The 53249-nt window shown below is 61.8% G+C and carries 58 protein-coding genes; 29 read left to right on the top strand and 29 right to left on the bottom strand.

Annotated features, from left to right (window positions below; translation table 11 throughout):
• Window positions 1–134 precede the first annotated feature (134 nt).
• The 5 genes from F2P44_RS28920 to F2P44_RS28900 all read left to right on the top strand — a co-directional run bounded on the left by F2P44_RS28920 (window position 135) and on the right by F2P44_RS28900 (window position 2446).
• Window positions 135–410 carry a hypothetical protein gene (locus F2P44_RS28920; protein WP_167092455.1) on the top strand — a complete coding sequence of 92 codons (276 nt, stop codon included), beginning with the start codon at window positions 135–137 and terminating at the stop codon, window positions 408–410.
• A 14-nt stretch (window positions 411–424) separates the two neighbouring features.
• Window positions 425–778 (top strand): hypothetical protein, encoded by a 354-nt coding sequence (locus F2P44_RS28915; RefSeq protein ID WP_167092452.1) that lies wholly within the window; start codon window positions 425–427, stop codon window positions 776–778.
• Between the two features lies 1 nt (window position 779).
• Complete coding sequence (locus tag F2P44_RS28910) at window positions 780–1538, top strand: lysozyme family protein (RefSeq protein WP_167092450.1); 759 nt, start codon at window positions 780–782, stop codon at window positions 1536–1538.
• A gap of 96 nt (window positions 1539–1634) precedes the next feature.
• The gene (locus F2P44_RS28905; RefSeq protein ID WP_167092447.1) at window positions 1635–1808 is read left to right on the top strand and encodes a lysozyme family protein; all 174 of its coding nucleotides are present in this window, start codon (window positions 1635–1637) and stop codon (window positions 1806–1808) included.
• 5 nt (window positions 1809–1813) lie between these two features.
• Entirely contained in the window at window positions 1814–2446 is a 633-nt protein-coding gene (locus tag F2P44_RS28900) for a hypothetical protein (protein ID WP_167092444.1), read from the top strand.
• Window positions 2447–2493: 47 nt separating this feature from the next.
• Here the strand turns inward: F2P44_RS28900 and F2P44_RS28895 are convergent, their stop codons facing one another.
• Window positions 2494–3495 carry a 2-hydroxyacid dehydrogenase gene (locus tag F2P44_RS28895; protein WP_167092440.1) on the bottom strand — a complete coding sequence of 334 codons (1002 nt, stop codon included), beginning with the start codon at window positions 3493–3495 and terminating at the stop codon, window positions 2494–2496.
• A gap of 116 nt (window positions 3496–3611) precedes the next feature.
• On the opposite strand from F2P44_RS28895, the gene F2P44_RS28890 reads away from it, so the two are divergent.
• Together F2P44_RS28890 and F2P44_RS28885 are read left to right on the top strand one after the other, a co-directional pair.
• Window positions 3612–4853, top strand: coding sequence for a GGDEF domain-containing protein (locus tag F2P44_RS28890; protein WP_167092437.1), 1242 nt, complete (start codon window positions 3612–3614; stop codon window positions 4851–4853).
• A gap of 119 nt (window positions 4854–4972) precedes the next feature.
• Entirely contained in the window at window positions 4973–5389 is a 417-nt protein-coding gene (locus F2P44_RS28885) for a hypothetical protein (protein ID WP_167092434.1), read from the top strand.
• A 39-nt stretch (window positions 5390–5428) separates the two neighbouring features.
• Here F2P44_RS28885 and F2P44_RS28880 read toward each other — a convergent pair whose 3' ends face one another.
• Window positions 5429–5914: a phage regulatory CII family protein gene (locus F2P44_RS28880; protein WP_167092431.1), complete on the bottom strand. Its 486-nt coding sequence runs from the start codon at window positions 5912–5914 to the stop codon at window positions 5429–5431.
• A 95-nt stretch (window positions 5915–6009) separates the two neighbouring features.
• The gene (locus tag F2P44_RS28875; RefSeq protein WP_167092428.1) at window positions 6010–6354 is read right to left on the bottom strand and encodes a hypothetical protein; all 345 of its coding nucleotides are present in this window, start codon (window positions 6352–6354) and stop codon (window positions 6010–6012) included.
• Here F2P44_RS28875 and F2P44_RS28870 point away from each other — a divergent pair.
• Genes F2P44_RS28870 through F2P44_RS28860 form a run of 3 tightly spaced genes read left to right on the top strand, consistent with a single transcriptional unit; the run spans window position 6311 to window position 8609 of the window.
• Complete coding sequence (locus tag F2P44_RS28870; protein WP_167092425.1) at window positions 6311–7009, top strand: hypothetical protein; 699 nt, start codon at window positions 6311–6313, stop codon at window positions 7007–7009. The genes F2P44_RS28875 and F2P44_RS28870 overlap by 44 nt on opposite strands.
• Before the next feature lies 1 nt (window position 7010).
• Window positions 7011–7799, top strand: coding sequence for a DUF2491 family protein (locus F2P44_RS28865; RefSeq protein WP_167092422.1), 789 nt, complete (start codon window positions 7011–7013; stop codon window positions 7797–7799).
• Between the two features lie 45 nt (window positions 7800–7844).
• The gene (locus tag F2P44_RS28860) at window positions 7845–8609 is read left to right on the top strand and encodes a hypothetical protein (RefSeq protein ID WP_167092419.1); all 765 of its coding nucleotides are present in this window, start codon (window positions 7845–7847) and stop codon (window positions 8607–8609) included.
• Between the two features lie 99 nt (window positions 8610–8708).
• Here F2P44_RS28860 and F2P44_RS28855 read toward each other — a convergent pair whose 3' ends face one another.
• The 9 genes from F2P44_RS28855 to F2P44_RS28815 all read right to left on the bottom strand — a co-directional run bounded on the left by F2P44_RS28855 (window position 8709) and on the right by F2P44_RS28815 (window position 19020).
• Window positions 8709–9782, bottom strand: coding sequence for a phospholipase A (locus F2P44_RS28855; RefSeq protein WP_167092416.1), 1074 nt, complete (start codon window positions 9780–9782; stop codon window positions 8709–8711).
• 91 nt (window positions 9783–9873) lie between these two features.
• A complete protein-coding gene (locus F2P44_RS35185; protein WP_223165119.1) occupies window positions 9874–10173 on the bottom strand; it encodes an HNH endonuclease in 300 nt (99 codons plus the stop codon).
• Between the two features lie 423 nt (window positions 10174–10596).
• Entirely contained in the window at window positions 10597–12381 is a 1785-nt protein-coding gene (locus F2P44_RS28845) for a hypothetical protein (RefSeq protein WP_167092413.1), read from the bottom strand.
• 69 nt (window positions 12382–12450) lie between these two features.
• Window positions 12451–15288: an Hsp70 family protein gene (locus F2P44_RS28840; protein ID WP_167092410.1), complete on the bottom strand. Its 2838-nt coding sequence runs from the start codon at window positions 15286–15288 to the stop codon at window positions 12451–12453.
• A gap of 7 nt (window positions 15289–15295) precedes the next feature.
• The gene (locus tag F2P44_RS28835) at window positions 15296–17137 is read right to left on the bottom strand and encodes an Hsp70 family protein (RefSeq protein ID WP_167092407.1); all 1842 of its coding nucleotides are present in this window, start codon (window positions 17135–17137) and stop codon (window positions 15296–15298) included.
• Window positions 17134–17754 carry a DUF2760 domain-containing protein gene (locus F2P44_RS28830; RefSeq protein ID WP_167092404.1) on the bottom strand — a complete coding sequence of 207 codons (621 nt, stop codon included), beginning with the start codon at window positions 17752–17754 and terminating at the stop codon, window positions 17134–17136. The genes F2P44_RS28835 and F2P44_RS28830 overlap by 4 nt, the downstream gene beginning before the upstream one ends.
• A gap of 256 nt (window positions 17755–18010) precedes the next feature.
• On the bottom strand, window positions 18011–18439 hold the full coding sequence (locus tag F2P44_RS28825; protein WP_167092401.1) for a hypothetical protein: 429 nt from the start codon (window positions 18437–18439) through the stop codon (window positions 18011–18013).
• A 30-nt stretch (window positions 18440–18469) separates the two neighbouring features.
• Entirely contained in the window at window positions 18470–18718 is a 249-nt protein-coding gene (locus tag F2P44_RS28820; protein WP_167092397.1) for a hypothetical protein, read from the bottom strand.
• Between the two features lie 8 nt (window positions 18719–18726).
• Window positions 18727–19020, bottom strand: a complete 294-nt coding sequence (locus F2P44_RS28815; protein ID WP_167092394.1) for a hypothetical protein — start codon at window positions 19018–19020, stop codon at window positions 18727–18729.
• 237 nt (window positions 19021–19257) lie between these two features.
• On the opposite strand from F2P44_RS28815, the gene F2P44_RS28810 reads away from it, so the two are divergent.
• Complete coding sequence (locus F2P44_RS28810) at window positions 19258–20460, top strand: DNA cytosine methyltransferase (protein ID WP_167092391.1); 1203 nt, start codon at window positions 19258–19260, stop codon at window positions 20458–20460.
• 20 nt (window positions 20461–20480) lie between these two features.
• On the opposite strand, the gene F2P44_RS28805 is transcribed toward F2P44_RS28810, so the two are convergent.
• The 4 genes from F2P44_RS28805 to dnaA all read right to left on the bottom strand — a co-directional run bounded on the left by F2P44_RS28805 (window position 20481) and on the right by dnaA (window position 26717).
• Window positions 20481–21131: an Eco29kI family restriction endonuclease gene (locus tag F2P44_RS28805; protein ID WP_167092388.1), complete on the bottom strand. Its 651-nt coding sequence runs from the start codon at window positions 21129–21131 to the stop codon at window positions 20481–20483.
• A gap of 175 nt (window positions 21132–21306) precedes the next feature.
• Window positions 21307–23799, bottom strand: a complete 2493-nt coding sequence (gyrB, locus tag F2P44_RS28800; protein ID WP_167092385.1) for a DNA topoisomerase (ATP-hydrolyzing) subunit B — start codon at window positions 23797–23799, stop codon at window positions 21307–21309.
• 220 nt (window positions 23800–24019) lie between these two features.
• The gene (dnaN, locus tag F2P44_RS28795) at window positions 24020–25126 is read right to left on the bottom strand and encodes a DNA polymerase III subunit beta (RefSeq protein WP_054265133.1); all 1107 of its coding nucleotides are present in this window, start codon (window positions 25124–25126) and stop codon (window positions 24020–24022) included.
• Window positions 25127–25307: 181 nt separating this feature from the next.
• Window positions 25308–26717: a chromosomal replication initiator protein DnaA gene (gene dnaA, locus F2P44_RS28790; RefSeq protein ID WP_167092382.1), complete on the bottom strand. Its 1410-nt coding sequence runs from the start codon at window positions 26715–26717 to the stop codon at window positions 25308–25310.
• 716 nt (window positions 26718–27433) lie between these two features.
• On the opposite strand from dnaA, the gene rpmH reads away from it, so the two are divergent.
• The 16 genes from rpmH (at window position 27434) to F2P44_RS28710 (ending at window position 39232) form a co-directional block, all read left to right on the top strand.
• The gene (rpmH, locus tag F2P44_RS28785) at window positions 27434–27568 is read left to right on the top strand and encodes a 50S ribosomal protein L34 (RefSeq protein WP_010401996.1); all 135 of its coding nucleotides are present in this window, start codon (window positions 27434–27436) and stop codon (window positions 27566–27568) included.
• A gap of 32 nt (window positions 27569–27600) precedes the next feature.
• Entirely contained in the window at window positions 27601–28089 is a 489-nt protein-coding gene (gene rnpA, locus F2P44_RS28780) for a ribonuclease P protein component (protein WP_167092378.1), read from the top strand.
• Window positions 28086–28346 (top strand): membrane protein insertion efficiency factor YidD, encoded by a 261-nt coding sequence (yidD, locus tag F2P44_RS28775; protein WP_167092375.1) that lies wholly within the window; start codon window positions 28086–28088, stop codon window positions 28344–28346. The genes rnpA and yidD overlap by 4 nt, the downstream gene beginning before the upstream one ends.
• An 11-nt stretch (window positions 28347–28357) precedes the next feature.
• Window positions 28358–30004: a membrane protein insertase YidC gene (yidC, locus tag F2P44_RS28770; RefSeq protein ID WP_167092372.1), complete on the top strand. Its 1647-nt coding sequence runs from the start codon at window positions 28358–28360 to the stop codon at window positions 30002–30004.
• A gap of 113 nt (window positions 30005–30117) precedes the next feature.
• On the top strand, window positions 30118–31497 hold the full coding sequence (gene mnmE / locus F2P44_RS28765; RefSeq protein WP_167092369.1) for a tRNA uridine-5-carboxymethylaminomethyl(34) synthesis GTPase MnmE: 1380 nt from the start codon (window positions 30118–30120) through the stop codon (window positions 31495–31497).
• 3 nt (window positions 31498–31500) lie between these two features.
• Window positions 31501–31809 (top strand): hypothetical protein, encoded by a 309-nt coding sequence (locus F2P44_RS28760; RefSeq protein WP_167092366.1) that lies wholly within the window; start codon window positions 31501–31503, stop codon window positions 31807–31809.
• Between the two features lie 35 nt (window positions 31810–31844).
• The gene (gene ybiA, locus F2P44_RS28755; protein WP_167092363.1) at window positions 31845–32423 is read left to right on the top strand and encodes a riboflavin biosynthesis intermediates N-glycosidase; all 579 of its coding nucleotides are present in this window, start codon (window positions 31845–31847) and stop codon (window positions 32421–32423) included.
• Between the two features lie 87 nt (window positions 32424–32510).
• The gene (locus tag F2P44_RS28750) at window positions 32511–33026 is read left to right on the top strand and encodes a hypothetical protein (RefSeq protein ID WP_167092360.1); all 516 of its coding nucleotides are present in this window, start codon (window positions 32511–32513) and stop codon (window positions 33024–33026) included.
• A gap of 109 nt (window positions 33027–33135) precedes the next feature.
• Window positions 33136–33921 carry an EAL domain-containing protein gene (locus tag F2P44_RS28745; RefSeq protein ID WP_167092357.1) on the top strand — a complete coding sequence of 262 codons (786 nt, stop codon included), beginning with the start codon at window positions 33136–33138 and terminating at the stop codon, window positions 33919–33921.
• An 85-nt stretch (window positions 33922–34006) separates the two neighbouring features.
• Complete coding sequence (locus F2P44_RS28740) at window positions 34007–34471, top strand: GyrI-like domain-containing protein (protein ID WP_167092354.1); 465 nt, start codon at window positions 34007–34009, stop codon at window positions 34469–34471.
• A 25-nt stretch (window positions 34472–34496) separates the two neighbouring features.
• On the top strand, window positions 34497–34988 hold the full coding sequence (locus tag F2P44_RS28735; protein ID WP_167092351.1) for a VOC family protein: 492 nt from the start codon (window positions 34497–34499) through the stop codon (window positions 34986–34988).
• 1 nt (window position 34989) lies between these two features.
• On the top strand, window positions 34990–35403 hold the full coding sequence (locus F2P44_RS28730) for a YciI family protein (RefSeq protein ID WP_167092348.1): 414 nt from the start codon (window positions 34990–34992) through the stop codon (window positions 35401–35403).
• Between the two features lie 81 nt (window positions 35404–35484).
• On the top strand, window positions 35485–36342 hold the full coding sequence (locus F2P44_RS28725) for a YciI family protein (protein WP_167092346.1): 858 nt from the start codon (window positions 35485–35487) through the stop codon (window positions 36340–36342).
• Between the two features lie 210 nt (window positions 36343–36552).
• Complete coding sequence (locus F2P44_RS28720) at window positions 36553–37836, top strand: RNA polymerase sigma factor (RefSeq protein WP_167092461.1); 1284 nt, start codon at window positions 36553–36555, stop codon at window positions 37834–37836.
• 340 nt (window positions 37837–38176) lie between these two features.
• Complete coding sequence (locus F2P44_RS28715) at window positions 38177–38731, top strand: DUF1439 domain-containing protein (protein ID WP_167092343.1); 555 nt, start codon at window positions 38177–38179, stop codon at window positions 38729–38731.
• Between the two features lie 294 nt (window positions 38732–39025).
• The gene (locus tag F2P44_RS28710) at window positions 39026–39232 is read left to right on the top strand and encodes a hypothetical protein (RefSeq protein ID WP_167092340.1); all 207 of its coding nucleotides are present in this window, start codon (window positions 39026–39028) and stop codon (window positions 39230–39232) included.
• A gap of 29 nt (window positions 39233–39261) precedes the next feature.
• On the opposite strand, the gene F2P44_RS28705 is transcribed toward F2P44_RS28710, so the two are convergent.
• Entirely contained in the window at window positions 39262–39912 is a 651-nt protein-coding gene (locus F2P44_RS28705) for an Hpt domain-containing protein (protein ID WP_167092337.1), read from the bottom strand.
• A gap of 56 nt (window positions 39913–39968) precedes the next feature.
• Complete coding sequence (locus F2P44_RS28700) at window positions 39969–40916, bottom strand: CAP domain-containing protein (protein WP_167092334.1); 948 nt, start codon at window positions 40914–40916, stop codon at window positions 39969–39971.
• A 150-nt stretch (window positions 40917–41066) separates the two neighbouring features.
• On the opposite strand from F2P44_RS28700, the gene pssA reads away from it, so the two are divergent.
• Window positions 41067–41846, top strand: a complete 780-nt coding sequence (gene pssA / locus F2P44_RS28695) for a CDP-diacylglycerol--serine O-phosphatidyltransferase (RefSeq protein WP_229423807.1) — start codon at window positions 41067–41069, stop codon at window positions 41844–41846.
• 7 nt (window positions 41847–41853) lie between these two features.
• On the opposite strand, the gene F2P44_RS28690 is transcribed toward pssA, so the two are convergent.
• The 11 genes from F2P44_RS28690 to F2P44_RS28640 form a co-directional block, all read right to left on the bottom strand.
• A complete protein-coding gene (locus F2P44_RS28690) occupies window positions 41854–42153 on the bottom strand; it encodes a metal-sensitive transcriptional regulator (RefSeq protein ID WP_167092328.1) in 300 nt (99 codons plus the stop codon).
• 21 nt (window positions 42154–42174) lie between these two features.
• A complete protein-coding gene (locus F2P44_RS28685) occupies window positions 42175–43101 on the bottom strand; it encodes an aldo/keto reductase (protein WP_167092325.1) in 927 nt (308 codons plus the stop codon).
• A 138-nt stretch (window positions 43102–43239) separates the two neighbouring features.
• Complete coding sequence (locus tag F2P44_RS28680; protein WP_167092322.1) at window positions 43240–44385, bottom strand: D-alanyl-D-alanine carboxypeptidase family protein; 1146 nt, start codon at window positions 44383–44385, stop codon at window positions 43240–43242.
• A 44-nt stretch (window positions 44386–44429) separates the two neighbouring features.
• Window positions 44430–45080 carry an alpha/beta hydrolase gene (locus tag F2P44_RS28675; RefSeq protein ID WP_167092458.1) on the bottom strand — a complete coding sequence of 217 codons (651 nt, stop codon included), beginning with the start codon at window positions 45078–45080 and terminating at the stop codon, window positions 44430–44432.
• A gap of 36 nt (window positions 45081–45116) precedes the next feature.
• Complete coding sequence (locus F2P44_RS28670) at window positions 45117–45434, bottom strand: (2Fe-2S) ferredoxin domain-containing protein (RefSeq protein WP_167092319.1); 318 nt, start codon at window positions 45432–45434, stop codon at window positions 45117–45119.
• A 67-nt stretch (window positions 45435–45501) separates the two neighbouring features.
• The gene (locus F2P44_RS28665) at window positions 45502–46680 is read right to left on the bottom strand and encodes a VanZ family protein (RefSeq protein WP_167092316.1); all 1179 of its coding nucleotides are present in this window, start codon (window positions 46678–46680) and stop codon (window positions 45502–45504) included.
• On the bottom strand, window positions 46677–47324 hold the full coding sequence (locus F2P44_RS28660; protein ID WP_370662757.1) for an ABC-type transport auxiliary lipoprotein family protein: 648 nt from the start codon (window positions 47322–47324) through the stop codon (window positions 46677–46679). The genes F2P44_RS28665 and F2P44_RS28660 overlap by 4 nt, the downstream gene beginning before the upstream one ends.
• A gap of 8 nt (window positions 47325–47332) precedes the next feature.
• The gene (locus F2P44_RS28655) at window positions 47333–48292 is read right to left on the bottom strand and encodes an MlaD family protein (RefSeq protein ID WP_167092310.1); all 960 of its coding nucleotides are present in this window, start codon (window positions 48290–48292) and stop codon (window positions 47333–47335) included.
• A gap of 3 nt (window positions 48293–48295) precedes the next feature.
• Window positions 48296–49111: an ABC transporter ATP-binding protein gene (locus tag F2P44_RS28650; protein WP_229423808.1), complete on the bottom strand. Its 816-nt coding sequence runs from the start codon at window positions 49109–49111 to the stop codon at window positions 48296–48298.
• 41 nt (window positions 49112–49152) lie between these two features.
• A complete protein-coding gene (locus F2P44_RS28645) occupies window positions 49153–50286 on the bottom strand; it encodes an MlaE family ABC transporter permease (RefSeq protein ID WP_167092304.1) in 1134 nt (377 codons plus the stop codon).
• 105 nt (window positions 50287–50391) lie between these two features.
• Complete coding sequence (locus tag F2P44_RS28640) at window positions 50392–51879, bottom strand: B12-binding domain-containing radical SAM protein (RefSeq protein ID WP_167092301.1); 1488 nt, start codon at window positions 51877–51879, stop codon at window positions 50392–50394.
• A 255-nt stretch (window positions 51880–52134) separates the two neighbouring features.
• Between F2P44_RS28640 and F2P44_RS28635 the strand changes: the two genes are divergently transcribed.
• Window positions 52135–52788 carry a DUF4124 domain-containing protein gene (locus tag F2P44_RS28635; protein WP_167092298.1) on the top strand — a complete coding sequence of 218 codons (654 nt, stop codon included), beginning with the start codon at window positions 52135–52137 and terminating at the stop codon, window positions 52786–52788.
• The last annotated feature ends 461 nt before the right edge of the window (window positions 52789–53249 follow it).

The raw sequence follows: 53249 nt of genomic DNA, 5'->3' as shown, positions 1-53249 counted from the left end.
CGTCGTCCAAAAGGCAAGAGTAAACGCCATTTCGCTACAGTTTACAAGTGGCGGCTGTAACTCCTTGAATGTTAACGGGTTTTCTCGTCATGGCGACAGGGAGTTCGGAGTTGTGTATAACGTGATGTCTCAAGGTGCAGCTCAAGAAAAACAGTTATGTCCGCAATAGCGAAGGGGTGGTTTGCTACTTCCGCTATTACGACGCGCGGGCATTCACGCGCTTTGTGCGGCTTGCCAGCAACGATCAGCTGAGCGATTTTTTTGGAAGCGCGTGCCGGACGATCTATTTTGATGATGCCGGCAGCGGAAAGATTATTGCGCTGACTGGAAAAAAGACGAAGTTGATCAGTCGTATTTTCGATCCGGGCGCGATGCAGTTCGATGTGCGCGATATCGGGATTCATCAATAGAGAAGAGGTCGGGCATGATCGAGTTCACAGCGGATCAGGAAAAAAAGGCCATGCGTAGGGATTGTCGGGCGTGGACAAAATTGATGGCCGAGGCGTGGTACACGAGTGATTATCCGCACGCAACGGATTATCCAGCGGCTGCATTGGTTTCGGATTTAAGGGAAGTCTATTTCGTTTGCCAGGCAAACAAGGTGAGCGACGTTGGCTCGATTTCTATCTTGGGGTTCGATATCTTGCGCGCAAACCTGCTGATGTGTTCTAAGGAAAATATGGACGCGATGATGAAGTATTTCCTCATACACGCGAAGGCTGCGAACGTAGATTACGCCCAAAATTGGATTGAAATTTACTTGGAAGAAGTCGCATAAGATGAGCAAGAAAAAACAATCTTCCTCGCTTTTAAAGCACGTATCTCTAGTGGAAGAAAATTTGCCGGACTATGACAAGGAAGAGTTGCAGAGAGAGCGTGATTTGATTGCGCAAGCGGAAGAATGTAAAGCTAGCGAAGAAGTGGCAAGAAAAGAAATACAACGGCTAAATAAAGAGAAAAAAGGATTAAGTAAAAAAGAAGATAATTATAAGGAAAAAGTAAAAAATATTGAGCAAAAAATTATGCATTTACAAGGGGTTCCCGACGCAACATGCCGCGTCCGTCATCCCGGATGCGTTGAAATGACGAGTGCTAAAAAAATTGACTTTCCAAAATCTATAGGAAATGAAATAAACAAGCGCCATGGCACTAAAATTGATTTTACTAAACTATTGGAACTAGAAGGTGGTGAGCACACTGCTGCTTACATTCCATGGTGGGCTTATGTAAAAAATGATAAGCCAGTTATTCGATTTTACCAAAACATACGTGAGCCGGATGTGCCTCGACTCGCTGGAGGGTACGGCGGAAGGCCTGACAATAAATCTGGTACAACAGTGGGAGTCGGGGTGGATTTAGGGCAGTTTTCACCGGACGCGTTTCTGCGTATGATGAAAAAAGGAAATAGCGGAGCACATCAAATTACTGATGAGGAGTTATTGGCTCTGCATGAAAAAATCACGCCTTATTTCCAGCTTATTGGTGGCGACGCTTGCAGATTTTTGCGCAAAAATCCATTAACTCTGAACGCACGGTAGACGAATTTTTTAGACAAGATATCGCAGGACGAAGCGTTGGGAAAAACTATATCGCTATATCAATATAGAATCAAAAATACCAAATATAGGAACTTCGTGGATTTGACTGCCGAGCAGCAAACGGCTTTACTATCGCATGCATATCAATACGGGACTCCGAAGAATGAATTGTTAAACGCTATTTGGCAAGGAAAAAGAAGCCTGATTCCAGATATACGCGAACGTGGCTATCTTTACAAATCCATGCAGGTGGAAAACAATAAAGAGTAAAAATTGTGAAATATATCCTTCAATTTCTGTTGCTTGTAATTTTAACTTATCCATTTGATTCCAAAAATGCGAGGGCTGCCGTGAGAAAATTTGAGAATCCTGCCCTTCAGTTTGCGGGTACATGGCGTGTTGATTCATATGATTTTCATGAATTTAAAGAAGTGCCGCCGAATATTGAAAGTCAACTGATTACACATGCCGGTGCTCTTCCGATAGGCCAGAAAATTCGCATGGAATGGACTGGTCTGTCGCTCATGCCAGGAAATTACAATTCTGAAAAAATGGATTTTGACGGGCCGATTGGTGAAGTAATAAAAATGACCTTCCTCATGCCACTTGGGAAAAATTTTTGTAAAGATTATTGGGAGCACTTGTGTACGGATCGACCAATAAATTACACGGTCAGTTTCATGATTGTTGATATTGTAAAATGGAAAGGTGTTGATCGTAATAACAAGATGAGTTGGCCGGATATCGCGCCGGTTGAGTATCGGCTGGTCGATCTCAGCAAGACGCATAACGTCGATGCTTGGGTTGCGCGAAACGGCGACCTGATATTCCCGATCTATATTGGTGGAAAATCAAAAAACGGTAGCAATTTTGGCATGTTGGGCGTGCGCTTGAAACGCGAGAGGTAACGTCAGGTAACGCCAGTGTGTTCAATGCGAATCAAACGGTCGCTGCATCAAAGGACTATCTCGTTAGCACAATGCTTTCCACTGACGAAACAATCGATGTTCTCGAACGTCACCTCCGCAATTTCCCTCATCGCCTCCACGGTAAAGAACCCCTGGTGCCCGGTCACCAGCACGTTCGGAAACGTCATCAGGCGCTGGAACACATCATCCTCGATGATATCGCCCGAGCGGTCGTGGAAAAACAGTGAGCTTTCCTGCTCGTACACATCAATCGCCAGAAACCCCAACTGGCGCGATTTGAGCGCCTCGATCACGGCCGGCGTATCGATCAGCGCCCCGCGCGAGGTATTGACCAGCATCGCCCCGCGCTTCATTCCGGCCAGGCTGCGCCGGTTGATCATGTGCCGGGTGGCGTCCACCAGCGGACAGTGCAGCGATACGATGTCCGATTCCGCCAGCAAGGTCGGTAGATCCACCATGGTCCCCAGCGCGGCAAACTCAGGCGCCGGCGCCGGGTCATGTCCGAGCACCCGGCAGCCGAAGCCCTTGAGAATGCGCGCCGTCGCCAGCCCGATCTTGCCGGTGCCGACAATCCCTGCGGTTTTTCCGTGCAGATTGCTGCCCAGGAGCCCATCGAGCGCAAAATTCCCCTCGCGTACGCGCGCATACGCCCTGTGCGTATTGCGGTTCAGCGTCAGGATCAGGGCCAGCGTGTGCTCGGCCACCGCTTCCGGCGAATAGGCGGGCACGCGCGCGACAAACAATCCCAGCCGGTGTGCTGCTTCGATGTCGACATTATTGAATCCCGCGCAGCGCATCAGCACCGCGCGCACGCCGCACTGGTGCAGCGCTTCCAGCACGGGTGCATCGAGCCGGTCGTTGACGAAGGCGCACACCGCATCGCAGCCCTGCGCCAGTGCCACGGTGTGCAAGGCCAGCGCCGCTTCCTGATACTCCAGGGCGATCTGCTGCCGCGTCGGATGGGCGGCGAGCGCCTCGTCCAGGAAACGCCGGTCGTAAGCCTGGGTGCTGAAAACAGCGATTTTCATGGTGTTCGGTTCCCGCGTGAATGGCGATTCACCATCATAGCCCCGGACAGGATTGCCGGCCTTGCATCTCGCGTGCGTGCCTTGTGCCGGGTCCGTGCGCAATCGACGCGCTGTGCATGAGCTTGCACGCGTATGATTGGGTGGCCGCCACCAATCCACCCGCGCCGCCGATGCTGAAAATCGATCCAGAATTACTGAATAACGCCAGCATGTCGCCGCATCGCCGCGCATTGGAACAGGGTTATCGCTGGCTGCGTTTCGAGGACGGGCTGGAACGGCAGTTCCAGGCGTTTTTTACACAAGGGCACCTGGTGCGCGTGCGCGTCGCCGCCTGGGTGAGCATTGTCCTGTTCATCATGTTCGTGCTCATCGACCTCACCACGCTGCCCGCCTATGTATCGGTGCGCACGGTCAGCATCCGGCTGGCCTTGATTATCCCGAGCTTCATCATCGTGCTGCTGGCCAGCTACCGGGCTGTGTGGCGCCCGTATCTCGGAACGGCGGTATTTACCGCCGCCCTGGTCACGGGACTGAGCACGGTCGCGGTGATCGGCAGTGCGCTCGATGTCGGCTATCAGATCCCGTACGAAGGCATCCTGCTGGTGGCGCTCTTTGTGTATCTGATCGCCTGCCTCGAATGGCGCCGCGCGCTGTTCGCCAATATGGTGACCTTGTGCGCCTTCGTGGTCATGGAATTCGCGCTGCAAACCAATCCCCAGGCGCGCCTGTACCAGATCGTTTTCATGTGCGCGGCCAATGGCGTGGGGGCGTACGGCGCCTATTTCCTGGAACACAGCATCCGCACCACTTTTCTGGTCGACACCCTGCTGCACGAACTGGCGGCGCTCGACGGCCTCACCGGATTGTCGAATCGCCGCACGCTCAATATCCATCTGGAGCGCGTCTGGCGCCAGGCCATGCGCGACCGGCAAGCGGTGGCCATTGCGATGATCGATATCGATTATTTCAAGCGCTATAACGACCGCTATGGCCACGCCCGTGGCGACGCGGCCTTGAAAGCCGTGGCCGACGTCATCGCTGGCCAGGCGCGCCGCCCGCTTGACCTGACCGCCCGCTATGGCGGCGAAGAATTCGCCGTGGTCTGGCATAACCCGGTCCCGGGCGAATTGCAGGCGATGGGCGAGGTGCTGACCGCCGCGGTGGCGGCGCTCCACATCGAACACCTCGACAGCGACCTCGGCCGGTTGAGCGTCAGCGTCGGCGTGGCGATCGGCCTGCCATGCGCCGGCGACGATGCCGCCGCCCTGCTGCGCGCGGCCGACGAGGCGCTGTACCAGGCCAAGCACCAGGGCCGCAACCAGGTCGTGGTGACCGAACCGGTGCCGGCGCTGGTGTAGCGAAGAAAAGACACAAGCCATCCGGCAACTACCTGTTTCGCCTTCCCTGGAGCGGATATGTTTACCCGAATTACTTTTTGTTATAGTGTCGACATTATTTGAACAGCGGAGATTTGGACATGAACGGAGCAGGTGGAACCAGCGGCGGCACGGGCCAGTTTTTTCTCGGCCTGATCATGATGTGCGGCGGCTTCTATTTACTGCTTAACGGGATCGTGGTCAGTTCCAGTTTTGGATTCAGCACGCGCCTGTTCGGCATCGGTTCGGGATTTGGCGTCAGCGGCGGCATGGTGCTGATTCCGCTGATGATCGGGATCGGTATGGTTTTCTACAACTCGAAGAACTACCTTGGCTGGCTGATCACCCTGTGCTCGTTCGCGGCGCTGGTGTTCGGCGTGATTTCCTCGGTCAGCATGAGCCTGCGCACCATGACGGCCTTCGAACTCATTGCCATCCTGGTGCTGGCGATCGGCGGACTCGGTCTGTTCCTGCGTTCGCTCAAGCCGGCGCAAGCGGCGCCGCCGCAGGCGCAATAAGGCGCTGGCGCCGCGCGCCATGGCGCAGCGGCGCCACGCTCAGCTGGCGCCGGTACGCATGCGCAGGCGCGCGCGCCATTCGCCCAAGGCCGATAACGCAGAATGAAATTCGCGCTCGATCAGGTCCGCTTCGGCGTTGGTGACAACGCCATCCATCAGCGCGCTCGATACGGCTTCGGCCACGGCCCCGACTTCGCTCATCACCCGGCATACCGTCTGCGACAGGTCGTCGCGGCCAACCTGTTCCGGCTGCGGCACGACGAAGGCCGCCATGCCGTGCCGGTTCAGCAAGGCATGCAGCGGCATCAGCGCTTCCTGCACGCCAGCCTTGTGGCAATGCTCGACAATGATGGAAACCTCCTCGAACGACGGGTAATGTGATGAAATGGTGGGCGAGAGCTTATTGCGCAGAACATTGGCGGAAATGCCAATCTCCTTGGCCAGCATGTCCAGGCCTCCGGGATAGCGGCGCGCCACGCTGTACAGCGCATCGTGCTGGTTCATGTCCAGATATTTACGAGTCATGGTGAATCTTGCCTATTTTTACCGGTGCATTGGCAGTATTGGTGCTGTTATGCTTCTTTCAACCTTCAACCCGGCCAAAGAAAAATGAAGTCAACTCAGATCATGTTGCTGCTGGCACTGCTGCTACCCGCCGCTGCCACAGTCACGGCCGGCGCGAAACCGGCATCCAGTTCGAGCTCGCGGTCGAGCTCAAGTTCGTACAAGAGTGGATTTTCCTCCCAAAAATCCAGTCCATCAAGTAGCAATTCGTCAACGTCGTCGAAGAACTCGTCGTTCGGCTCCTTCGGCAGCCGCTCTTCTTCCTCGTCGCCGTCGGCGCCGCCGCCCCAGAAATCCGGGTCGTCGTGGTCGCAGCGCTCGCAGGACAGCGCGCCGGCGCCGCAGAAGTCGAGTTCGATGTGGTCGCCGCGCTCGCCCGATAGCAGCGCCGATGCGGGCAAGAAGGGCGCGTCCGGGGGCTTCGGTTCCTTCGGTAGCGCGCCTGCGCGGCAGGACAGCGGCGCCCAGCCGGGCTTGCAGAAGTCGGGTTCGGTGCTGTCGCAGCGCCTGAACAAGGGTAGCGCCGAGGCCAATGCCTTGCGCACGCTGGAAGCGCGCCGGGCGGCCGAGCAGGCGGCCAATGCGCCGCCCGAGATCAGGCCGGCGCCGTCGTCCCAGCCATCGGGCGGGCAATATGGATCGGGCAACGGCGGGCAGTACGGTAATAACAGTGGTGGCCAGTACAACGGCAACCGGAATGGCCAATATGGCGGCAATGGGATGCCGGCACCGATTATCGTGCCGCAGAATAATAACGGCATGGGCAATGCCATCCTCGGCTTCTTGCTGGGACGGTCGATGTCCAACTCGCATGCGAATAGCGGTTATCAGGGCAATACGAACAATAGCGGGATGGTTGGCACCACGCCGGGCAGCGCCGGCCCGGTCGCTACGGCCCAGGCACCACAGGAAAGCTCGCTCGGTAAATCGCTGCTGCGTACCTTCGTCTGGCTGGTGATCCTGTCGGTGCTGGCCTGGGGTGCTTATCTGGGCTGGAAATTTTTAAGGCGCGGCAAGGCGCCAAGCACGGCAAACTATACTTTTGACAGGAATTGACATGGGCTGGAAGAACGCATTCGATTACATGCGCGGCATCGCCGGCAATCATGGCGCCGATGGCAAAGCCCGGCGCGAAGATGACGGTTTGCCGCTTGGCGCACGCATCGGCGGCATGCTGAAGCTGCAAATGTCGCCCCTGATCCGGGCGCAAGCCAACGGTTCGCTGATCGCCATGCCGCGCGATACGGACACGCTGATCCAGGCGGTATCGCAGATCAAGCTCAATCTGGCGGGCGGGCTGTATCGCTATTACCTGGCCAAGGGCGACGACGATGCCAAGGAAAAGTTTTTGCAGCTGTATGCCGATGACAAGGGCGCGGTCGCCGAAATCATGTATTGCACCCAGCTGGCGCGCGTGATTCCGGAAACGGAGGAAGACCAGGACGCCTACACCGGCCGCTCCGGCTTTGGCCTGGGCGACCCGACCTACACCCTGTGGCGCGAGCAGCTCGACGACGTGGGCCTGAGCGAAGATGAACTGGCCACCGTGTTCGGCGACAGCGACCGTCTCGATTATGTGCGCGACGCGGGCGAGCGCAACGCCACGTTCGTGGCCCCCTTCACGGGGACCGAAACCCGGATCGACGACGCCGCCGGAGCCCAGGGTCTGAAGCAGGAAATGTATTTCATGCCGTACGTGCGCGAATTGCCGGGCGGCGGCAGCGAATATCTGCTGATCACGACGGAGATCATCTCCAGCGTGAATGGCGATAACTCAAAACGCGGTATCCATGTCGATTTCGTCATTGGCTTACCGGTGGAGCAAGAACGGGTCGTTATCCAATAACGGTCCGGTACAGGCAGTCTTACTTAACAACGAAAGGGATTCAAGATGAGCAATGCAAGTGGATGGGGACTGACGGCGCGTTTGATTTCGAAGCACTTCGGCGTGCTGGGCGACCGTATATCGTCAGCGATCGCCAATTTTGACCCTGAAACGGCGACCGAGGCCGACCGCGACCGTCTGGCCGACACCCTGCGCGCCACCGCGCAAGTGCTGGCATCGGCGCGCTCCTCCTTCGAGAAGGAACACAAGGATGTGGTCAGCCTGCGTGAACTGATCGCCAACGACGAAAAAGCCACGGAAACGCTGGCCGAACGCCTCGCCGCCGGCAAGATTTCGGAAGCGACCGTGACCATGTTCTGCGACGAACTCGAAGCGAACAAGAGCCGCCTGCCACAAGAGATCCAGGAAGAAGCCGATGCCAAGGCTTACATGGACGAGCTGCAAAAGATCATCGATGCGCTGTCCAAGCAGCTCGCCGACTTCGACGCCCAGGCCAAGAAAGCGCTGCAGCAGCTGGCAGCGGCCCAGGCGCAGAAGGATCTGCAATCGATGCGCGCCGAGCGCCAGAGCCAGCTCGCCGGCCTGACCGGCATGAAAGGCAATTCGAGCGCGCTCAACGCCTTGACGCGCCGCGCCCAGGAAGTGAGCAACGAAGCCGAAGGCATGCGCATCGTCGCCGACATCGGCCAGAAGCCGCTCGACCAGGCTGCGGAAATCGATGCGATCCGCAAGTCGGTGCAGAACGACACCAGCGGCGAAACCGCGCTGCAACGCCTGCAGCGCCTGTCGGGCAAGCCGGCCGCCGCGTAAGTAGCGGTATCACCCGGCCGCCATGCGCATGGCGGCCGCGGCACACATGAAAACGGCCTCTTTCGAGGCCGTTTTTTTATCCCATCGCTTGAACGCGGATCAGAAATCGACGGTAAAGCCGGCGCCGACCGAACGCTGCGAATAGTTATAGTCGATCAGGCTTTGTCCGTAGCCGGAAAACAGCTGGACATAGCCTTTCAGGTTGGTCGTGAGCGGATACGACATCGCCGCCTGGATCGCGCCATGGTCGGTCGACATATTCCGGCGCGCCATGATCGAATATTCATAGCCATCCTTGCGATAGCTGGCACGCACGTCGCCGCGCGCCAGGAAATCGGTGATGTCCGCGTTATCGTTGTTCGATTTGGCATTATCCAGGCGGCGCCATATGCGTGCGCTCATCGCAAAATTGCCGCGATCAATGCCGACTTCGGTGTACAAGCGGTTCCAGCTGCGCGACAGGGTCGAGGTTTGTCCGTTCGACTGGTGCACCAGGCCGAAATTGACAAAGCGCAGATTGACTCCGGCGAACGATTGGTTAATCGGCAGGACCGCCATGATTTCAGGCTGGTAGTTGGTTTCGCGGAAGGGGCTCGATGCCGCGCGGTTGTACGCCTGCCAGAAACTCTGCTGCGTATAGCCGAGCCAGATATCGACCGGCAAACCGGCGACCTGCTCGGCGGCCTTCATTTTCAGGCTCAGCTGATAGGTCAGTTCGACGCGCTTGGTCTTCAGCCCGCCCGGGGTGAAATCGCGGTAGGGCGCATCGTTCGACGAGGTGCTGTAGTTGGCCACCAGCAGGTAGTTTTCGCGGTGCGGACGGAAGGAAAACACGCCGCGGCGCGAGGCCTTGGTCAGCTCCCACAATTGCTCGGTACGCGAAATCGGGGTTTCCGGCGGTGCCGGGGTGGCCGATGCCACGGCAGGAATCGGCGTTGCCGCCCCGGCTGGATCAGTCTTCTTGGCAGCGGCAACGGTCGGGTCCGAAGCCGGATTGCCGGCGACGGTGTCGGCCGTGGCGGCCTTGGTGAGCGCGTCGAAGCACCCGAGTCGCGCGCTCGGGTCGCCAAGCACGGAGCAGCGCACCATTTGCTGTTCGAGCTCGCCCGCCTGGGCGGCGCCAGCGGAAATGAAGAGGGTGGTCAGGAGGAGGGGCAGTCGGGCGGCGTGCATGTGGGATGTTTCTAAAATGACAAAGGGTGGTTACTGTAGCGCAAGATGAAAAAAGATGTCGCGCTGCATGTATTTATGTTGCGGGATTGCATCAGGCTTCCCTCGCATCATCGATATACACGGCGGTGTCGTGCAGTACCGGTTCCGGGACTTCCAGCACGAGGCGGCCGATTTTTTCGTACAGCGCCAGCCGGAATTCGTCGCGGTCGAGGGACAGATGGCAGCGCCGGTGGCAATTCGGGCACAGCGCGGCGGTGTTCGAGGGCTTGTCCGAGCCATGGCTGGCGAGCGGCATGATGTGGTGCACTTCCAGATACGGAAAGCCATCGGTGCCCGTGAACGGCGCCGGCAGGTCGCAGCCTTCGCAGATGCCGTCGGCGACCTTCAGCACCCAGGCCGTTCGCTTCCAGCATCTGCTCGATGCGCAGCTTGACGCTGCTGCCCACGTTCCTGGCGGGACGGTAGCCGATAAGGTGAGGCAGGCGCAAGTCGAACAAGGTCGACGAAATATTTTGCATGCGAAATTCGACGGCGGACTCGGTGCGCGCCGCCAATGCCGTCTCGCGCAACTGGCGGTTTTCTTTCGCTTTGTTGATAGGCTCGCCGGCCAGCTCGCTGCGCAGCATCGCCACATAGGCGCGCCCGGCGGCGGACAGTTCCTCGTCGGTCCAGTCCGCACTCTTGGTCGATGCCTCGGGCGAAGAAGAAACAGGCATCTGGACGGGTGGGCGCGATCGATAAGGGAACGCGGCCAGTGTACCAGGTGTTCAATTTCTTAAATGTAAACTTTTCGTGGCTGCAATGGATGCCGGGATTATTCCCGTATGCCGTACCCGAGCGCGCGTGCCGCCTTGCGAAAGCGCGCGTCGTGCTTGACCTGCACCACCAGATGCTGCTTGCCCGCACGCATGCACAGGGGCGCCGTGTCCTTGTGCCCGGCGATCAGGTCGGCCGTGTCCGCATCGACGCATTCGATCAGCACGCTGGCGCCCAGCACGCGCATCGCCTTGCCCTGCTTGTTGCAGGTGCGAAAAAAGCCTTCTACTTGCACCGGCAGGGGCTGCTTATCGTGGGATTGCAAGAAGGCTTCCAACTGCGCTGTATCCTGGCCGCGCTCGACCGCGAGGACGGTTTTTTCGCGGTCCAGGTGCCACAGATCGGCGCTGTCGCGGCTCGCCCAATTTTCCAGCAGCAGTACGTCTTCGGCCGACAGGCTGCCCTGCGTCACGCTGATCTGCAAGCTGGCGCTGACCGAGAGAACGCACGAGGCGGCTCGTGAGGGTGGCACGTAGGTCGGGCTAAGGCCGAGACAATACGCGCCCAGGTCGGTCAGGCGAACATGCATCAGGCCGTCGTAACGCGACAGGAAGCTCATGCCCTCGCCGCCCCATAAGGCTTGAAAATGGGTGCGCGCATTGTGCGGCGACGCATAGGCGACGTCGACCATGCCCAAGGTTGCACAGTATTCGAACAGCACGCACAGCAGATAACGCTGTTCAAAGATATCCCACTCGTCGTCGGTATAAGCGAGCGCGCCGTAATTGGGGTCTTCCAGGTAGAGCGACCACGCATCCGCGGCCACGGCCAGCGGCGCGCCCTCGGCCCGCATGAAGCGACCCAATTCATCGACGTCAACCCAGCGCGCGGTCGGGCAGCGCTGCAGGAACTGGCCGATGCTCGCCCGCCGCGGCGCGACCGGCGTCAGGCGGCCCTTGGCCTTCTGGCCTTTGATCGCATCGACGCGGTTGAATTCATCGAACATGGTCGAGGTCAGCCATTTCTTCCAAATGCCGCGCAGCACGTCGGCGGGCGGCGCTTGCAAGGCCTTGATACCGGTCGGGGTCAAGCCGAGCTTACTGCCATGCAGTTCCGCCAAGCCACTTGCCTGCAAAAGCAGCGGCCACGCAACTGGTCTGATCGCGCCGATGTGCTGGTCCGACGCGTCGCACGCGGCCATGGGGTCATAAAAATCCGCGCTGGCCAGCTTGCCTTCTATCGCACGCAAGGCAGCCGTGCCGGGCATGCGGGTTTTATCGCTGACAGTGATGAGCTTTTGATCGACCATGCGCAGCATGGCGATGACCTCGTACAGGGCATCTTGCGAGGTATTGCGCTGCGTGGTCGGCATCTCATCGTCATCTTCACCCGCTTGCCGCCCCGGCTCCGGCAAAGCGGCCAGGCTTGCCAGCGCATTCGGCGTCAGCGCCGGGCACAAGGCGGCCACGCGCAGGCGAAGCTGCGCAGGGAGCTGGTAGGTGCCGCCATGCTCGAACAGGAAAAGGTTCAGCACGTTCATTGGGCCATGGCCGTAGCCGGATCGCGCCGGATGATAAAAGCGCGGGGATTGATCGTATTTGGCGGCAAAACGCGTGGCATCGAAATGGCCGTTGGCATCGTACGCCGCTTCGCACACAGCCAGTTGCTGGCAGGGATCGAGCATCGCCCAGACACGCGGCAAGCCGGTTTCCGACATGTCGTCGAGGAGGGCCGCGACCATCATGTCCTTGCGTAAGACTTTTTTGCTGTCAGAGAAATTGGCAAGCAACTGCTTGAGTTCGGTGTTTGTGAGGCTGTTCAGCGCTTCGGGCAGTGTGTTCATCGGCGAAGAGGGCAAGTGAGCGAGCATGCGAGCATGGCAAACGATGCGCCACGCGTCAAGCCTGGCGCATCAGGCGATCAGCTTGAGCCCGGGCGGAAGCGATTCGCCCAAGATCCAGCGCTCGGTCGCCTGGTCCAGTTGCACCACCTGTTGCACCATCGTGACAGTTGCCGGCGGCGCGTTGATCGCCAGCAGCCGCTGCACGATCCGTTCGCGCAGCGCCAACGGCAGGTCGCGCGAACGGTCGTCGGTCATGCGCGCCAGGTGCACGGCGGCAAAGGCGGCCGACTCGACCCGCTTCCAGTCGAGCGCCAGGATGGCATCGAGCCAGCCTTCCACCACCTCGGTCGGCACCACGTCGTGCGTGCTGCCGTGGAAAGGCTGGCGCGCGCCGATGCGCCCCAGCGCCCACAGGTAGCGGCTGGCACCGGTAGCATCCTTGCCCGGCGTGGCAGGTGCCGTTTGGATACGCTCCAGCAGCCATCCGCCGATTTCCGCCTTGTAATCGACCGGAATGCGTTCGAGCGAGGCGCCCAGGCGCAGCATGTCTTCGTCGCTGCCGGCCACCACCGTAGGGCTGGCGTCGCCGCCGTCCTTGTTGGTTTGCAGGTTGAACGCGAAATCATCGAGCAGGCGCAGTTGCTCGGTGGCGCCCAGCCCGCCAGCGACCCTGCGCCACAAGGTCCACCATTCGGCGCGCGCCTGCTTGTCGTCGGCATGGCGTACGCCGGCCTCGAACAGGGTCCACAGCTGCTCCAGGCGCCATTCGTCAAGCGCGTAGCCGAAGCCCGGGCGCAGGCAGTAGCCGGTCAGGTTCAGCCATACCCGTTCGTGCTCGGCGGAGCGGCGCCGTCCGCGCGCGCGTTGCCACAAGGCGTCGAACAGCTGGCGCAGCAGCGGCGTGTGCCATTGCTCGCGCTCGCCCAGCAGTTGCTCCAGTTGCGCACGCAGCTGCTTGACTTCCTTCGCCGTCACTTGTTCCCCGCTCTTGCCGAAGATGCGCTCGATCTTGTCGATGGCGGCCGTCAGTTGCGGCGATGGTGCGCCGTCGGCGTTGTCGTTCCCGGCTGCCGGGTTGTCGTGCCGCAGGTCGAATTCCAGCAGCCAGCGCTGGCTGGGATCGGTCAGATTGACGCAGTGCATTTCCAAGGTGCCGACCTCGGTCAGCGCGGTGGCCAGTTGCACGGCGGTTTCCTGTTTTCTGCCCGCCGGCTTGAGTTTGCCGTCGGCCGCGTGCAGCACGGTGGCAATCGGCGGCAGGCGCACGTATTTCGGATCGTCGAGGTCGACCAGTTCGCCTGGCGCCGGCGGCGCATCGGCGCCGTCGGCGTTCGACGTCATCACGTGAAAGCGTACCGGCTGCCCGAGGCGCAGGGCGAAGGTGCGGTCCTTGAGCAGGATCTCACGTCCGGTTTCGCTGCCGCGCGGCAAGATGCAGATGCCGCGTTTCGGCCCTGCGCCGGCCTCGTCGAGCACCAGGAAATAACTGCGCGCCGCGCCGGCATCGATGCGCGGCGCCTGGCCTTGCAGCGACAGGGCATAGGCCACCGCGCCACGCGCCACGGCCACGTCCGGATTGTCGTTGTGCAGCAGGCGCAAGGGTGCGCCACGCCAGTTGCCCAAGGTTGCCTGCAAGCGCTCCACCAGTGCGTCGGCACGGAACACGCCGCCGTTGAGCAGCAAGGTATCGGGCATGGCCGTGCCGTCTTCCTGCGCCGCTTGCAGGGCACTGGCGTGCTGCTGCAAAAAATCGGCAATGTGACGGGTAACGGCCGGGTCGCGCGCGTACGGCAAGCCGAACTCGACGATACCGGCGCGGCCTTGCTGCACGTGATCGGTAGCCGCCACCAGCGGGAAAAAGCCATCGACGATGATGCTGCCGACTTCGTCCCGCGTCAGCGCCACCGAGCGCATGCCGCCGATCATGCGCGAACCGGAACCGAGCAGGGTCACTTGCGCCTGCTCGGGCGCGTCGGCCGCCAGCAACTGCTCCTTGGCGGCGCGGCAGCGTTCCATCAATTGGGAAAGGGCACTGGCCGTCAGATGCGCGCGTGGCTGGTCCGTGCCCGCCATCTGCGCCATTTTCGCTTCGGTCACATGGGCCAGCGCCAGGTCCATATTGTCGCCGCCGAGCATCACGTGGTTGCCCACGCCGATGCGCGTCAGTTGCGGCTCGCCATCGTGCAGGTCGACCTTGATGAGGCTCAGGTCGGTGGTGCCGCCGCCGACGTCGCACACCAGCACCATGCGCGTGTGCGCCAGTTCATCGGCCAGCTCGCCGCGATGGCGGAACAGCCAGTCGTAGAAGACCGCCTGCGGCTCTTCCAGCAAGCGCAGTTGATGCAGTCCGGCCTGGCGCGCCGCGCTCAGGGTCAGCGCGCGCGCGCCTTCGTCGAACGACGCCGGTACCGTCAGCACCAGTTCTTGCTGTTCCAGGGGAGTAGCGGGAAACTTGCTGTTCCAGGCCGACCGCAGGTAAGCCAGATAGCTGGCGCTGGCCGCCACCGGCGACACCTTGGCCACGTCGGGCGCGGCGCCCCACGGCAGGATCGCCGCCAGGCGGTCGACGGCGGTATGCGACAGCCAGCTTTTGGCGCTGGCCACCATCCGGCCCGGCACTTGCGCACCGAGCCGGCGCGCGAGTTGGCCGATGACGACCGGCTGCGCCTCCGCATGATCTTGCGGCCACGGCAGCCGGATAGCGGCCGCCGCCAATTCGTCATCAAGCGGGTGGTAGCGCACCGATGGCAGCAGCGGCAAGGCAGCCACCTGGCCCGGCGCCACCAGTTGCTCGATCTCGAACAGGGTGATGGCGGCGCGCCCGTCCGCCTGCGCATCGATGGGCGCGTACGCCACCACGGTATTGGTGGTACCGAGGTCGATGCCGACGATGAACTGGCGAGCCATACGTGCCCTAGTTGTTGCCGCGCACGTCGAACTCCACCTTCCAGCGTTCCTCGCCCTGGACGGCTTGCGCCACCAGTTCCAGGGTGCCGGTGTCGGTGGCGACGGCGGCCAGGGTCACCGCGACCACGTCGCCCGCCTGGCGGCCTTCGGCAGGCAGGGTGGCCTGGATTTCGCCGACTTCCTGCATCTCGTCCGGATGCCAGAAGTCGAGCAGGTCGCCCAGGCGGTCCTGGCGCCGTACCGACGAGCCGAAGAAGCGCAGGGTGATGGCGTGCCCCACCACCAGGCCGAACTGCTGGGTCTTGAGTTGCGCTTCGATGCCTTCTTCCATCCCGAATGGCGCCACGCACAGCAGCTGGATCGGCGGCTCGAAACCGGGCACGGCCGGCATCGACGATTCGATGGCGACATAGTAGGCGCGCGCGGTGCCGCCGCGGATGCGGATGCCTTTGCCGCGACGAACGTAGCCGTAGTAGGCGGCGCCGCGCGCCACGGCCAGGTCGAGGTCGGCGCCGGTGAGCATGCGCGCAGGTTCCGCGCCTTCGCCGGCCAGCCAGTCGTTGAGGGTGGTGAGGGTGCGTTCGGCCAGGACGTCCGACTTGAACACGCCGCCATTGAACAGCACGGCGGTCGGGTGCAGGAAGCTGGCGCCCTCGCTGATCTTGCCGGCAAAGCCTTCCAGCTCGGCCGTCGCCTTGGTTTGGCGGCCCAGCAGGGCGGCCAGGTGGCGGGTGACGCCGGCATCCTGCGCGTACGGCAAGCCCAGCTGGACCAGACCGCCGCGCGGACGGCTGACCGGACGCGCCGCCGCTTCCACCTGCGGGAAGAAGCCTTCGAGGATGGTGGCGCGCACTTCGTCCTGGGTCAGCTCGGTGCGGATCGAACCGCCGATGAGCTTGGAGCCGCGGCTCGGCACGACGATTGGCTGGGTAGCCAGCTGCGCATCGCTGAGCAGGTTTTCCTTGGCCGCGCGGCAGGCGTAGGCCAGCGCGCGCATTTGCCAGGCGTCCAGCTGGGTGCCGGTGGCGGCAACCTTGCGCGCCACCAGGTGGGCCAGCGCCAGGTCCATATTGTCGCCGCCCAGCAGGATGTGGTCGCCCACGGCGATGCGGTGCAGTTCCAGGTTGCCCTCGCGTTCGAGGACGGTGACCAGCGAAAAGTCGCTGGTGCCGCCACCCACGTCGATGACGAGGATGATGTCGCCCGGCTTGGCATCCTTGCGCCAGCGACCGCCGCTGTTCTGGATCCAGTTGTAGAGCGCCGCTTGCGGCTCTTCCAGCAGGGTCAGGTTGACGTAGCCGGCGGCCTTGGCCGCTTCCACGGTCAGTTCGCGCGCGGCTGGGTCGAACGAGGCGGGAATGGTGACGGTGATGTCCTGCTCGTCGAACGGCGCTTCCGGATGGGCGGCGTTCCATGCGTTGCGCAGGTGTGCCAGGTAACGGGTGGACGCTTCCAGCGGCGAGAGCTTGGTTACTTCCGGCGGCGCGTCGCTTGGCAGGATGGCGGCGCGGCGGTCCACGCCGGGATGGCACAGCCAGCTCTTGGCGCTCGACACCAGGCGGATCGGCGTCTGGGCGCCGCGCGCGCGGGCGAATTCGCCGACGGCGTAGTCCTGGGTGCTGGTCCATGGCAGGTTCAGCGCGCCTGGCGGCAATTCATCGGCGTGCGGCATGTACAGGAACGATGGCAGCAGGTGCGCCTGGCCAACCGCGCCGGCATCGACCAGCTGGGGAATGTCGAGGACTCCGTGGGTGGTTTTTTCGCCATCGCTGGCGGTCAGGTCCACATAGGCCAGGGCGCAATGGGTGGTGCCGAGATCGATGCCGATCGAGAAGTAGGCGTTGCTCACAGTTCCACCTCCGCTTGGGCCAGCACGGTGGCGTCGTGGCCGGCGGCCAGGGTGGGCAGGCGGACCTCGGCCGCGCGCCAGCCGCGATGGCTGATGCTGCCGTTGAACGGGGCTTTGCCGACCACGTTGCCGGTCAGGCGCACCGCACGGACGTCGAAACCTTCGTTCAGGGTGACGCGGCTGCCTTCGGCTTCGTCGCGCACGGGGACGATGGTGAAGTGTTCGCGCAGCACTTTGGCGCAGCCTTCGTGGACCACGCGCGCGGCGGCGCCGATGTCGGCGTCCGAGAAGCCGCTCAGGTTTTCCTGGGTGAAGTCGATCAGGCGCGCATCGCGCTGGAACAGGGATAGCAGTTGCAGGGCGGTGTCTGGTGTGGGGGCCGCTGGTTTGGGTGCTGGCGCTGGTGCGGCGGCGACCGGGGCTACTGGAGCCGGAGCTGGGGCGGGCGTTGGCGTGGGGATGCTGCCGTGACGCACGCGCTCAACCCGGCCGGCGAAGTCGGCATCCGACAGCACGCCGAAGAAGGCGCCGAAGGCGATCGGAATACGGCGCAGGAAAGAAGGGCGCTGGTTGTTGTCCTGGGACGGGTGATTCGAATTCGGCGACGAGTCGATCATCAATTACTCCTGAGTATGCCGGCTGTGTGTCGGACTGATAGGGTTGGCCGGGCAAAGGTGCCGCAGGGCCGGAACCGGGATTGTATGCTGTGTAGGGCCTAAATTTATGCTGCGCGGCAGTATAAATCATTTGATGGGGGAGTTCGATGATGCTGCCCTGGGGCTTGGCGGCAAAAAGCCGGGCGCGGGGCTCGGCTTTTTGCGGCGGGGCAGGCTTTTGCGCGCGCGGTGGTTGCCAGCCGGGACCCTTTGCGGCTTACTTGGTTGCTTCGACGCAGGCGTTGTGTTCTATCCAGCATGGATTGAACACAATCCTCTCCGGCGTTGCCCCCGGATTGAGCGCACGGGCTTTGTCGATGACCGTTTTCTTGCAGGCGGCGTAAGTGACTTTGCATTTGCCGACGGGCGTCCCCGCGACCAAGGGCTCGATGTCGCGGTTACCACACTGATTGAAGTTTGCCCTGCATACTTTATAGCCGGGCATCGGATCGCCCGTCTTCTCTGCTGCCTCGTTACACTCGACCCATTTCGACTTGCACTTGATTTTGGCGGTGCGCACCTTCGTGTGGTAATCGATGCCCAGAAATTCTGTAAGCAAGGGCGTCACGGAATCGATGCATGCCTGGACGGCCAGCTTTTGCTCGGTCGCGACGGCCGCGTCGTCATTCGACTTCCACGTAGCCAATGCGCGCGGCTCGGAAACGTACTGGCAGCTTCATCCAGGACGGTTCGCCCTGCGCACGAAGTTGTCTTCCTTTCCTTCGGCAATCTTGCCAATATGAACGGCGAAGCGCAGTACGTAATCATCTTCCTGCACTGTCGGCGTCCCCAGGTCGTGATAAACCAGATGCCAGCCAAGAGGCGCGAGAGTGATGGGATTTTTGTAGGCAGCAGCGGTGCTGCCGTCGTCCATCAGAAGGTCGATTATCTTTTGGCCGAGCGCTTTTTGAAAATCGCCCAGCAATGGATTTGTCAGATTGCGCCGCCATAAAATTTTGTGCTCGCGCCGCTGTGAGGGTAGAGGGTGATACCTTGCTTCGCCTGCGCGATACCGGCAACGATGTTCGCCAAATTCGAGTTGGTGGCTTTTTCACGACTGACAATGCGCAATTCGTCCGTTCGCTTGTCTTCCTCGATGGTCAGTGGGACGGGGTTCTTGAGAACCTGAGCACGTTCGTTTGCCGGGGCAGGCGTGGATGGCTGGCCGGGGTTCTGGGCGAAACACGTGCTAGCGTAAACACGACAATCGTTTTTGAGATGGCTCAAGTATACTGTGGAACAGTGCTGATGATCTCTTCGAGTGAACAGGGAGCGCACGCTTGATTCGGTTGGCGACTGTATGGACATACAGTATAATGCGCTCACCTGCTTTCCCATCCCACTCGATGCTTGCTTTATACTGCTTTGTTTTCTGCTGTCAACAGGAGCCCCAAGCTTCCGTCGAACGCTCCAAGCAGGACCCGCTTTGGGATAATTTGTATTAAAGAACTACAATATACGATCATGCCGCTCCAATCAATCGAACTTTTTGCAGGTGCCGGAGGCTTGGCGCTGGGGTTTTCGGAGCATGGCGTTGCTCATCAAGCTGTCGTTGAGTGGAACTCCCATGCGTGTCAGACAATCAGGCGTAACCAGAGCGCCAATGTGGAGCCGGTTTCTCATTGGCCGGACGTTACCGAGGGTGACGTCCGCCAGTTCCAATACGATGCCTTCCAAGGAATCGATCTGGTCACCGGCGGGCCACCATGCCAGCCATTCTCAATGGGTGGAAAGGCTGGTGGGTTTCTTGACCCGAGGGACATGTTTCCGCAAGCCATCCGTGCTGTTCGTGAAACCCAGCCGAGTGCGTTCGTTTTCGAGAATGTGCAAGGTTTGAAGCGGGCGGCGTTCTCAGATTACTTCCGGTATATCTTGTTGCAACTTGAGTTTCCAGCTTTTCAGGCTCGTAGGGACGAACCGTGGATGCTTCATCTTGCCAGACTGGATCGTCACAAGGGCACTCGTGCTCGTAGCGAATACCGTGTCGAATGGCGACTTGTTAATGCCGCCAACTATGGCGTGCCGCAAAAGCGCATGCGTATTTTCATCGTGGGTTTCCGGGCCGATGTCCCCAACCAGTATGAATTTCCATTTGCCAGCCATAGTCAAGATGCCCTCTTGCTTGATCAGTGGAGCGCGGACGGCATGTATTGGGACCGGCACCGTATTGCGCGACGTAATCGTCCCGCTAGACCAGAGGGTATCGAGCGTAAGTTGCAGGGTTTATTGGAGCTCGACCCGGCTCAAGTGCGTCTGCCATGGCGGACAGTCAGAGATGCTATTGCGGATTTGCCGGATCCAGAACGGCGGCCGGATATGGAGCTTGTAGCGGCTCATCGTTTCCAGCCTGGCGCTCGGAGCTATGCCGGCCATACTGGCAGTCCACTCGATGAACCTGCCAAGGCACTGAAAGCGGGTGATCATGGTGTGCCTGGTGGCGAGAACATGCTGCGACGACCGGATGGCTCGGTTCGCTATTTTACCGTGCGCGAATCGGCCAGAATTCAGACCTTCCCGGATACCTTCATCTTCGAGGGAACTTGGGGTGAAACGATGCGTCAGCTTGGCAATGCGGTTCCAGTACGATTGGCATCAGTGATGGCTGGCAGCGTATGCGGTCATTTGCGCGCCGCGCGCCACACCCCGCCGCTGCTCGCGGTGGCATAGCGGCGGTAAGCGCTATCATTTTATTCGCCCTCGGCTTGGATGAATTGTCCCGACAGGCACGGTGGAAGAATGTTCAGGTGAGTTTGTGCCTTTTCGGCCAATTGCGCTGGGGTCTCGAGGCGCTCCGCGTGATTTGTTGCCCAGCCACGCCCGGGGTGCAACACGTCCCAACGTGACCGCTTGCCGGCGAGTCTGCCTTTACCGGGATTGTGATTACCAAAGCCATCAATCGCTGAGTTCCAAATTGGCGTGAACCTAGCGATGATCAGCGACTCCCCAAGCGGGATCCAGATGTCGTCCACCACCAAGAAACGGCACTGAAAGTCCTGGATATCCAGATTCTCAGCCGCTTTCACGCTCTCAGCGTGTTCTTTGAGGCGCTTTTGCAATACTCTTCCCGCCGCCAACTCCAGGTTAGCCCCCATCCGCGCGCCTGCGGGGATCGCTTTGCCAACATAAATAGGGAGTTGGAAGTTCTCTTCCCGATTCAGACGTGAGATTTGTTGATAGGCCTGAAAATCACCGGTGTAATAAATTGCATAGATCCCGGCCCCCTCGAACATCGGTACATCGCCCAGCGGATGCACTTCCTTGGTCAACAAGGCCTCAGCAACACTCGCACCAAGATTTTTTTTGTCCAAGGGATTAAAGGGAATAACCTTGCCCGTCATGCGCGCTTCCTGTATTTGCCTTGTTTAATCTCAACTGACCGGACCAAATTGGCAAAGGTCAATTGCTTTTGACAGGCGGATTCACGTGAAAAAGAAGGCCACCGTTCTGGGTGGCCGATCTGTCGACTATTGAGATTTACGTCATATGTGATGACGTCGTACATCCCGACAAAGCTTAAGCGTCGATATTTCCGGCACGCAGCGCATTCGATTCGATAAAGTTCCGGCGTGGTTCAACTTCATCACCCATCAGCGTGGTGAAAATCTGATCCGCTGCAATCGCATCATCAATCTGCACCTTCAGCAAACGACGCACGGTCGGGTCCATCGTGGTTTCCCACAGCTGTTCCGGATTCATCTCGCCCAGCCCTTTGTAGCGCTGCTTGCTGACCGTGCGCTCGGCTTCGTCGCGCAGCCATTGCATCGCGTGGTGGAAGTCGTCAACCGCCGTTTCCTTCATGCGCTCGCCTTCGCCGCGGCGGATAAACGCGCCTTCGCCGATCAAACCCTGGAACGTCGCCGCCGCATTCGCCAAGGTCGAGTAATCGGCACCCTGCACAAAATCGGCATCGATCGAGCTGACCTGGATATTGCCGTGGTGCATACGCTCGATGCGCAGCGCGTGTTTTTCGCTCAGGTCGTCCGAACGTACGCTTACCTTGACGGCTTTGTCGTCGATCATCTTCTCCATCGCGGCGGCCGATACCCCGGCGCTGTCCAGCGTATTCAGATCCAGCGTCACGCCGGTCATGATGGCGGTCAGCGCGGCGCGGTCGATCACGCGCGTCAGGCGCATCATGATCGCATTCGCCAGGTTGAACTGGCGTACCAGTTCGGCCAGCGGCTCGCCGGAAATCGGTTCGCCGCCGTCGCGCGGGGTCAGCACGGCGGTATTTAACGCCACCGTCATCATGTAGCTCGCTTCTTCCAGGTCATCCTTCAGATAACGCTCGTCGCGGCCGGATTTAACCTTGTACAGCGGCGGCTGCGCGATATAGATATGGCCGCGTTCCACCAGTTGCGGCATCTGGCGATAGAACAGGGTCAGCAGCAGGGTGCGGATGTGGGCGCCGTCGACGTCCGCATCGGTCATGATAATGATGCGGTGATAACGCAGCTTGTCGACGTTGAATTCGTCCGGTCCGATCGAGGTACCGAGCGTGGCGATCAAAGTCGTGATCTGTTCCGACGACAGCATCTTTTCAAAGCGCGCCTTTTCCACGTTCAGCACCTTGCCGCGCAGCGGCAAGATGGCCTGGAATTTACGGTCGCGCCCTTGTTTTGCCGAGCCACCTGCCGAATCACCCTCGACGATGTACAGTTCGCACAGCGCCGGGTCTTTTTCCTGGCAATCGGCCAGTTTGGCCGACAGGCCCAAACCATCCATGATGCCTTTGCGGCGGGTCAGGTCGCGCGCCTTGCGCGCCGCTTCACGCGCGCGCGCCGCTTCCACGATCTTGCCGCAGATGATCTTGGCGTCGTTCGGCTTTTCCATCAGGTAGTCGGTCAGCGTCTTGGCGACGATTTCCTCGACCGGGCCGCGCACTTCGCTCGATACCAGCTTGTCCTTGGTCTGCGAGCTAAATTTCGGCTCCGGCACTTTGACGGACAGCACGCAGGTCAGGCCTTCGCGCATATCGTCGCCGCTGATTTCAACCTTGGCTTTCTTGGCGAAATCGTGCTCGTCGATATATTTGTTGATCACGCGCGTCATCGCGGCGCGCAGGCCGGTCAGGTGGGTGCCGCCGTCGCGCTGCGGGATGTTATTGGTGAAGCACAGTACCTGTTCGTTGTAGGCGTCGTTCCATTGCATGGAGACGTCGACGCTGATATTCGTGCCCTGGTCCGACAGGCGCTCGCCGGTGGCCTGGAACACGGTCGGGTGCAGGACGGTCTTGGCTTTGTTGATGTACTCGACGAAGCCGCGCGTGCCGCCTTCGAACGCGAAAATCTCTTCCTTGCCGGTGCGCTGGTCGGTCAGTTTGATATTGACGCCGTTATTCAGGAACGACAGTTCGCGAATGCGCTTGGCCAGGATTTCGTAGTGGAATTCGACGTGCGTGAAAATCTCTTCGTCGGCCCAGAAGTGGACGTCGGTGCCGCGCTTGTCGGTTTCGCCGATGACCTTGATCGGCGACACAGCAACGCCGTCGATCATTTCGATCAAGCGGTTCTGCGGCACGCCGCGCACGAATTCCATGTAATGGACTTTGCCATCGCGGCGGATGGTCAGCTTGAGCAGTTTCGACAGGCCGTTTACGCAGGACACGCCCACGCCGTGCAAACCGCCAGAGACTTTGTACGAGTTCTGGTCGAACTTGCCGCCGGCGTGCAGTTCGGTCATCACGATTTCGGCGGCGCTGCGCTTTGGCTCGTGCTTGTCGTCGAATTTGAGGCCGGTCGGTACGCCGCGGCCGTTGTCGGTGATCGATATCGAATTGTCCGAGTGGATCGTGACGTGGATTTCGGTGCAGTGACCCGCCAGCGATTCATCGATTGAGTTGTCCAGCACTTCGAACACCAGGTGGTGCAGGCCGGTGCCGTCCGAGGTGTCGCCAATGTACATGCCGGGGCGCTTGCGCACCGCTTCCAGACCTTCGAGGATCTGGATTGAGGAGGCTCCGTATTCTTCGATCTTGGCGGGGATTGCTGGTGTGTTCTCGGACATGGACTGCTTTCTCAAAAAACGATGTATCGGGTGCTAAATGTGGAAGCTAATTACTCGTGGTTCCCGCACCAAGGTGGCACTCGGCGGGAACCCAATTTCGTCGAGCCGCCTGTAACTACGGAGCAAACTTGGGTTCCCGCCGAGTGCCGCCTTGGCGCGGGAACGACGGTGCTAATTTCCGGGTGCTGCGTGCTGCTTGGCTTGCCGTAATTCTTGCTGCTTAAATGCGCATCGGCATGACAACGTACTTGAAGTCCGCGTTGTCCGGAATCGAAATCAGCGCCGACGAATTCGAGTCGCCCAGGGCGATGTTGATCTGGTCGCACTTCAAATTATTCAACACGTCCAGCAGATAGGTCACGTTGAAACCGATGTCGACGCTGTCGCCGCCGTAGTCGATTTCCAGTTCTTCGACCGCTTCTTCCTGGTCCGCATTGGTCGAGCTGATCTTCATGCTGCCCGGGCTGATGATGCAGCGTACGCCCTTGAACTTGTCGCTGGTCATGATCGCCGCGCGTTGCAAGGAACGCAGCAGCTCGTCGCGGCCGATCGTGAAGTCGTTCTTGTAGCCCTTCGGAATCACACGCGTGTAATCCGGGAACTTGCCTTCCACCAGCTTCGAGACCAGCTCGATGTCGGCAAACGTCAGCTTGACTTGCGAAGTCGAAATGTCCAGCTGGACCGTCTCGTCGCTTTCTTCCAGTAAACGCTGCAGCTCAATGATCGTCTTGCGCGGAATGATGACTTCCTGGCGCGTGAATTCCTGCTCGGTCTCGACTTGGCAAAACGCCAGGCGGTGGCCGTCGGTCGCCACGGCGATCACGTTGCGGCCATCGAGCACCAGCAGCAGGCCATTCAGGTAGTAACGGATATCCTGTTGCGCCATCGAAAAGTGCACCATGTTGAACAGGTGCTTGAGCGTTTTCTGCGGCAGGGTGACCGTGGCGTTGTAGGTGTCCGCGACCGAGACGGTCGGAAACTCTTCCGCGGCCAGGGTTTGCAGCGCGAAGCGCGATTTGCCGGTCTGCACCGTCAGGCGCTTGTTCAGCAAGGTCATCGTGACGTCGCCCGATTCGGGCAGGGCGCGCAAAATGTCCAGCAGCTTGCGCGCGGCCACGGTGGTACCGGCTACATCGGCACCCGAGCCGATGCTGGCGTGCGTCGTGATCTGGACCTCGGTGTCGGTCGACAGGAATGAGACGTTTTCGCCGTCCTTGCGGATGAGGATATTGGCCAGAATCGGCATAGTGTGCCGACGCTCGACAATACCGCTCACGATCTGCAGTGGCCGGAGAAGGGTATCTCGGGTGGTTTTGACCAATTGCATAGTAATCCTCGGTAGAGTTGTCAGAAATATTCTGTATGGCCCGGTTCGCAGTGCCGCTACGCCGGCCGCCCCCGGCAAGCGGGCTTGCCTGGAGGCTGACAACGCAACAACAGGGCCACGGTAACCTTGCTGCTAATGCTATATTTTGCCAGAAATTGCCGTCCGCACATTAATTCGGGCTTTAACCCTTCAAAGTCTGTTCCAGGACGTGCAGCTCATGGTTGCACTCCGCATTCTTGGTGCGGTCGAGTGCGATCTTGCGCACCGCGTGCAGCACCGTGGTGTGGTCGCGCCCGCCGAACAGTTCGCCGATCTCCGGCAAGCTCTTCTGCGTCAATTCCTTGGCCAGGTACATCGCGATCTGGCGCGGCCGCGCGATGTTGGCGGGGCGGCGCTTGGAGTACATGTCGGCCACCTTGATGCTGAAGAAGTCGGCCACCGTTTTCTGGATGTTTTCCACCGAGATCTGGCGGTTCTGTACCGACAGCAAATCCTTCAGCGCTTCTTTCACCACATCGATGGTGATGTCCTTGCCGTGGAAGCGCGAGTACGCCAGGATCTTGCGCAGCGCGCCTTCGAGCTCGCGCACGTTCGAGCGCAGGTGCTTGGCGACAAAAAAGGCCACGTCGTCGGAGAACGTCACGCCCTCGGACTGGGCTTTTTTCAGCAGGATCGCCACGCGCATTTCCAGCTCCGGCGGCTCGATCGCCACCGTCAGGCCGGAATCGAAACGCGAGATCAGGCGGTCGTCCATGCCGGTGATTTCTTTTGGATACGTATCGCTGGTGATGATGATTTGCTTCTTCGCGGCGATCAGTGCCTCGAAGGCATAGAAAAATTCTTCCTGCGTGCGGCTCTTGCCGCCGAAGAATTGAATATCATCGATCAGCAGCATGTCCAGCGAGTGGTAGTAATGCTTGAAGTCGTCGAAGCCCTTGCGTTGGTAGGCGGTGACGACGTCGCGTACATACTGTTCCGCGTGGATGTAGCGAATCTTGGCGCCCGGCTGGTCGGCCATCACCTGGTTGCCGATCGCGTGGATCAAGTGCGTCTTACCCAAGCCCACGCCGCCGTAGAAGAACAGCGGGTTGTAGCTCACGCCCGGATTGTTGGCCACCTGGATCGCGGCGGCGCGCGCCAGCTGGTTGGCCTTACCGGTGACGAAGCTGTCGAAGGTCAGGTCGGTATTGACGCGGCTCTGTTCGCGGCGCGGCGAATTTCCGATGTTGAACATTTCCGGCGCAGCCGGGTTGTCCGCCGGGCCATTGCCGGGACCATTGTTGATGGTGCCGGGCATGGGGCCGTCGTTCGGGGCCGGATGGGGCGCGACCGGTTTTTTCGGCAGCGCGTTACGCGGGTCGAGCACGAACTGCACTTCCGTCGGCGCTTCCCAGTATTGGGAGGCGAGGGCGGTGATGCGGTTGGCGAACTGCGACTTCACCCAGTCCAGCTTGAAGCGGTTCGGTGCTGCGATGCGCAACTTGCCGTCCTCGTAATCGAGGGCAACCAGCGGTTTGATCCACGCACTGAATTGTTGCGGCGTCAGCTCCAGTTCCAACTGCGCGGAACAGGTCTGCCAAAAATTTTCCATGAATCTTCTGTCTGAATAAGGTGTGGAGGGGCGGTTCGATGATGCTTCGCTAGCGCATGCGTTGCGAGCGGTTCGCCACACGTAACACGCTATTCTACCCGCGACGGCCAGAGTTATCCACAGGCACGCCGCTTATTTTCGGTGCGGGGGCGACGTGGCAGAGGGGAAATAGAAGAAAGGCAAGTTGTCGTAAATTTACGTCGTTCGGGTGCCTTGCCCGGTGTGCGCACGTTCCGCGTCCCGCATCGCAAGCGCTCCCCCCCCAGGCGGCACTCGGCGGGAACCCAAGTTCGTGCCGCAGTCGCGGGCTAAGCAAGCAATTTGGGTTCCCGCCGAGTGCCGCCTTGGCGCGGGAACGACGCTGGGGGGCGGGAACGGCGGCGGGGGACGGGAGCGACGGCGGGGGACGGGGCGATGGAAGCTGCACTGTGCTTCCCACCCCACATTCCCCCGCCAAAAACACCCCCGCCCAGCCCCAAACCACAGCCTTCCTTGACAAAGGCCAGTGAAATGAGTTCTAATCCAAGGTTCCCCGCCCGTACTCCGTGCAAATGAGTCAGTTTATTGTGACTTATAGCTGTGGCTTAGCGGGTAAATATGAGTATTTTTGCTGTGGCGTGTCGCTGGCTTAACATCTGCGAAATGTCCTTGGCGCCGAAAACTGACGGGACGTCAGACCCGATTTTGCATTTTATTTTGCTTTAAGCGAGACCACCATGAAACGTACTTACCAACCTTCCGTCGTTCGTCGCAAGCGTACGCACGGCTTCCGTGCACGTATGGCTACCCGTGGCGGTCGCGATGTGCTCAATGCACGCCGCGCCAAGGGTCGCAAACGCCTGGCTGTATAAGTCTGGCACTTACTGCCCGATCGCGGTTGGCTATGACTAGCGAAGGTTCACACGACTTCGCGCGCGTTCGGCGTATCGTTAAAACGGATGAATTTTCATCCGTTTTTCGTTTGCGCCCCGCCCAAAAGACAGCCCACTTCGTGCTCTACACCCGCTCGAACGACTTGCCGCATGCGCGGCTCGGCGTGGTCGTGGCCAAGCGCTTTGCGCCCCGGGCCGTTACCCGCAATACGATCAAGCGCGTGACGCGCGAGCTGTTCCGCATGGCGCCGCTGCCGCCCGTCGATTGCATCGTGCGCCTGGCGCGCCCGGTCAATACCAAGCAAGGCCCGGCCACCACCGCCGCGCTCAAGGCGATCCTGCGCGCTGAAATTGCGCGCCTGTTTTCGTCACAGGCGTCACATAGTGCGTCACATAGTGCGTCACGTAGTGCGTCACAGGGTGCCTCACAAAGCGCGCCGCGCGATGCGGCGAGCGATGCGACGGCCAACGGGATGCCCGCGCCGAAAGCGTCACCATGAATACCCTGCTGGTCTGGTTATTGCGTGGCTATCAGCTGATGTTATCCCCGATGCTGGGGCAGCGCTGCCGTTTTTACCCGACCTGCTCCAATTATGCGATCGAAGCGATCCGCACCCACGGCGCGGCGCGCGGCAGCCTGCTGGCCGCGCGCCGCCTGTGCCGCTGCCATCCGTGGGATGATGGCGGATTCGATCCGGTGCCGCCCGCGCACCCGAAGAATTCTTCTACAGCCGCTTGCGGCTGCAACCACTCCTGACCAATACCTCAATGGAAATCAATAAACGTACTATCCTGTGGATCGTGTTTTCCGTATCGCTGGTGGTTCTTTGGAACAACTGGATGGTATCGAACGGCAAACAGTCCATGTTTTCCGCCACGCCGCCTGCGAAGGTCGCCACGGTCGCCAACACGGCGCCGGCCGCTGGCCTGCCGGCCGCCGCCGGCGTGCCTGGCACCGCCGCGCAGCCCGCCTTCAAGGGCGAAACGATCACCATGACCACCGATGTCATGAAAGTCGACATCGATACCGTCGGTGGCGTGATCAAGCGCCTTGAATTGCTCAAGTTTAAGGATGCCAACGACAAGACCAAGAACCAGGTCCTGTTCGATGTGACGTCCAAGGGCATGTACCTGGCCCAGACCGGCCTGCTCAGCAATGTCAAGGACTTGACCCTGCCGGCCAAGGAAACGGGCTTCATCGCCAAGTCCGGCCCGCGCGCGCTCGACAGTGCCAACGAAATCCAGCTCGTGCTCGAAGCCGAACAGGGCGGCGTCAAGCTGACCAAGACCTTCACCTTCAAGCGCGGCGATTACCTGATCGGCATGCGCCACGACGTGGCCAACGTGGGGGCCACTCCGGTCAGCCCGTCGCTGTACCTGCAGTTGCTGCACCACGGTAACAAGCCGGAGGGCGAGTCCTACTTCAATTCCAGCTACACCGGCCCGACCATGTACACCCCGGCCGATCACTATCAAAAGCTGACGTTCGAGACCATCGAGAAAAAAGGCCACGCCGAGCACGCCACCAAGGCTGACGACGGCTGGGTTGCCATTTCGCAGCACTATTTTGTCTCGGCCTTCCTGCCGCCGGCAAACATGCCGCGTGAAATCTTCACCAAGAAAGATGGCCCGAACCTGTACGCCATCGGTACGATCATGCCTTTGGGCACCATCGCACCGGGCAAGAGCGTCACCAACGACGCCAGGCTGTATTCCGGCCCGCAGGACGAGAACAAGCTGGCCGCCATCGCGCCGGGGCTGGAGCGTGTCAAGGATTACGGTTTCCTGACCATCATCGCGCAGCCGATTTTCTGGGTCATGGACCAGATCCATAACGTCCTGGGCAACTGGGGCTGGACCATCATCGCCTTCACCATCCTGATCAAGCTGCTGTTCTTCCCGTTGTCGGCTGCCGGTTACAAGAGCATGGCGCGCATCAAGGTGGTCACGCCGAAAATGCAAGCCATCCGCGAGAAGTACAAAGGCGACCCGGCCAAGATGAACCAGGCCACGATGGAACTGTACAAGACCGAAAAGATCAATCCGCTGGGCGGCTGCCTGCCGATCCTGGTCCAGATGCCGGTCTTTATCGCCCTGTACTGGGTGCTGCAGGCGTCCGCCGAAATGCGCGGCGCCCCGTGGATCGGCTGGATCACCGACCTGACCGCGCCGGACCCGTACTACATCCTGCCGGTGCTGTACGCGATCTCGATGTTCATCACGACCAAGCTGAATCCGGCGCCAGCCGATCCGATGCAAGCGAAGATGATGCTGTTCATGCCGCTGGCGTTCTCGGTCATGTTCATCTTCTTCCCGTCGGGCCTGGTACTGTACTGGGTTGTGAACAACATCTTGTCGATCGGCCAGCAATGGGTCATCACCAAGAAATTTGAAGACGCGGCAGCCAAGAAATAAGCGTTTGCTTGCAGTGTCCCGAAAAGCCCGTGTTCCCCACGGGCTTTTTTTTGCCCGCGCGCGGCAACAGAATGCCGCCAGCCTGTTGCGGCAATTAAATTACAATCACAACTATGAAACTTGATACTTCCCCCATCGCCGCGATCGCCACCGCACCGGGCCGCGGCGGCATCGGCGTGGTGCGCGCCTCCGGCAAATCGCTGGCGCCGCTGCTGGCCGCGCTGTTTCCGGATGTCACCCTGAGCCCGCGCCGCGCAACCTATATTCCCTTCAAACAGGCCGACGGCGCCGTGATCGACCAGGGCATCGCCCTGTATTTCAAGGGCCCGCGCTCGTACACCGGCGAAGACGTGCTCGAACTGCAGGGCCACGGCGGCCCCATCGTGCTGCAGATGCTGCTGGCGCGCGTGCTCGAAGCGGGCGCGGAATCGGGTCTGCGCCTGGCCGAGCCCGGTGAATTCACGCGCCGCGCCTACCTTAACGACAAGCTCGACCTGGCCCAGGCCGAAGCGGTCGCCGACCTGATCGACGCTTCCACCGAGGCCGCCGCCAAGTCGGCCACGCAGTCGCTCTCCGGCGCCTTTTCCAAGACCATCAATACCCTGGTCGAGCAAACCATCGGCCTGCGCATGCTGGTCGAAGCGACCCTCGATTTCCCGGAAGAAGAGATCGACTTCCTCGAAAAGTCCGACGCGCGCGGCCAGCTGGCCGTGATCGTGGCCTCCCTGGAGCGCGTGTTCCAGCAGGCGGCCCAGGGCGCGCTGCTGCGCGAAGGGCTCAACGTGGTGCTGGTCGGCCAGCCCAACGTGGGTAAGTCTTCACTTCTTAATGCCCTGGCCGGAGCCGACGTGGCCATCGTCACGCCGATTGCCGGCACCACGCGCGACAAGGTCAGCGAAACCATCCAGATCGAAGGCATTCCGCTCAACATCATCGACACCGCCGGCATCCGCACCATCGACGACGCGGTCGACGTGGTCGAGCGCATCGGCATCGAGCGCACCTGGGGCGAAGTGGCCAAGGCCGACGTCATCCTGCACCTGCTCGACGCCGACCTGGGGCCGACCCGGGCCGACGACGGCATCGTCGCCGCCTTTCCGGCCGGCGTGCCGGTGCTGCGCGTGTGGAACAAGATCGACCTGTCGGGTCACAAGCCCTCGGTCAACCCGACCGAGGAAGCGACCAATATCTACCTCTCGGCGCATGAACACGTGGGCATGGACTTGCTGCGCGCGGAACTGTTGCGCATCGCCGGCTGGCAGCAGACCGGCGAATCGTTGTTCCTGGCGCGCGAGCGGCACCTGATCGCCTTGCGTTCGGCGCACAAGCACCTGGCGCTGGCGGGCGAGCATGCCGCCCAAAACGACCAGTCGCTCGACCTGTTCGCCGAGGAATTGCGGCTGGCGCAGGCCCAGCTGTCGAGCATCACCGGCCAGTTTTCGTCGGACGATTTGCTGGGCGTGATTTTCAGCCGCTTTTGCATAGGAAAATAGGCCATGGATACCGCGCCATCGGCGTCGACGCTCACGCACGCCATGACACCGCAAGCGCACGATGGCAAGATCGGCCTGGTCACGCTCCTGTGCATCGGCGGCTTCTTGTTTTACCTGTCCGGTCCCTTGGCGGTGCTGGGGTTTCTGTACCTGTGCGTGCTGGCGATGCTGATCGGCGCTCTGTGGACCGGCCCTTCCCCGATGGGGAAAATCGTGTGTATCGTCGCCCTCCCGCCGATCTTGCTGGTCTATTGCCTGCCTAAAACCTTGCGACGCGCGGTGAACGCCTTGCCGGCCGCAACTGGGTCGTGAATTTCAATGATCCCCTTACACAAAAGGCTCCCGCCATGACATTACCCTGTACCCTCGACGAACTGCGCAGCCGTTTCAACGCCGGCGAATCGTTTTCGTTCCTGCAGTTCTGGGGCCACACGCCCGCCAAGGATGGCAAGCTCACGCGCAGCTGCTTCAGCCAGTGGTACGCGGCCCCGTTCAAGCTCGACGGCGACCGTTACGCCACCGCCGAGCACTTCATGATGGCGGCCAAGGCGCGCCTGTTCAACGACGAAGCCACCCGCGCCAAGGTGCTGGCCGCGCCCACCCCGGGTGCCGCCAAGGCGCTCGGCCGCGGCGTGGCCGGGTTCGTCGATGCCGACTGGCTGGCGCACCGTTTCGATATCGTCTGCCGCGCCAACGTCGCCAAATTCGGACAAAACCCGGCCCTGCGCGATTTCCTGATGGGTACCGGCGAGCACGTGCTGGTGGAAGCCAGTCCGGTCGACCGCATCTGGGGCACCGGCCTTGCCGCGGACGATCCGCGCTCGCAAGACCCGAACCAGTGGCAAGGTCCGAACCTGCTCGGGTTTGCCCTGATGGAGGCGCGCCGCCAGTTGCAGCAGGCATGCGATGGCGCTGTTGTATCGTGATGCAGGCATCGCTTATCGCTATAGCAGTGAAACTAATGTTGCTATAATGTTCAGCTGATCGACACGATGACAACTGAAGGAATGGGTATGAAGAAGTATTTTCGCGCGGCAGCTGTGTTGCTGGTGCAACTGGCAGCCTTGCCTGCCATGGCCGCGCCTGAGATTTCCGCGCCGATCTGCGAGATTTTGGCTTCCGATGCCATCGCAACGATGATCGGCATGCCGGTGGCAGGCAAGGAGTCCAGCAAAGGCATGTTTTCGGAAGCATGCGTGTTCAAGACCTCGGCAGGCAAGCAAGGCCCCTCCATGTTCATTATCGAGCGCTATACCAAGTCGCTCCCGGCCGGCGCCGAAAAAGACATGGTGATGACCACCCCGACCAGCCAGATTCTCGCGGTCGAGGGTTTGGGCGACGCGGCGTGGATGAATAGCTACACCAGTGAATTGCTGGTGCGCCGCGGCGGCACCGTGCACAAAGTGATCGCGCGTGCGGTCGAGTGCGAAAAGCTGGCTGAGGAAACCTACGATGAACAGGAAGTGCGCTGCACCGCCAAGCGCGTCGGCATCCTGAAACAGACGGCGGCGGCGATCCTGGCCCGATAATCCCGGCCGCACGGCAGGGCAGCACACCGGACAGCGTGCACGTTGCGCGCATGAGTCCGCTCATTTGATATAGTGGCTCCTTCGCCGCAATTTCAGGAGTGGCTGCCCGATGATCCCCATTTGCCCCGCCGACGATGCCCACGTCAATCCGGTTCCCGCGTGCGTGCAGTGCCGGAATGACGACGAACTCGATTTCGACTTCGACTACGCCTACCAGCCCATCATTCACCTGCGCCAGCGCGCCATTTACGCGCACGAGGCGCTGGTGCGCGGGCCGAACGGTGAATCGGCGTATTCGGTGCTTTCCAGGGTCAACGACGCCAACCGCTACATGTTCGACCAGGCGTGCCGGGTGCGGGCGATTCGCGGCGCGGCCGGGCTGGGCATCGCCGAGCTGCTGTCGATTAACTTCCTGCCGAATGCCGTGTACCGGCCCGAAGCCTGCATCCGCAGCACCTTTGCCGCGGCGCGCGACTATGGTTTTCCCATCGAGCGGATTATCTTCGAGGTCACCGAAAGCGAACAGGTGATGGACCGGCCGCACCTCGTCAATATCTTCGAGGAATACCGCCGCTTCGGTTTCCGCACCGCCATCGACGACTTCGGGGCCGGCTATGCGGGCTTGAACCTGCTGTCCGAATTCCAGCCAGACATCATCAAGATCGACATGCAACTGGTGCGTGACATCGATACCAGCCCGCCCAGGCAAGCCATCGTGTCCGCCATCGTCGCCATGTGCGCCAGCCTGGAGATCGCGGTGCTGGCCGAAGGCATCGAAACGCCGGGCGAGCGCGATTTCCTGCGCGATGCCGGCGTCGACCTGATGCAAGGCTACCTGTTTTGCAAGCCCGCCTTCCGCGCGATCGGCGTGGTCGATCCGGCCTCGTGGAAATAAACTAAAAAATAATGTTCAATGCTGTCGATTGCGCGACGGCTGCAACGTCGTCGTAGTAGCAACCCACTCTTCAAGGAGAACCGCTATGCTCGACACGCCGTATATCACCCGCACCGACCCGGTACGGGCGGCCGTCATCCGCTTCGACATTCCACGCGCCGAGATCGTCCACGCCATGGGCCCCGGCATGGCCGAATTGCTGGCCACCACCGCGGCCCAGGGCGTCGGCCCGGCCGGACGCTGCTATTCGCACCACTTCCGCATGCAGCCCGACCGTTTCGACTTTGAAATCGGCGTCCCGGTGTCCGCACCGGTCGCGCCAGCCGGGCGCGTACAGCCCGGCGTACTGCCGGCGGCGCGGGTGGCGCGCGCCGTTTTGCATGGTCCCTACGACGCCCTGCCCGGCGCCTGGGGCCAGCTGATGGCCTGGATCGAGGCGCAGGGCCTGAGCAAAGCGCCTGGGCTGTGGGAAGTGTACGTCAGCGGTCCGGATCTCGATCCCGATCCATCCACCTGGCGCACGGAACTTAATCAACCATTGACTGACTAACCTAGACACGCAAAGGAGATTCTTCATGAGCACGCAAGCCGTCCAACGCATTCCCCAGGACATGCATACCGTCACCCCGCACATCGTGTGCGCCGACGCCGTGTCCGCCATCGATTTTTACGTCAAGGCCTTCGGCGCCACCGATGCCAGCAAGATGCTGGCGCCCAATGGCAAGTTGATCCACGGAATGATCCGCATCGGCGATTCCACCATCATGCTGGCCGAGGAAACGCCGGAGTGGGGTTCCATCGGCCCCCTGACCCTGAAAGGTTCGCCCGTCACCCTGCACCTGTACGTGCAGGATGCCGACGCGGCATTCCAGCGCGCCGTCGACGCCGGCGCCACCGCCGTCATGCCGCCGTCCGACATGTTCTGGGGCGACCGTTATGGCGTGGTCAAGGACCCGTATGGCCACAGCTGGTCGATCGCCCATCACGTGCGCGACATGAGCCCCGAAGAAATGCAGGAAGGCGCGGCCAAGGCCTGCGGCGAACCCGGCGCAAAACAGGAGACCTGACATGAGATTCATGATCCTCGTGAAGGCCAGTTCCGAGTCCGAAGCTGGAAAAATGCCCAGCGAAAAGCTGCTGACAGAGATGGGCAAATACAACGAAGAACTGGTCAAGGCCGGCGTGATGCTCGCCGGCGAAGGCTTGCATCCGAGCTCGCGTGGCGCGCGCGTCCAGTTTTCCGGCAACAAGCGCACCGTGGTCGACGGCCCGTTTGCCGAAACCAAAGAGCTGGTTGCGGGCTTCTGGCTGATTCAGGTAAAGTCGAAGGAAGAAGCGATCGAGTGGGTCAAACGCTGTCCGAATCCGATGGAAAGTGATTCCGAGATCGAGATCCGGCAAGTGTTTGAGGCGGAAGATTTCGGCGCCGAATTCACGCCGGAGCTGCGCGAGCAAGAAGAACGCTTGCGCGCGCAACTGTAGACCCATGCCGTCCCCGCCCATCAGGCGCGGGGGCGGCAGTTGGCAGCCACTGTCCGTTCACTTGCCTTCCTGGAGAACACCATGCGCTACATGCTCTTGCTGCGATCCGACCCGGCTCACGAAGCCGGCCTGCCCCTGTCGCCGGCCGGCCGCGCGGCCTTCGCAAGCTACGCCGGCGCCATGGCCGACGCCGGCATCCTGCGCGCCTGCGAGCACCTGCTTCCCAGCGCCAGCGGGGTACGCCTGAGCATCGCCAGCGGCGGCGTCACCCGGGCCGATGGCCCGTTTCCCGAGGCACGGGCAGTGCTCGCCGGCTTCGCCGTGATCGATGTCGCATCGAAAGAAGAGGCGCTGGAATGGGCTGCGCGCTGGCCGTCCGGCGAGGCCGGCGCCGCCGAGGTCGAGGTGCGCCTGAGCGGCTGCCCCGGTGGCTGCGCCGACGTCCACGCTGCCGGCCAGCCCGATGCGCCCGGCCAGCGCTATGCCATCCTGCTGCGTTCCAGCATCGATCTGGAAAACGAAACCCCGGTCGCGCGCGCCCGGCTTGACGCCCTCGATGCCCACAATGCGGCCGAGGCGCGTGCCGGCGTGCTGCTCGGGGCAGACGGCTTGCGCTCGAGCGCCTTGGGCGTGCGGGTAAGAATGGCGTCCGGCAAGCTGACCGTGGTCGATGGCCCCTTCACCGAAATCAAGGAAATGATCGCCGGCTACTGGCTGATTCGCGCTCCCTCGCTGCCGGATGCCATTGCCTGGGCTACGCGCAATCCGTATCCGGTCGGCCCGCCGGTCGAGGTGGAAATCCGCCAACTGGCCGAGCTGAGCGACGCCGCCGGCGCCTTTACCCCCGAGTTGCGCGCCGCCGAGCAACACATGCGCGCCAGCCAGCTCGATGCCGGCATGCGCGCGCAGCTGGCGGGCGGCGCGCCGGTCCTGCGCTAGACGATGCAGGCAACGCAGGCGCAGGCGCTGAAAGGGGCGACGGAGGCGAAACAGGTGACCGAGGCGAAACAGGCTATCGAGGCTAAACAGGCAGCTGAGGCTAAACAGGTGACCGAGGCGAAACAGGCTATCGAGGCTAAACAGGCAACCGGGGCTAAACAGGCAACCGGGGCGGCCGAGGCGAAGCGGGCTACCGAGGCTACACAGGCAATCGGGGCGACAGACGCTAAACGGGCGGCCGCGCGCGTTATCGAGGGCGTCTGGCGTATCGAGTCGGCCCGCATCATCGGGGCGCTGGCGCGCATGCTGCGCAACGTCGGCCTGGCCGAGGAACTGGCGCAGGATGCCCTGGTCAGTGCGCTCGAACGCTGGCCCGAGGCCGGCATTCCCGACAATCCGGCCGCCTGGCTGATGACGGTGGCCAAGAACCGCGCGCTCGACCACCTGCGCCATGCGACCTTGCAGCGTAACAAGGAGTCCGAGCTCACCTACGAAATCGAAACCTTATTGCAGGACGCCGCGCCCGACCTCGACGCTACCTTGGAAGACGACATCGGCGACGATCTGCTGCGCCTGATGTTCATCGCCTGCCATCCGGTATTGTCGACCGAGGCGCGCGTGGCGCTCACCCTGCGCCTGCTGGGCGGGCTGACGACTGATGAAATCGCCCATGCGTTCCTCGTCTCCGAGGCGACCGTGGCGCAGCGCATCGTGCGCGCCAAGCGCACCCTGGCCGAAGCCAAGGTCCCGTTCGAGGTACCGCGCACCGAGCAACTGGTGGCGCGCCTGGCGTCGGTGCTGCAAGTGATCTACCTGATCTACAACGAAGGCTATTCCGCCAGCGCCGGCGGCGACTGGATGCGTCCCAAGCTGTGCGACGAAGCCCTGCGGCTCGGCCGCATCCTGGCCGGCCTGTTGCCGCACGAATCCGAAGTGCATGGTTTGGTGGCGCTGATGGAAATCCAGTCCTCGCGTGCGCGCGCCCGGCTGGGGCCGCAAGGCGAGCCGGTGCTGCTGCTCGACCAGGACCGCAGCCGCTGGGACCAGTTGCTGATCCGGCGCGGACTGGCGGCGCTGGAGCGGGCCGGGCAGCTGGGCGAGGGTTACGGGCCGTACGCGCTGCAGGCCGCGATCGCCGCCTGCCACGCGCGCGCATTGACCGCGGAGCAGACCGACTGGCAGCGTATCGCCGCGCTGTACGATGCGCTGGCGCAGCTGATGCCGTCGCCCGTGGTGGAGCTGAACCGCGCGGTGGTGCTGGGGATGGCCTACGGGCCGGCGGCCGGGCTGGAACTGGTCGACGCGCTGATCGCCTGCGATGCGCTGCGCAACTACCACCTGCTGCCCAGCGTGCGCGGCGATTTGCTGGCGCGCCTGGGGCGCATGGACGAGGCGCGTGCCGAGTTCGAGCAGGCGGCGGAGTTGACCAATAATCTGCGCGAACGGGCGCTGCTGCTGGCGCGCGCGCAAGTTTGCGCTGGGGATGGTGGATAGGCGGATGCGCTGCGTGCCGCTGGCGGCGGTTTGTGGCTCCCACCTTCAAAACCGTCTTTCCTGCCATTGGCAGAAAAGACGGAGCTTACGTTAGCGACATTAGCCTCTGCACTTGCCTCGTTCCAAAGAATTGGAGGAGTTTCTTTGAAACTGGACGCTGCGCGGGAAGTCATTTCTGGCAGTGCCAGGAATGACGGTATGAAGGAGGGGGGCAAAAACGGCAGAGGCAAAGGCATTCAGTCCGAAAACCGGTTCCACAACTGGCGTAGAGGCTGGCGTCAAGCCCGGCGTGGCATCACGCCAGCCACTGCGCCCATCGAATCATGCTAGCCTTCGTCTCATGAAAAAGCTCCTCCGCACATGCACGCTGCTGGCGCTGGCCGGCAGCCTGCTGGCTTCCTGCGCCAGCGTGATCGGCCCGGGCCAGATCGAACTCCCCTTAACCAAGCTGCAGGCAGGCATGGATCGGCGCTTCCCCATCAGCAACCGGGTAGTGGAAATCTTCGATATCGAACTCAAGCGCCCGCAACTGTCGCTCGCCGCCTCCAGCGGCCGCGTCGGCGTTTCCCTGGAGGCGGCGGTGGGCTCGCCTTTCACGCGCCAGTCCTGGCGCGGCAGCCTGGCCATGTCCGGCCGCCCGTATATCGATGCGGCCCGCAACGCCGTGCTGATGGCCGAGCCGCGCGTGGATCGCTTCGCCATCGATGGCATTGACGACGCACCGCAGCGCAGCCTGGCCGCGGCGGCCAATGTGCTGATGAAAAAAGTCGTCGCCGATGTGGCGGTCTATCACTTCCGTCCGGAAGATTTGCGCTATGCCGGCGTGCAATTCGTGCCGACGCGCATACAGACGAGCGCCTCTTCCCTGATCGTCACGGTCGAACCGGCGAAGTAAGGCCGCCGGTATTGTCGCCGCCTTCCTGGTCGCCCCCCGGCCGCCGCGCATTTTCAATCCTGCTATGATTTAACGCTGCGAATCTACCCACTGTCGGGTATCTCCGTGGTTGTTGTGTCGCAACGAACGCGTGTTTTCCCTTGATTGCGGCTGCCGCATATTGCGTGCAAACTTGGGATGGATCGTGACCGTTTCATCGAATGCCGCAGGACTTGCGAATTCTCATGTCCAAAGTATTCCGCTAAAGTAATCTTGCTCTGAGAATTCGCTGTGCTGCCGTTTTGGGGGTGACTCGTGGGAACGATAGAGGAAAGTTTGCCGGAAAAGGCGGCGGGGCTGGACGCCTCGTCCGACGCAGCGCCGGCGCCCGTGCGGCCGCGCCAGGCCTTGCCGCCCAAGGGCTCGTGCTGGTACTGTGAAAAGCCGCTCGATAGCGTCAAGCGCTTTTGCGGCAAGGCTTGCGCCGATTCGTTCGACGAAGAAGCCGAATACACCCGCTGACGCGGCTGCGCCACGCCGCCCGCCGTCCATCACAGCGCGGTTTGCCTTAGCGCGCGCAGGGCGCCCTCGAAATCGAAGTCATTCACCGCCTTTGTTACCCGCGCCAGCCTGGCGTCGCCCAGGATCACGCGCAGGCTCGCGCCCGACTCGCCCAGCAGGTCGACCGCCGCGCCATCGGCGTCGATCAGCAATTCCACCAGCCGCGCCAGCAGCACCGGGTCTTGCATCAGCGGACGCTGCGGCATTTCCAGCGCGAAGCCGCCGGGCGCGCTGCCGGCCACCACCTGGTCGAGCAGGTGCAAGACCTTGTCGAAGGAGCCCATGAGCGCGTTCAGTGCCGCCTGCTGCGCCGGCGGATCGGTGCGGATCGCCAGTTCCAGGGTACAGGCCTGCTGGTGCAGGCGGTGCGCGCCGATCATGCCGGCTGCGCCTTTCAGGGTATGCGCCAGGCGGTGCGCCAGAATGGCATCGCCCGCCGCGAGCGCTGCGCCGATCGGCACCGCCCCATGCGCGTAATCGCTGCGAAAGCGCGAGAGCATGCGCGCATACAAATCGCGGTTTCCCATGATGCGGTCGATGCCGTCGGCCATATCGATCACCGCGCGTGTGGCGGCGTCGGCGCGTAGTTCCACGAGGGCGGGCGGCTTCTCTTTCAATGGCATGAAATGGCGTGTGTTCATTATCTAATGCATCACACGATAGCAGAATTGTTTCGGCAAACCCCAGTCGGACCGGCTTATTTACTCGTAAACGACCAGGTTTTCGTGATGGGCAGGCTGTCGATGCTGCCGGAAAAGCTGACGTCATAGATCGTCCTGGGCGCCAGCACGGTCAGCGGAATGATCGCGGCGGCCGACTTGGGCGTGTGGCTGTCCGCGCCGAGCTGGAGCAGCTTGACGTTGAGCAGCGCGCCGCCGCGCGGGCGCACGGTGAAACTATCCACCGTCAGCGTGGCGTCGAGATCGGCGTGCACGCTGATCGGGTAGCCGACTTCATTGAGGTTTTCGACCGGGTCCGGTTCTTCGTAGTTGCTGAAAAAGTTAGGCGCGACGCCAGCCTGGCCATCGGTCGGCCAGGTAGCAATATTGCCGCGCCCCATGCCGGGACCGAAGCCATTGTTGGCCGCAAAGTTACTGGTGAAATAGGTGTAGCCGGCGGCGGTGGTGGCCGAGCCGGTGCCGATTTCCTTGAACTTGGGCTCGAACATCACGAAGCGGTGGTAGATGGCCGTGATCAATTCTTCTGCCATGTAAAAGCCGGACGCGTTCGACGTGGCCGAGATCACTTCGCCATAGGCTGTCTCGCTGGGAAGGAACACATAGCCGGCGCCGGTGAGGCGGTCGAGCAGTTGCGCGCCAGTAAAGGCGGGGGCGCCAGCGGTCTGGTCGTGCGTCACCTTGTTATTGCTCTTCTGATAGTCGGAGTGGCCCTGGGCGGCGCGCTCCAGATTCGCGTTGCGTGTCAGCACGGGCATGCCGATCTGCGCGCGCCGGAAGTTAATCCAGTTCAAGCCATCGAGCGCGGTCATATTGGTGGCGACGGGGGCGCCCTTCACCTGGGCCAGCGCGGCCGAGGCGTTGGTCTGGGCCGCCGGGGGATGGCCGGCGTCGCCGCCGCAGGCGGACATGGCCAGCGCGCATGACAGGCCGGCGGCCAGCGTGCTCCAGCGATGCAATCTGTTCATGCTGCTCTCCCCCGGCTGGAAAAATCTCCTGAGAATCGATTCTAGGGGAATTCAGAAATCGGTGAGATTTGTTTGCCGTCGTTTGATCTGGCGCATGCAGGTTGACGCTGTAAAATACCAACACTATCCTCGATGCGATTGCGAAACCACTTGAAACCCACACGCCAGCAGCGCCTCGCGCGCGCCAAGTTTGCCCTGCCGAGCTTTGTCACGCTGCTATCGATTGCGTGCGGTTTCGGCAGCATCGTCATGTCGGTCGACAATGCCCACATCGGCCTGGCCGCCGACTACCGCATGTCCGCCATCCTGCTGGTGCTGGCCGGCGTGTTCGACGCGCTCGATGGTTTTGTCGCGCGCGCCACCAATACCTCGTCCGAATTCGGCATGCAGCTCGACTCGATCGCCGACGTCATGAATTTCGGCTGCGCCCCGGCCATGCTGCTGTATTGCTACGGTTTCGTGCAACTGGGCGCCGACCATCCGACCCTGCTGCGCGCCGGCGGTCTGGCCTGTTTCGTGTTCGTCGCCTGCGGCGCGCTGCGGCTGGCACGCTTCAACGTCAATGTCGGACGGACCGATCCGCGCTACTTCGTCGGCATGCCGATCACAGCCGGCGCCGCCTGCGTGGCCGCGGTCGTGGTGGCCTGGCCGGCGCCGCTGACCACTACCATGCAAGCTTATCTGGTGATGCTGCTGATGGTCGGGGTCGGCACGCTGATGGTGTCAACGGTGCGTTTCCCCAGCTCCAAGCAGCCGAAAAGCATGCTGCTGTTCGCCGTCATTGGTGTCGGCGTGGCCTTGCTCGCCTGGCTGCAGACGCGCTTCTTCGTGTTGTTTTTCGTGTTGTACATCGGCTTTACCCTGCTGCTCAATATCGCATGGCAACTCGGCTGGCGCGGCGTGCCGGCCCCGGCCGTGTACGAAGACTAGCAAGGCTTCAGGCGAACTTGTCGAGCATGGCCGCCAGCTTGCTGGCGCTGGCTTGCGCTTCGGCCAGGTCGCGCGCGTTGGCGCTCTGGGTTTGCATGGTGCTGGTGAGCAGTTGCACGAACGAGCGGTCGAGCGCCTTGCGTGCCGCCGCCATCTGCTGGGCCACGGCATCGCAATCGGACGGCGTGGCAGCTTGCGCGATCAACTTCTGCACCCCGCGCAACTGGCCTTCGATGCGCGCCAGGCGGTGCAGCAAGTCCTTCTTTTGCAAGGCGCTGAGGGCCGTGCTCTCGACCATGTCCGACATACCCGCTGCTCCCGGCACTGGCTAAGCTACTTCGTGGCCGCGTGCGGCGCGCAGGATGGTGAACCAGTCGCTGCGGCTGAGGGTGAAGCGGGTGCCGGCCACGGCCACCGCGATCGCCTCGATGCGGCCGGTGCCGGTCAGCGGCACTGGGCGGCATGGCAACTGCATGATCCACGCAAACACCACGCTCGCGAATGGCTGGTTCAGCGCATCGGCGATGCCCTTGATCACCAGGCGCAAGTGATCGGCATTGTCGTCGCTGCTGGCGAACAGGCGTCCGCCGGCCAGCGGCGACCAGATCATCGGCGCCACGCCCAGGTCTTGCAAGCCGTCGAAGGTCTGGTCGAACATCGGCGTGGTGTGCAGGGGAGAGAACTCAACCTGGTTGGTGGCCAGTTCGATGCGGCGGTTGAGCGACTCGAACTGGTGGCGTGAAAAATTCGACACGCCGAAATGCAGCACCTTGCCGGCCTGGCGCAGGCCCGCGAAGGCGCTCGCGATCTCGTCGAACTCCATGAGCGGATCAGGACGGTGGATCAGCAGCAGGTCGAGGCGGTCGGTGTGCAGCTGGCGCAGCGATTCCTCGACCGAGGCGACGATATGGGCGGCGCTGGTGTCGTAATGCTGGATGGTATGTTGTGGGCGTTGCGGCGAGACCAGCTTGATGCCGCATTTGCTGATCAGCTCGATACGGTCGCGCAGCGAAGGCTGCAGGCGCAGGGCTTCGCCGAACAGGCCTTCGACGCCATAGTTGCCGTAGATATCGGCATGGTCGAAGCTGGTCACGCCAAGTGCGATGCACTGCTCGATGAACGCGACGCGCTGCCCGGCCGACATGCCCCACTCGCCCATGCGCCACATCCCGGCCACGATGCGCGACAGGTCGGGGCCATGGGCACGGGTACGGACGCGCGGGCAAAACAGGTCGGCGGGCAGGACTGCGGTCATCGGCTTCTTTCTTTTTCTTACAGTGTTTCCCAACCGGGGTCAGACCCCGGTTAAGCAACCGGGGTCTGACCCCGGTTAAGCAATAAGGCCCTGAAATTTCCTCACCGAGCTCAGACCCCGGTTGGGAAACCTTGCTGCTTACTTGAGCCAAAGGCGCATCGAGTCCCAGGCGCGGCCGAAAATGGATGCTTGCGGCACTTCTTCGAGCGCGACCACCGGCAGTTCCATGATCGACTTGCCATCGACCATCATCTTCAGGGTGCCGACTTTGCTGTTGAGCGGCAGCGGGGCGACCAGCGGGTCGTTGCGCTCCAGCACAGGTTTCATCTTGGCCGCCACACCTTTCGGTACCGTCACCAGGACGTCGTTGTTGAAGCCGATCTTGACCACGTTGGCCGATCCTTTCCACACTTCCGGCGTCTGGATCGCCTGGCCCTTGGAATACAGCTTGACCGTGTCGAAGTTCTGGAAGCCCCAGTTGAGCAGCTTCTGGCTTTCCTGCGTACGCGCCTGGTCCGAATTGGTGCCGAGCACGACCGAAATCAGGCGGCGCTGGCTGTTGCCGTTGGGACGGCGCGCCGAGGCGATCATGCAGAAACCGGCCGCTTCGGTGTGTCCGGTCTTCATGCCGTCCACCGTCGGGTCGAGCCACAGCAGGCGGTTGCGGTTGGGCTGGGTGATCTTGTTATAGGTAAAGCTTTTGACCGAGTCGATCTTGTAGAACTCGGGATAGTCGGCGATCACGCGCGCGGCCAGGACCGACAGGTCGTACGCGGTCGAAAAGTTGTCGGGGTGCGGCAAGCCGTGCGGGTTGGCGAAGCGCGTGTTTTTCAAGCCCATGCGCTGGGCTTCACGGTTCATCAGGAACACGAAGGCGCTTTCATCGCCGGCCACCGCTTCGGCCAGGGCGACTGCGGCGTCGTTACCGGACTGCACCATCAGGCCGTGCAGCAGGTCGTCCACCGAAACCGGCGTGGCCGGGTCGATGAACATCTTGGAGCTGCTGGCGTCGACCTTCCAGGCCTTGACCGAGACGTTGATCATCTGGTTCAGGGCCAGCTTCTTTTCCTTGAGCGCGGCAAAGGTCAGGTAGGCCGTCATGATCTTGGTCAGCGAAGCCGGTTCGATGCGGGCGTTGGGATCCTGCGAGGCGATGACCTGCCCGCTGGTGGCGTCGAGCAGCAGCCAGGAGCGCGCCGCGATGGTCGGCGGGGGCATGGTTTGCGCAACGGCGGACGATAGCGCCAGGACACTGGCAGCCAGTGCGGCAATAAGTTTTCTCATGGGAATGGGTACTCAAAAAAGTGGTGCGAAAAAGGGGCGCCCAATTATAGTGGCGATAGTGGAATTGCGCCCTCACGCCGCCACAGTTGGACCACCAGTGTTTTGATGTGGCCCAGCTTGCGGTGGAAGAAATGATCGGCGCCGGGAATGACGATGACCGGAATGTCTTGCGGCCGCGCCCAGTCCAGCACTTGGGTCAACGTAATGGTGTCGTCGACTTCGCCGTGGATCAGGATGGTGTCGGCCGGCACTTCGGGCATCGGCCATTTGCCGGCGGCGGTGCCGACCAGCACCAGGCGCTCGGCCGGCTGTCCTGCGGCGATCAGGCGTTGCTGCAATTGGGCTTGCACAAAGGTGCCGAACGAGAAGCCCGACAGCGCCACCGGCAGGCCCGGATACTGGGCTTGCATGTGGGCCAGCATGAGGGCCATGTCGTCGGTCTCGCCGGCGCCGCCGTCGTGCACGCCGGCCGATGCGCCGACGCCGCGAAAGTTAAAGCGCGCCACCGCGTAGCCGAGCGCCACAAACGTGCGGGCCAGGGTTTGCGCAACCTTGTTGTCCATGGTGCCGCCATACAGCGGGTGCGGGTGGGCGACCAGGGCGATGCCGCGCGGCGCGCTTGGGGGCAGGTCGAGCAGGCATTCCATCGGTCCGGCGCCGCCGGCCAGGGTGAATTTTTCAGCGTGTTTGTTCAGCAGATTATGCGTGGCAGTGTTCATGTAAACAAGTAATCAGATTTTGAGACGGTCGACGACCTTGCCGCCAACCAAATGGGAGTCGATGATTTCATCGATGTCGCTGGTGTCGACATAGGTGTACCAGGTGCCTTGCGGATAGACCACCAGCACCGGACCTTCGTCGCAGCGGTCGAGGCAGCCGGCCTGGTTGATGCGCACCTTGCCGTGCCCGTTCATGCCCAGTTCTTTCATGCGGCGCTTGGCGTGCTTCTGCGCAATTTCAGCGCCGAGCTTGCCGCAGCACTGGCGTCCATCCTCGCGCACATTCATGCAGATGAAGACGTGCTGCTCGAAGTAGGGTGTATCGCTCATGGGGGTTCCCGTTTCTTTACTGTACTGCGTGATCGGTGTTTACACATGCGCCACCATGGGCGCAACGCTAGCGCAATGATACGCGTTCTTCGCGCCGATTGAGTTTATGCGAGGGCAGCAGCAGGAACCAGATCGCAAAAAACGGCCATAGCAGGGAAAGGAATTGCGCTGCGCCATTAAAGTTCAGGAACTTGCCTTGTACCCAGCCTTGCAGGGTGGCACTAAAGTAAGGATTGACCGGGATCGTGTTCACCACCAGCAGGCTGAGCACGAGGGTGACCACCGCCAGCCGCCGCTGCGCAACTTCGGGCGCGAAGGCCAGGCCGGACAGCATGATCAGGCCGATCAGGAAGCCGCCCTGGGCGCCCGGGGTGATCCAGGCCAGCGCGTTGTCGGGCTTGAACAGCAGGGAACTGGCCAGGGTCTTGGTCAGCAGCGCCGCGCCCAGCATGGCGCCGATCAGCAGCAGGCGCGGGGCGCCGCGCCGCAGCAGGCACAACATGGTCAAGACGGCGCCGGTCATGCCGCAGGCAGTGATGATGGTTTCCGATAGCCAGTATTGTTCCACGCTCATGGCGGCGCCGGGACGCAGCATGGTGACCAGGTCGATGTCGGTATCGAGCCAGGCCGACAGCCATTCGGAAAAAATCGGCAGCAGCTGGCCATGGCCGAACATGTAGCCGAGCGGGTAGATCTGGGCCAGCGGCCACAGGGCCAGCAGTACCAGGCCCTGGCTGGCGTGCGCCGCGAACCAGCGCTGGCGCAGCTTGTACAAGCGGCTCTGGTCGAGGAAGGAGCGCGCGCCAAGGGCGCCGATGATGGCCCCGGCCAGCGCGCCGGCCGCATTGGTGATGAAGTCCAGGCTCGATGGCACGCGGCTGGGCAGGTAGGTCTGCACCGCTTCCATCGTGCCCGAGACCAGGATGCCGAGCATGGCGGCGGCGAGGATGGCCCACAGGCCGCGCAGGCGCGGATACATGGCCAGCACCAGCAGGGTCCCGAACGGGATATAGCCGATGATGTTGACCATCACATCGAAGCCAGTCCAGTACTGGGGCATGGACAGGGTCAGGAAAATCAGCGGCGACAGGCCGCTGCCGCGCCAGCCGGAAAACGGGAACCAGCTGGCGTACACGATCAGCAGCATGTAGGCCAGCAGCGAGGCGCGCGCCACGGGCGAACCGCGCACGGCGGCCGTTACCGGCGAGGGGATGGGAGCAGGCCCTGGCGCGTGCGGCGCGTTCATTCTTTTTTGAGGGGCAGCGTGGCGATCCAGGCGATGACGTCGGCGGCGACCGTGTCGGTGGCGCCGGCCAGCGCGCGCGCGCCGCCGCCGGCGTCCGCACTGGTGGCCGCGTTCTTGCGCTCGAAGGTTTTCTGGTCGATCAGTTTATGCCCCTGGAACAGCGACGCGCGCAGCACCAGCTGGCCGTGGCTCTGGGTCTGGCTGTCGAAGTTGTGGGTGAAGTCGACGATTTCCAGGCGCAGGATCGGCACGCCGTCGGAGGCGTCGCTGACACTGAGTACCTTGGCGCCCGATTGCGCAATGCGCGACTTGAGGCGCTGGGTGACCATTTGCAGCGGCGTGGCGCTCCAGCGGCTGTTGGCGTAGGCGCGCGCCTGCAGCGGGTCGCTGTAATTGAGGCGGTAGTACATACGTTCGCTGTCGAGCGCCGCCGAACCGGTGACCTCGCCCACCACGACGGCGGCGATCGGCGCGCGCGCGGCCGGCGCGCTGCTGGCGGCGGGGCCGAAGTCGAAGGTGGTGTTCAGGGCCGGCTTTTCGCTGGCGCAGCCGGCCAGCAGCAGCGCGGCGCCGGCGCTGGCGGCCAGCAGCAGGCGGCGTACGGTGGTGGACACGTGCGTGCGCGGAGTCGGGGTGTGGTTCACGGTGGTCCTCATTTGGTCGGTGCGGTAAAACCTGGTTCACCCGGGCCCGGGGTGGGCGGCGCGGCGCCGAACAACAGGCTTTGCGGACGGTCGTTGAGCGAATTCATGGTGCGCCGCACGGCCCGCAGCGAGGTGCGCGCTTCGTCGGTCATGGCCACGAAGTGCGGCAGGGTTTGCATTTCGAGGTCGGTGGTGACCGCTTCGAGCGAGCCGCCGACCCGGTCCACGGTGCTGTTCAGGCGCGCAATCGCCCCGTTCGGCGCTTGCAGGTCGTCGGCCAGCTTGGTGTAGCTGCGCGTCATGGTGCTGGCGTTGTTGCTGAAGGTGTCGAAGGCGGCGAAGCTTTGTTCCGCCTTCGCGGTCAGCTGCGGCAGGCGCGCCAGGGTCGGTTCCAGCTTGGCCGGGATCTCGCCATAGGCAATCGCCGCCTTGCTGACGTTGGCGAAGGCGTCGAGGATGATCTTCTGGTTTTCCGGCGCGGCCATGGCGTCCAGGCGGGTGGCCAGTTCCTCGGCTTTGTCGAGGATCACCAGGCCGCGCTTTTCAAGCTGGTCGAGCAGGCCCGGACGCAGCGGAATGCGCGCCAGCTTCTCTTCGCTGCTGGCCATCAGGGTCGAGCCGGTTTTTTCGTCGTCGAGCTGGATGAAGGCAATCCCGGTCACGCCCTGGTAGCCGAGGGTGGCGAAGGTGGTGCGGGTGATCGGCGCTTCCGCATCGACCGACAGGTGGATCAGGATCTGGCCGGGGATCCTGGCGTCGAAGCTGATGTCGTCGACCTTGCCCACTTCCAGCCCGCGGTAGCGCACCGCCGCCTGCGGGTTCAGGCCCGGGATCGACTGGATGGTGGCGATCTGGTAGGGCACCCGTTCGACCCGGTCGCGGTTGAACCAGATGCCCGCCAGGACCGTGGCCACCAGCAGCGCAATCGTGAAGAAACCTGTCATCAGGGCGTGTGATCTGTTTTCCATATGCTAGTGCTCCGGTGCGTGCTCGGCGTCGTATTCGTCGAGCACTTCGAGGGCGCGCTGGCCGCGCGCACCCAGGAAGAATTGTTTGATGAAGGGATGGTCCACTTTCAGGACGTCGCGCGTCGGTCCGATCGCGATCACGTGTTTTTCGGCCAGCACCGCGATCCGGGTCGACAGCGCGAACAGGGTGTCCAGGTCGTGCGTGACCATGACCACGGTCAGGCCCAGTTCCCGGTGCAGCGACTGGATCAGCGCGACAAAGGCGTCCGACAGGTCGGGGTCGAGGCCCGCGGTGGGCTCGTCGAGGAACAGCAGTTGCGGTTCGAGCGCCAGCGCGCGCGCCAGCGAGGCGCGCTTGATCATGCCGCCGGACAGGTCGGACGGCATCTTCTTGGCGTGTTCGACACCCAGCCCCACCATGTTCATTTTCAGCAGGACCGCGTCCTGGATCACGTCTTCGGGCAGGGCGCGCAGCTCGCGCAGCGGCTGGGCGATGTTGTCGAACACGGTCAGCGCCGAATACAGCGCGCCCTGCTGGAACAGCATGCCCCAGTGGTTGCGCATGCGCTGCAGCTGGTCGGCGTCGGCCTCGCTGATGTCTTCGCCGAACACGCGCACGCAGCCTTTGGCGGGCGTCTCCAGGCCCAGCATCTGGCGCAGCAGGACGGTCTTGCCGGTGCCCGAGCCGCCCACGATCGACAGGATCTCGCCCTGGTAGATGTCGAGGTTCAGGTCCTGGTGCACCACGGTGCGGCCGAATTTGGTCCACAGCTTGGTGATCTGGACCACCGGCGGGCCGACATCTTCCTCGGGCCGCATGTTCAGGTGCTGGCGCGCGTCTTCCGCTTTTTGTTCATCCATCAGAAACCGACTCCGCTGAAAATAATCGCAAACACCGCGTCGGCCAGGATCACCACGGTAATCGCGGTAACCACCGAGGTGGTGGTGCCGCGCCCCAGGCTTTCGGTGTTCGGCTTGATGCGCAGGCCGAAGTGGCAGGATACCAGCGCGATCAGCATGCCGAAGGTGGTTCCCTTGAGCAGGCCGATGATGTAGTTCGACAGCGGCACCGCGTCCGGCAGCTTTTGCAGGAAGTAGCGCGCCGACAGGTTCAGTTCGACCTTGGCCGAGACCATGCCGCCGATCAGGGCCATGGCATCGGTCCACACCACCAGCAGCGGCATCGAGATCGCCAGCGCCACCACTTTCGGCATGATCAGGCGGTAGCCGTGCGAGATGCCCATGACCAGCATGGCGTCGAGTTCCTCGGTCACCCGCATCACCCCGAGCTGCGCGGTGATGGAGGAACCGGAACGGCCCGCGACCAGGATGGCGGCCAGCAGCGGCCCGAGTTCGCGGATCACGCTCATGCCGAGGATATTGACCAGGTACATATCGCCGCCAAACATGCGCAGCTGCTGGGCCGACAGGTAGGACAGCACGACCCCGATCAGGAAACCGACCAGCGCGGTGATGCCGAGCGCCTGGAAGCCGGAATGGAAAATATTGGCCGACACTTCGCGCCACGGCCCCGTCATCGGATGGCGGATGAAGCGGCCGATATCCTGCACCACCTGGCCGATCAGGCGGATGAAGCCTTGCGTGTGCTCGAAGAAGTGGAGCATGCCGCTGCCCAGGGTCATGACCCAGTTGAAGCGGTTGGGGCGCGTGCGCGGCAGTTGCAGCTTGCTCGCTTCCTCGATGCGCTTGAACAGTTCTTCCTGTTTTTCGGCCAGCTGGAGCTGGGCGGGGCGCTTCTTGCCCCAGGCGTTCCAGAACATCTGGGCGCCGATGTGGTCGAGGCGGACGATCTGGGTCAGGTCCCATACCAGCGCCGGCTTGTCCTTGAGCGAGACCAGGGTGGCGTTGATGGTCTTGATCGCGCCGCACTGGGCCAGCGCGTGGACCTGCCAGATCCCGTTGGCGACGACCGATTGGGGCGAGCCTGCATCAGGCGATTCGAGGGTTAAAGTTGGCGCATTTTCAATCTGCATTGCGCCAGTGTAAAAGAGAATCGCCGTGACCGCTACAGGAGTTCGTGCGCGGGGCGGCGGCGCCCATGGAATCGTGTATCGACAGCGCCGGCGCGCGGCGCCGGTTTATGCGGCCAGATGGCGCGCCTGGCGCTGCGGCACGCTCGCTACCGGCTTGGTCTTGTCGGCCGGCGCGTCGATGCGGCCGGCATAATCGCTGCCCACCAGTTCCGCCGCGTCGGTACGGCTCATGCCGCGCGTTTCCAGCCATTGCGCGACCAGCCTGGCCAGGCGGTCGAGCGCAATGCGGTGGGTGGCATCGGTTTTTGCGTAGATCCAGTCGGAGAAAGCCATGAAATTGGCAAAGGGCGACTCGCCCAGCAAGTGCGTGAGCGTGTGTGCGAAGCGTCCCGAGTTGGCCACCAGGTCCCAGTAGCGCGCAAAGCGCACCAGGCGCTGCATGGTCTGGAAGTCGATCAGTTTGGTGGCCAGGATGGTGTAGGGCGGGTAGGGATCGAATACCAGGCCGTGTTCTTCGGTGTGGCGGATGATCGGCGTACCGCGCAGGCGCTTGAGGATGCCGAACTGGATCTCGTGCGGCTTGAGCGCGACCAGCTGGTCGAAGCCGCGCGCGAAGCTGCCCATGTCTTCGCCCGGCAGGCCGGCGATCAGGTCGACGTGCAGGTGGGCGTGCGACTGCTCGCACAGCCAGCGGATGTTCTCGGCGGCCTTGGCGTTGTCCTGGCGCCGGCTGACCAGCGCCTGCACCGCCGGATTGAAGCTCTGGATGCCGATCTCGAACTGCAGCGCGCCGGGCGGGAACTTGCGGATGCCTTCTTTCAGCGCATCGGGCAGGTGGTCGGGTACCAGCTCGAAGTGGGCATACACCGGGTCGTCCGGGTTCGCTTCGATTTTATCGAGGAAGAACTGCATGATCTTCAGGCTGGTCTTGATATTCAGGTTGAAGGTGCGGTCGACGAACTTGAACAGGCGCGCGCCGCGCGCGTGCAGCGTTTCGAGCTCGCCCAGGAAGGTGTCGAGGCCGAAGGGCCAGGCGGTCTTGTCGAGCGCGGACAGGCAGAATTCGCACTTGAAGGGGCAGCCGCGCGAGGCTTCCACATATAAGGTGCGGTTGGCGATGTCGTTGTCTGTATATAAGGAGTAGGGCATGGCGATGTCGGCCATCGGCGGCTGCACGCCGGCGTGGATCTTCATCAGCGGCTTGGGGCCGTGCAGGATCTCGCCGCACAGCTTGGGGAAGGTCACGTCGCCCCAGCCGGTGACCAGGTAGTCCGCCATCTGCACGATGGCTTGCTCGCCCGGCTCGTGCGACACTTCCGGCCCGCCCAGCACGATCACCACCTGGGGCGCGACGCGCTTGAGCATGGCGACGACCTTGGTGGTTTCTTCGACGTTCCATATATAGATACCGAAACCGATGATGCGCGGCGCTTGCGCCAGCAGGCGTTCGACGATTTCGGTGGTTTTCGCGCCGATCACGAATTCGTGCAGGCTGGTCCGCTCCCGCAGGGGGCCCATGTTTGCCAGCAGATAGCGCAGCCCCAGCGATGCGTGGGCGTAGCGGGCGTTCAGGGTCGAGAGCAGGATGGTCATGGCGAGGCGGTATGGGCGAAAGCTGACATTCTACCTGCGCGCGGGGCGGGTGATCGGCACATGCCAGCCTGATGTTGCTGCCGCATAACAATCGCAGGCATAAATCTTGCAATGGAATAAAGCTGAGGAGCCAGGCTGTTGTGTTCTGGCTCAAAAACGTGCGTACAGGAAATGTGTTTGCGCATTTCGCCCCAATGCTACGTTAGTATATGAATCGGTCGCCATCGCGTGGAGTATTGCGCCAAATTTTGTCACATGAATAAATTACAGCCCATTTTTGTCATCGCTGCTGCCCTTATTTGCTGCGCCGCGCCCGCGTCCGCGCAAATGTACAAGACCGTCGGTCCGGATGGGAAGGTCACGTTCTCCGACCGTCCGCAAAATGGCGACAAGCTCAAGGTCAGCGTGATGAAGGGCTCCGTGCTGCGCGCAGTGGAAGGGCCCGTGCCGGCCCAGCCCAAGATCGCGCCAGCTCCCAAGTCAGGCGGCGCCGACGCGTCCGGCGGTGGCATATCGGCGGCCGGCGTGCCGTCGCCCGAGCTCCAGCATGCGGTGCTGGTGGTGGCCTTGATGTCCGAAGTGGCCGCCAAGTTCGAGCCGGTCTGTGCCAACGTCGCGCCTCACAGCAAAAAATTCGTGACGGCCGCCAACGGCTGGAAGCAGCGCAATGCCAGCTTTATCGAGAAGCAACGGCGCGCGATGGCGGATATGTCGCCGGTCAAGCGCACTGCCTTGCAGGGCGAGGTGGCGGCAAAGATTCATGAGGCCATGGCCGAGGTGCTGGCGCAGAGTGCGTCGGGCCAGGCCAACTGGTGCGACAAGGCAACTGTCGACATGTCCGGTGGAAGCAATGATGTGGCCAATAACGCGGACGTGGCCCTGCCGCTGATCACCTACAAACCGAAATAATCGGCGAAGGCGGCTTGTGGAAATACGGCCCTTTTGCTATAGTTCGCCTCCCCGCTGATTCAGTAGCGAAATCAAGTAGTTGCAGGACAGATCAGGGGCGTTTCGAAAGAAGCGAAGTAACAAAAAGAGGTTGACGAGAAACGCGAAACGCTGCATAATCTCATCTCTCTGCTGCAACGAACACAACGCTTCGTACCATGCGGCAAGATAGTACAGAATAAGTTCTTTAACAATTAACAGTCGATAAGTGTGGGCGTTTGATGAAGGTGCCAACGAAGCGTAAGCGACGTTGAATACTTAAATTATCAAATGTTCACAAAAAAGAAACACGGCGCATCGAAAGATGAGCTTGTCAGTATTTTGAGTGAGCGATCTGTCCGCAAGGACATTAAACAGAGATTGAACTGAAGAGTTTGATCCTGGCTCAGATTGAACGCTGGCGGCATGCCTTACACATGCAA

It is taken from the genome of Massilia frigida, from assembly GCF_011682175.1.
GTDB lineage: Bacteria > Pseudomonadota > Gammaproteobacteria > Burkholderiales > Burkholderiaceae_D > Telluria_A > Telluria_A frigida.
The sequence above is the reverse complement of the archived record's forward strand: the minus strand, read 5'-3'. Positions and strand labels throughout refer to the sequence as shown.

What these genes read in the sequence shown, in the direction of transcription:
- F2P44_RS28650 (WP_229423808.1), bottom strand. Translation starts at nt 49,111, where the DNA reads ATGCGGCCCGAGGAAGATGTCGGCCCGCCGGTGGTCCAGATCACCAAG.
- F2P44_RS28725 (WP_167092346.1), top strand. Translation starts at nt 35,485, where the DNA reads ATGCGCTACATGCTCTTGCTGCGATCCGACCCGGCTCACGAAGCCGGC.
- F2P44_RS28700 (WP_167092334.1), bottom strand. Translation starts at nt 40,916, where the DNA reads ATGAACAGATTGCATCGCTGGAGCACGCTGGCCGCCGGCCTGTCATGC.
- gyrB (WP_167092385.1), bottom strand. Translation starts at nt 23,799, where the DNA reads ATGTCCGAGAACACACCAGCAATCCCCGCCAAGATCGAAGAATACGGA.
- F2P44_RS28760 (WP_167092366.1), top strand. Translation starts at nt 31,501, where the DNA reads ATGGATACCGCGCCATCGGCGTCGACGCTCACGCACGCCATGACACCG.
- F2P44_RS28855 (WP_167092416.1), bottom strand. Translation starts at nt 9,782, where the DNA reads ATGCACGCCGCCCGACTGCCCCTCCTCCTGACCACCCTCTTCATTTCC.
- F2P44_RS28685 (WP_167092325.1), bottom strand. Translation starts at nt 43,101, where the DNA reads ATGACCGCAGTCCTGCCCGCCGACCTGTTTTGCCCGCGCGTCCGTACC.
- F2P44_RS28840 (WP_167092410.1), bottom strand. Translation starts at nt 15,288, where the DNA reads ATGGCTCGCCAGTTCATCGTCGGCATCGACCTCGGTACCACCAATACC.
- F2P44_RS28865 (WP_167092422.1), top strand. Translation starts at nt 7,011, where the DNA reads ATGGGCTGGAAGAACGCATTCGATTACATGCGCGGCATCGCCGGCAAT.
- F2P44_RS28895 (WP_167092440.1), bottom strand. Translation starts at nt 3,495, where the DNA reads ATGAAAATCGCTGTTTTCAGCACCCAGGCTTACGACCGGCGTTTCCTG.
- F2P44_RS28745 (WP_167092357.1), top strand. Translation starts at nt 33,136, where the DNA reads ATGATCCCCATTTGCCCCGCCGACGATGCCCACGTCAATCCGGTTCCC.
- F2P44_RS28810 (WP_167092391.1), top strand. Translation starts at nt 19,258, where the DNA reads ATGCCGCTCCAATCAATCGAACTTTTTGCAGGTGCCGGAGGCTTGGCG.
- F2P44_RS28665 (WP_167092316.1), bottom strand. Translation starts at nt 46,680, where the DNA reads ATGAACGCGCCGCACGCGCCAGGGCCTGCTCCCATCCCCTCGCCGGTA.
- F2P44_RS28845 (WP_167092413.1), bottom strand. Translation starts at nt 12,381, where the DNA reads ATGAACACACTGCCCGAAGCGCTGAACAGCCTCACAAACACCGAACTC.
- F2P44_RS28880 (WP_167092431.1), bottom strand. Translation starts at nt 5,914, where the DNA reads ATGACTCGTAAATATCTGGACATGAACCAGCACGATGCGCTGTACAGC.
- F2P44_RS28830 (WP_167092404.1), bottom strand. Translation starts at nt 17,754, where the DNA reads ATGATCGACTCGTCGCCGAATTCGAATCACCCGTCCCAGGACAACAAC.
- F2P44_RS28890 (WP_167092437.1), top strand. Translation starts at nt 3,612, where the DNA reads ATGAGCTTGCACGCGTATGATTGGGTGGCCGCCACCAATCCACCCGCG.
- mnmE (WP_167092369.1), top strand. Translation starts at nt 30,118, where the DNA reads ATGAAACTTGATACTTCCCCCATCGCCGCGATCGCCACCGCACCGGGC.
- F2P44_RS28655 (WP_167092310.1), bottom strand. Translation starts at nt 48,292, where the DNA reads ATGGAAAACAGATCACACGCCCTGATGACAGGTTTCTTCACGATTGCG.
- dnaN (WP_054265133.1), bottom strand. Translation starts at nt 25,126, where the DNA reads ATGCAATTGGTCAAAACCACCCGAGATACCCTTCTCCGGCCACTGCAG.
- rnpA (WP_167092378.1), top strand. Translation starts at nt 27,601, where the DNA reads ATGACTAGCGAAGGTTCACACGACTTCGCGCGCGTTCGGCGTATCGTT.
- F2P44_RS28885 (WP_167092434.1), top strand. Translation starts at nt 4,973, where the DNA reads ATGAACGGAGCAGGTGGAACCAGCGGCGGCACGGGCCAGTTTTTTCTC.
- F2P44_RS28915 (WP_167092452.1), top strand. Translation starts at nt 425, where the DNA reads ATGATCGAGTTCACAGCGGATCAGGAAAAAAAGGCCATGCGTAGGGAT.
- F2P44_RS28910 (WP_167092450.1), top strand. Translation starts at nt 780, where the DNA reads ATGAGCAAGAAAAAACAATCTTCCTCGCTTTTAAAGCACGTATCTCTA.
- F2P44_RS28870 (WP_167092425.1), top strand. Translation starts at nt 6,311, where the DNA reads ATGTGGTCGCCGCGCTCGCCCGATAGCAGCGCCGATGCGGGCAAGAAG.
- rpmH (WP_010401996.1), top strand. Translation starts at nt 27,434, where the DNA reads ATGAAACGTACTTACCAACCTTCCGTCGTTCGTCGCAAGCGTACGCAC.
- F2P44_RS28715 (WP_167092343.1), top strand. Translation starts at nt 38,177, where the DNA reads ATGAAAAAGCTCCTCCGCACATGCACGCTGCTGGCGCTGGCCGGCAGC.
- F2P44_RS28735 (WP_167092351.1), top strand. Translation starts at nt 34,497, where the DNA reads ATGAGCACGCAAGCCGTCCAACGCATTCCCCAGGACATGCATACCGTC.
- F2P44_RS28805 (WP_167092388.1), bottom strand. Translation starts at nt 21,131, where the DNA reads ATGACGGGCAAGGTTATTCCCTTTAATCCCTTGGACAAAAAAAATCTT.
- yidD (WP_167092375.1), top strand. Translation starts at nt 28,086, where the DNA reads ATGAATACCCTGCTGGTCTGGTTATTGCGTGGCTATCAGCTGATGTTA.
- F2P44_RS28705 (WP_167092337.1), bottom strand. Translation starts at nt 39,912, where the DNA reads ATGAACACACGCCATTTCATGCCATTGAAAGAGAAGCCGCCCGCCCTC.
- F2P44_RS28680 (WP_167092322.1), bottom strand. Translation starts at nt 44,385, where the DNA reads ATGAGAAAACTTATTGCCGCACTGGCTGCCAGTGTCCTGGCGCTATCG.
- yidC (WP_167092372.1), top strand. Translation starts at nt 28,358, where the DNA reads ATGGAAATCAATAAACGTACTATCCTGTGGATCGTGTTTTCCGTATCG.
- F2P44_RS28670 (WP_167092319.1), bottom strand. Translation starts at nt 45,434, where the DNA reads ATGAGCGATACACCCTACTTCGAGCAGCACGTCTTCATCTGCATGAAT.
- F2P44_RS28690 (WP_167092328.1), bottom strand. Translation starts at nt 42,153, where the DNA reads ATGTCGGACATGGTCGAGAGCACGGCCCTCAGCGCCTTGCAAAAGAAG.
- F2P44_RS28740 (WP_167092354.1), top strand. Translation starts at nt 34,007, where the DNA reads ATGCTCGACACGCCGTATATCACCCGCACCGACCCGGTACGGGCGGCC.
- F2P44_RS28860 (WP_167092419.1), top strand. Translation starts at nt 7,845, where the DNA reads ATGAGCAATGCAAGTGGATGGGGACTGACGGCGCGTTTGATTTCGAAG.
- F2P44_RS28750 (WP_167092360.1), top strand. Translation starts at nt 32,511, where the DNA reads ATGAAGAAGTATTTTCGCGCGGCAGCTGTGTTGCTGGTGCAACTGGCA.
- F2P44_RS28635 (WP_167092298.1), top strand. Translation starts at nt 52,135, where the DNA reads ATGAATAAATTACAGCCCATTTTTGTCATCGCTGCTGCCCTTATTTGC.
- F2P44_RS28645 (WP_167092304.1), bottom strand. Translation starts at nt 50,286, where the DNA reads ATGCAGATTGAAAATGCGCCAACTTTAACCCTCGAATCGCCTGATGCA.
- F2P44_RS28730 (WP_167092348.1), top strand. Translation starts at nt 34,990, where the DNA reads ATGAGATTCATGATCCTCGTGAAGGCCAGTTCCGAGTCCGAAGCTGGA.
- ybiA (WP_167092363.1), top strand. Translation starts at nt 31,845, where the DNA reads ATGACATTACCCTGTACCCTCGACGAACTGCGCAGCCGTTTCAACGCC.
- dnaA (WP_167092382.1), bottom strand. Translation starts at nt 26,717, where the DNA reads ATGGAAAATTTTTGGCAGACCTGTTCCGCGCAGTTGGAACTGGAGCTG.
- F2P44_RS28640 (WP_167092301.1), bottom strand. Translation starts at nt 51,879, where the DNA reads ATGACCATCCTGCTCTCGACCCTGAACGCCCGCTACGCCCACGCATCG.